This window comes from Thiopseudomonas sp. SA1F2-1K (genome assembly GCF_057443035.1).
The window spans coordinates 115344-172372 of sequence record NZ_CM172014.1; the positions used below are offsets into that span (position 1 = coordinate 115344).

53 protein-coding genes and 3 pseudogenes (1 of these 56 only partly in view) are annotated in these 57029 nt (G+C 48.0%); 30 read left to right on the forward strand and 26 right to left on the reverse strand.

Annotated features, from left to right (window positions below):
• The 3 genes from AC2T15_RS00535 to AC2T15_RS00545 form a co-directional block, all read left to right on the forward strand.
• A protein-coding gene (locus tag AC2T15_RS00535; protein ID WP_486778471.1) for a type I restriction enzyme subunit R domain-containing protein crosses the window boundary here: on the forward strand, nucleotides 1-2868 show its 3' portion. Its footprint begins 369 nt before the window's first position; 2868 of the gene's 3237 nt are visible here — the last part of the coding sequence; its start codon lies off the left edge, out of view; its stop codon occupies nucleotides 2866-2868.
• 15 nt (nucleotides 2869-2883) lie between these two features.
• Nucleotides 2884-3354: a flavodoxin family protein gene (locus AC2T15_RS00540; protein WP_486778472.1), complete on the forward strand. Its 471-nt coding sequence runs from the start codon at nucleotides 2884-2886 to the stop codon at nucleotides 3352-3354.
• A gap of 64 nt (nucleotides 3355-3418) precedes the next feature.
• Entirely contained in the window at nucleotides 3419-3868 is a 450-nt protein-coding gene (locus tag AC2T15_RS00545; protein WP_053100908.1) for a hypothetical protein, read from the forward strand.
• Nucleotides 3869-3934: 66 nt separating this feature from the next.
• Here AC2T15_RS00545 and glnK read toward each other — a convergent pair whose 3' ends face one another.
• The 5 genes from glnK to AC2T15_RS00570 all read right to left on the reverse strand — a co-directional run bounded on the left by glnK (nucleotide 3935) and on the right by AC2T15_RS00570 (nucleotide 8036).
• Nucleotides 3935-4273, reverse strand: a complete 339-nt coding sequence (glnK, locus tag AC2T15_RS00550) for a P-II family nitrogen regulator (protein ID WP_053100909.1) — start codon at nucleotides 4271-4273, stop codon at nucleotides 3935-3937.
• Nucleotides 4274-4477: 204 nt separating this feature from the next.
• On the reverse strand, nucleotides 4478-5770 hold the full coding sequence (phoR, locus tag AC2T15_RS00555; protein WP_486778473.1) for a phosphate regulon sensor histidine kinase PhoR: 1293 nt from the start codon (nucleotides 5768-5770) through the stop codon (nucleotides 4478-4480).
• A gap of 8 nt (nucleotides 5771-5778) precedes the next feature.
• On the reverse strand, nucleotides 5779-6468 hold the full coding sequence (phoB, locus tag AC2T15_RS00560) for a phosphate regulon transcriptional regulator PhoB (RefSeq protein WP_053103293.1): 690 nt from the start codon (nucleotides 6466-6468) through the stop codon (nucleotides 5779-5781).
• Between the two features lie 95 nt (nucleotides 6469-6563).
• Nucleotides 6564-7448, reverse strand: coding sequence for a 4-hydroxybenzoate octaprenyltransferase (gene ubiA / locus AC2T15_RS00565; RefSeq protein WP_486778474.1), 885 nt, complete (start codon nucleotides 7446-7448; stop codon nucleotides 6564-6566).
• 9 nt (nucleotides 7449-7457) lie between these two features.
• Nucleotides 7458-8036, reverse strand: a complete 579-nt coding sequence (locus AC2T15_RS00570) for a chorismate--pyruvate lyase family protein (RefSeq protein ID WP_486778475.1) — start codon at nucleotides 8034-8036, stop codon at nucleotides 7458-7460.
• Between the two features lie 136 nt (nucleotides 8037-8172).
• Between AC2T15_RS00570 and AC2T15_RS00575 the strand changes: the two genes are divergently transcribed.
• Together AC2T15_RS00575 and AC2T15_RS00580 are read left to right on the forward strand one after the other, a co-directional pair.
• Nucleotides 8173-9330 (forward strand): FAD-dependent oxidoreductase, encoded by a 1158-nt coding sequence (locus tag AC2T15_RS00575; RefSeq protein ID WP_486778476.1) that lies wholly within the window; start codon nucleotides 8173-8175, stop codon nucleotides 9328-9330.
• 147 nt (nucleotides 9331-9477) lie between these two features.
• The gene (locus tag AC2T15_RS00580; RefSeq protein WP_053105022.1) at nucleotides 9478-9855 is read left to right on the forward strand and encodes a hypothetical protein; all 378 of its coding nucleotides are present in this window, start codon (nucleotides 9478-9480) and stop codon (nucleotides 9853-9855) included.
• Between the two features lie 152 nt (nucleotides 9856-10007).
• Here AC2T15_RS00580 and AC2T15_RS00585 read toward each other — a convergent pair whose 3' ends face one another.
• The 6 genes and pseudogenes from AC2T15_RS00585 to phbB form a co-directional block, all read right to left on the reverse strand.
• Nucleotides 10008-10928, reverse strand: coding sequence for a c-type cytochrome (locus tag AC2T15_RS00585; protein WP_053103297.1), 921 nt, complete (start codon nucleotides 10926-10928; stop codon nucleotides 10008-10010).
• 10 nt (nucleotides 10929-10938) lie between these two features.
• On the reverse strand, nucleotides 10939-11574 hold the full coding sequence (locus AC2T15_RS00590) for a c-type cytochrome (protein ID WP_486778477.1): 636 nt from the start codon (nucleotides 11572-11574) through the stop codon (nucleotides 10939-10941).
• Between the two features lie 272 nt (nucleotides 11575-11846).
• Nucleotides 11847-13343 (reverse strand): YifB family Mg chelatase-like AAA ATPase, encoded by a 1497-nt coding sequence (locus AC2T15_RS00595; protein ID WP_053106058.1) that lies wholly within the window; start codon nucleotides 13341-13343, stop codon nucleotides 11847-11849.
• 30 nt (nucleotides 13344-13373) lie between these two features.
• Nucleotides 13374-13697, reverse strand: coding sequence for an accessory factor UbiK family protein (locus tag AC2T15_RS00600; protein WP_053100918.1), 324 nt, complete (start codon nucleotides 13695-13697; stop codon nucleotides 13374-13376).
• An 83-nt stretch (nucleotides 13698-13780) separates the two neighbouring features.
• Nucleotides 13781-14581, reverse strand: a complete 801-nt coding sequence (locus AC2T15_RS00605) for a 3-hydroxybutyrate dehydrogenase (RefSeq protein WP_486778478.1) — start codon at nucleotides 14579-14581, stop codon at nucleotides 13781-13783.
• A gap of 110 nt (nucleotides 14582-14691) precedes the next feature.
• A pseudogene (gene phbB, locus AC2T15_RS00610) lies at nucleotides 14692-15326 on the reverse strand (acetoacetyl-CoA reductase).
• A gap of 629 nt (nucleotides 15327-15955) precedes the next feature.
• Between phbB and AC2T15_RS00615 the strand changes: the two are divergent.
• Nucleotides 15956-17125: a type III PLP-dependent enzyme gene (locus AC2T15_RS00615; protein WP_053105027.1), complete on the forward strand. Its 1170-nt coding sequence runs from the start codon at nucleotides 15956-15958 to the stop codon at nucleotides 17123-17125.
• A 72-nt stretch (nucleotides 17126-17197) separates the two neighbouring features.
• On the opposite strand, the gene AC2T15_RS00620 is transcribed toward AC2T15_RS00615, so the two are convergent.
• The 6 genes from AC2T15_RS00620 to AC2T15_RS00645 form a co-directional block, all read right to left on the reverse strand.
• A complete protein-coding gene (locus AC2T15_RS00620; protein WP_486778479.1) occupies nucleotides 17198-18547 on the reverse strand; it encodes a flavodoxin domain-containing protein in 1350 nt (449 codons plus the stop codon).
• 5 nt (nucleotides 18548-18552) lie between these two features.
• On the reverse strand, nucleotides 18553-19452 hold the full coding sequence (locus AC2T15_RS00625; RefSeq protein WP_486778480.1) for a DUF4198 domain-containing protein: 900 nt from the start codon (nucleotides 19450-19452) through the stop codon (nucleotides 18553-18555).
• 31 nt (nucleotides 19453-19483) lie between these two features.
• On the reverse strand, nucleotides 19484-19993 hold the full coding sequence (locus AC2T15_RS00630; RefSeq protein ID WP_486778481.1) for a DUF2271 domain-containing protein: 510 nt from the start codon (nucleotides 19991-19993) through the stop codon (nucleotides 19484-19486).
• A 27-nt stretch (nucleotides 19994-20020) separates the two neighbouring features.
• Nucleotides 20021-20632: a PepSY-associated TM helix domain-containing protein gene (locus AC2T15_RS00635; protein WP_486778482.1), complete on the reverse strand. Its 612-nt coding sequence runs from the start codon at nucleotides 20630-20632 to the stop codon at nucleotides 20021-20023.
• 47 nt (nucleotides 20633-20679) lie between these two features.
• Nucleotides 20680-22890, reverse strand: a complete 2211-nt coding sequence (locus tag AC2T15_RS00640) for a TonB-dependent receptor domain-containing protein (RefSeq protein WP_286594124.1) — start codon at nucleotides 22888-22890, stop codon at nucleotides 20680-20682.
• Between the two features lie 122 nt (nucleotides 22891-23012).
• Complete coding sequence (locus AC2T15_RS00645; RefSeq protein ID WP_053100925.1) at nucleotides 23013-23723, reverse strand: SIMPL domain-containing protein; 711 nt, start codon at nucleotides 23721-23723, stop codon at nucleotides 23013-23015.
• 117 nt (nucleotides 23724-23840) lie between these two features.
• Here AC2T15_RS00645 and AC2T15_RS00650 point away from each other — a divergent pair, with 117 nt between their 5' ends.
• From AC2T15_RS00650 to AC2T15_RS00680, 7 genes are all read left to right on the forward strand, one after another.
• Complete coding sequence (locus AC2T15_RS00650) at nucleotides 23841-25097, forward strand: ATP-binding protein (protein WP_486778483.1); 1257 nt, start codon at nucleotides 23841-23843, stop codon at nucleotides 25095-25097.
• A gap of 41 nt (nucleotides 25098-25138) precedes the next feature.
• The gene (locus AC2T15_RS00655) at nucleotides 25139-25699 is read left to right on the forward strand and encodes a response regulator transcription factor (protein ID WP_053106049.1); all 561 of its coding nucleotides are present in this window, start codon (nucleotides 25139-25141) and stop codon (nucleotides 25697-25699) included.
• A gap of 3 nt (nucleotides 25700-25702) precedes the next feature.
• The gene (waaA, locus tag AC2T15_RS00660) at nucleotides 25703-26986 is read left to right on the forward strand and encodes a lipid IV(A) 3-deoxy-D-manno-octulosonic acid transferase (protein WP_486779054.1); all 1284 of its coding nucleotides are present in this window, start codon (nucleotides 25703-25705) and stop codon (nucleotides 26984-26986) included.
• Nucleotides 26987-27081: 95 nt separating this feature from the next.
• Nucleotides 27082-27642, forward strand: coding sequence for a LemA family protein (locus AC2T15_RS00665; protein WP_486778484.1), 561 nt, complete (start codon nucleotides 27082-27084; stop codon nucleotides 27640-27642).
• A 62-nt stretch (nucleotides 27643-27704) separates the two neighbouring features.
• Nucleotides 27705-28658, forward strand: coding sequence for a zinc metalloprotease HtpX (htpX, locus tag AC2T15_RS00670; RefSeq protein WP_486778485.1), 954 nt, complete (start codon nucleotides 27705-27707; stop codon nucleotides 28656-28658).
• 25 nt (nucleotides 28659-28683) lie between these two features.
• The gene (locus AC2T15_RS00675) at nucleotides 28684-29568 is read left to right on the forward strand and encodes a sugar nucleotide-binding protein (protein ID WP_286594128.1); all 885 of its coding nucleotides are present in this window, start codon (nucleotides 28684-28686) and stop codon (nucleotides 29566-29568) included.
• A complete protein-coding gene (locus tag AC2T15_RS00680; protein ID WP_286594129.1) occupies nucleotides 29561-30493 on the forward strand; it encodes an NAD-dependent epimerase/dehydratase family protein in 933 nt (310 codons plus the stop codon). Before AC2T15_RS00675 ends, AC2T15_RS00680 begins: the two co-directional genes overlap by 8 nt.
• A gap of 66 nt (nucleotides 30494-30559) precedes the next feature.
• Here the strand turns inward: AC2T15_RS00680 and AC2T15_RS00685 are convergent, their stop codons facing one another.
• Nucleotides 30560-31240, reverse strand: a complete 681-nt coding sequence (locus tag AC2T15_RS00685) for an OmpW/AlkL family protein (RefSeq protein ID WP_286594130.1) — start codon at nucleotides 31238-31240, stop codon at nucleotides 30560-30562.
• A 270-nt stretch (nucleotides 31241-31510) separates the two neighbouring features.
• Here AC2T15_RS00685 and AC2T15_RS00690 point away from each other — a divergent pair, with 270 nt between their 5' ends.
• Entirely contained in the window at nucleotides 31511-32524 is a 1014-nt protein-coding gene (locus AC2T15_RS00690) for a class 1 fructose-bisphosphatase (RefSeq protein WP_053105036.1), read from the forward strand.
• 83 nt (nucleotides 32525-32607) lie between these two features.
• On the forward strand, nucleotides 32608-33045 hold the full coding sequence (gene dtd / locus AC2T15_RS00695) for a D-aminoacyl-tRNA deacylase (protein ID WP_286639191.1): 438 nt from the start codon (nucleotides 32608-32610) through the stop codon (nucleotides 33043-33045).
• An 80-nt stretch (nucleotides 33046-33125) separates the two neighbouring features.
• Here dtd and glyA read toward each other — a convergent pair whose 3' ends face one another.
• Nucleotides 33126-34379 carry a serine hydroxymethyltransferase gene (gene glyA / locus AC2T15_RS00700; protein WP_053100935.1) on the reverse strand — a complete coding sequence of 418 codons (1254 nt, stop codon included), beginning with the start codon at nucleotides 34377-34379 and terminating at the stop codon, nucleotides 33126-33128.
• Nucleotides 34380-34636: 257 nt separating this feature from the next.
• Here glyA and ettA point away from each other — a divergent pair, with 257 nt between their 5' ends.
• Both ettA and gabD read left to right on the forward strand, forming a co-directional pair.
• On the forward strand, nucleotides 34637-36301 hold the full coding sequence (gene ettA / locus AC2T15_RS00705; protein ID WP_053100936.1) for an energy-dependent translational throttle protein EttA: 1665 nt from the start codon (nucleotides 34637-34639) through the stop codon (nucleotides 36299-36301).
• A gap of 216 nt (nucleotides 36302-36517) precedes the next feature.
• The gene (gabD, locus tag AC2T15_RS00710; protein ID WP_486779055.1) at nucleotides 36518-37966 is read left to right on the forward strand and encodes an NADP-dependent succinate-semialdehyde dehydrogenase; all 1449 of its coding nucleotides are present in this window, start codon (nucleotides 36518-36520) and stop codon (nucleotides 37964-37966) included.
• A gap of 90 nt (nucleotides 37967-38056) precedes the next feature.
• Here the strand turns inward: gabD and gshA are convergent, their stop codons facing one another.
• Entirely contained in the window at nucleotides 38057-39625 is a 1569-nt protein-coding gene (gshA, locus tag AC2T15_RS00715) for a glutamate--cysteine ligase (protein ID WP_486778486.1), read from the reverse strand.
• A gap of 235 nt (nucleotides 39626-39860) precedes the next feature.
• Nucleotides 39861-42054 (reverse strand): annotated as a pseudogene (locus AC2T15_RS00720) (Tex family protein); the annotation flags it as partial.
• Between the two features lie 180 nt (nucleotides 42055-42234).
• On the opposite strand from AC2T15_RS00720, the gene ompR reads away from it, so the two are divergent.
• Both ompR and AC2T15_RS00730 read left to right on the forward strand, forming a co-directional pair.
• Complete coding sequence (gene ompR, locus AC2T15_RS00725; protein WP_053100938.1) at nucleotides 42235-42954, forward strand: osmolarity response regulator transcription factor OmpR; 720 nt, start codon at nucleotides 42235-42237, stop codon at nucleotides 42952-42954.
• Nucleotides 42955-44283: an ATP-binding protein gene (locus tag AC2T15_RS00730; RefSeq protein WP_053100939.1), complete on the forward strand. Its 1329-nt coding sequence runs from the start codon at nucleotides 42955-42957 to the stop codon at nucleotides 44281-44283.
• On the opposite strand, the gene AC2T15_RS00735 is transcribed toward AC2T15_RS00730, so the two are convergent.
• On the reverse strand, nucleotides 44272-45189 hold the full coding sequence (locus AC2T15_RS00735) for a zinc ABC transporter substrate-binding protein (RefSeq protein ID WP_486778487.1): 918 nt from the start codon (nucleotides 45187-45189) through the stop codon (nucleotides 44272-44274). The two genes, AC2T15_RS00730 and AC2T15_RS00735, sit on opposite strands and share 12 nt — an antisense overlap.
• A gap of 64 nt (nucleotides 45190-45253) precedes the next feature.
• On the opposite strand from AC2T15_RS00735, the gene AC2T15_RS00740 reads away from it, so the two are divergent.
• From AC2T15_RS00740 to AC2T15_RS00770, 7 genes are all read left to right on the forward strand, one after another.
• A complete protein-coding gene (locus AC2T15_RS00740) occupies nucleotides 45254-45742 on the forward strand; it encodes a Fur family transcriptional regulator (protein WP_286594142.1) in 489 nt (162 codons plus the stop codon).
• A complete protein-coding gene (gene znuC, locus AC2T15_RS00745; protein WP_486778488.1) occupies nucleotides 45735-46517 on the forward strand; it encodes a zinc ABC transporter ATP-binding protein ZnuC in 783 nt (260 codons plus the stop codon). Before AC2T15_RS00740 ends, znuC begins: the two co-directional genes overlap by 8 nt.
• Nucleotides 46510-47295 carry a zinc ABC transporter permease subunit ZnuB gene (gene znuB / locus AC2T15_RS00750; protein ID WP_286594143.1) on the forward strand — a complete coding sequence of 262 codons (786 nt, stop codon included), beginning with the start codon at nucleotides 46510-46512 and terminating at the stop codon, nucleotides 47293-47295. Before znuC ends, znuB begins: the two co-directional genes overlap by 8 nt.
• Before the next feature lie 83 nt (nucleotides 47296-47378).
• Nucleotides 47379-48143, forward strand: a complete 765-nt coding sequence (locus AC2T15_RS00755) for a hypothetical protein (RefSeq protein ID WP_486778489.1) — start codon at nucleotides 47379-47381, stop codon at nucleotides 48141-48143.
• Between the two features lie 117 nt (nucleotides 48144-48260).
• Nucleotides 48261-49259 (forward strand): methionine ABC transporter ATP-binding protein, encoded by a 999-nt coding sequence (locus AC2T15_RS00760; protein WP_486778490.1) that lies wholly within the window; start codon nucleotides 48261-48263, stop codon nucleotides 49257-49259.
• A gap of 2 nt (nucleotides 49260-49261) precedes the next feature.
• On the forward strand, nucleotides 49262-49927 hold the full coding sequence (locus tag AC2T15_RS00765; protein WP_080995552.1) for a methionine ABC transporter permease: 666 nt from the start codon (nucleotides 49262-49264) through the stop codon (nucleotides 49925-49927).
• Between the two features lie 23 nt (nucleotides 49928-49950).
• Nucleotides 49951-50727, forward strand: coding sequence for a MetQ/NlpA family ABC transporter substrate-binding protein (locus AC2T15_RS00770; RefSeq protein ID WP_053100947.1), 777 nt, complete (start codon nucleotides 49951-49953; stop codon nucleotides 50725-50727).
• A 73-nt stretch (nucleotides 50728-50800) separates the two neighbouring features.
• Here the strand turns inward: AC2T15_RS00770 and AC2T15_RS00775 are convergent.
• A pseudogene (locus AC2T15_RS00775) lies at nucleotides 50801-51113 on the reverse strand (helix-turn-helix domain-containing protein); the annotation flags it as partial.
• Between the two features lie 124 nt (nucleotides 51114-51237).
• On the opposite strand from AC2T15_RS00775, the gene AC2T15_RS00780 reads away from it, so the two are divergent.
• Complete coding sequence (locus AC2T15_RS00780) at nucleotides 51238-51663, forward strand: OsmC family protein (RefSeq protein ID WP_053100948.1); 426 nt, start codon at nucleotides 51238-51240, stop codon at nucleotides 51661-51663.
• A gap of 202 nt (nucleotides 51664-51865) precedes the next feature.
• Complete coding sequence (gene speD / locus AC2T15_RS00785; RefSeq protein WP_486778491.1) at nucleotides 51866-52660, forward strand: adenosylmethionine decarboxylase; 795 nt, start codon at nucleotides 51866-51868, stop codon at nucleotides 52658-52660.
• Between the two features lie 65 nt (nucleotides 52661-52725).
• Here speD and coq7 read toward each other — a convergent pair whose 3' ends face one another.
• Nucleotides 52726-53373 carry a 2-polyprenyl-3-methyl-6-methoxy-1,4-benzoquinone monooxygenase gene (gene coq7 / locus AC2T15_RS00790; protein ID WP_486778492.1) on the reverse strand — a complete coding sequence of 216 codons (648 nt, stop codon included), beginning with the start codon at nucleotides 53371-53373 and terminating at the stop codon, nucleotides 52726-52728.
• Between the two features lie 55 nt (nucleotides 53374-53428).
• A complete protein-coding gene (locus AC2T15_RS00795; protein WP_053103328.1) occupies nucleotides 53429-53767 on the reverse strand; it encodes a histidine triad nucleotide-binding protein in 339 nt (112 codons plus the stop codon).
• An 88-nt stretch (nucleotides 53768-53855) separates the two neighbouring features.
• Between AC2T15_RS00795 and AC2T15_RS00800 the strand changes: the two genes are divergently transcribed.
• Complete coding sequence (locus AC2T15_RS00800) at nucleotides 53856-55331, forward strand: AAA family ATPase (protein WP_486778493.1); 1476 nt, start codon at nucleotides 53856-53858, stop codon at nucleotides 55329-55331.
• 63 nt (nucleotides 55332-55394) lie between these two features.
• Here the strand turns inward: AC2T15_RS00800 and hemJ are convergent, their stop codons facing one another.
• Complete coding sequence (hemJ, locus tag AC2T15_RS00805) at nucleotides 55395-55820, reverse strand: protoporphyrinogen oxidase HemJ (RefSeq protein WP_486778494.1); 426 nt, start codon at nucleotides 55818-55820, stop codon at nucleotides 55395-55397.
• Between the two features lie 140 nt (nucleotides 55821-55960).
• Between hemJ and argC the strand changes: the two genes are divergently transcribed.
• On the forward strand, nucleotides 55961-56995 hold the full coding sequence (gene argC / locus AC2T15_RS00810; RefSeq protein ID WP_286594150.1) for an N-acetyl-gamma-glutamyl-phosphate reductase: 1035 nt from the start codon (nucleotides 55961-55963) through the stop codon (nucleotides 56993-56995).
• The last annotated feature ends 34 nt before the right edge of the window (nucleotides 56996-57029 follow it).

The following is a 57029-nucleotide window of genomic DNA, read 5'->3' on the forward strand; positions in this document are numbered from 1 at the left end:
GCTAACCGCCGCTATCAGCAAAATATTCTGCGCGTAGTGCCTGAGTTGGTGTACTCACCCCACGGCAATTTAGGGCGCATTGATCTCACCTTATTTGTTAACGGCATACCGGTAGCCACCTGCGAGTTAAAGTCTGAGTTTCAACAATCGCTTGATCAAGCCAAGTTGCAATACATTAAAGACCGCACGCCAAAAGACCCCGCAACCAATAAGCCCGAACCCTTGCTGACTTTTAAGCGCGGCGCCTTAGTGCATTTTGCGGTGAGCCAATACCAAGTAGCCATGACCACGCGCTTAGCGGGGCAAAAAACCTACTTTCTGCCATTTAACCAAGGCACCCACGAGGGCGGTGCTGGTAATGATATTCCCAGCGATAGCAGCCAATACGCCACTGCCTATTTATGGAACGAGATTTTTCAGCCCGATAACTGGCTAGTCATCTTAGGGCGTTACATTCACCTAGAAAGTAAACAGCAGCAGGAGCTAGACGGGCGCATAACTCAACGGGAAACCTTAATCTTCCCGCGTTATCACCAATGGGCGGTGGTTTCTAAACTGCTAAAAACTGTCGATCAACAAGGCACGGGCAACAAGTACCTGGTGCAGCACAGCGCCGGCAGCGGTAAATCTAACTCGATTGCGTGGCTCGCCCATCAGTTAGCCTCTAAACATTACCAACAGGATCACCCAGAGTTAAACAAAAGCAGCGGCGATAAGGTGTTTGATTCGGTAATTGTAATTACCGACCGTACGGTGCTGGACAACCAACTGCAAGAAACCATCTACCAGTTTGAGCATCATCACGGCATGATCGCCCGCATCAGCCGTGAAGAAGGGCAAGGCAGTAAATCTAAACAACTGGCAGCCGAGCTAAAAGCCAGCACCGCGATTATTATTGTCACCATTCAAACCTTTCCCCATGTGCTTGAAGCCATTCGCCAAGATGCCACCTTAGCCAATCGCAGCTTTGCGGTGATTGCCGATGAGGCGCACTCCAGCCAAACCGGTACTACTGCCCGCAAACTGCGCGAAGTGCTAATGGTAGAAGAGCTAGACGATGATCAACAGCTAGACAGCGAAGATCTGCTGCAGTTATCGCTCAAAGCCCGCGCTGGTTCTAATAGACTGAGTTACTTTGCCTTTACCGCCACGCCCAAAGCTAAAACGTTAGAGCTGTTTGGCACCAAGCCAGAGCCTGATTTGCCAATGAGCGAAACCAACAAGCCAGTGGCGTTTCATGTGTATTCGATGCGCCAAGCAATTGAAGAAGGCTTTATTTTAGATGTGTTGCAAAACTACACCAGCTACAAGGTGGCGTATCAGCTAGAGCACCAAAATCCAGAGGATAAGCGCAAATTTGATAGTGGCAGAACCCGCAATAAAATCGCGAAGTGGGTCAACTTGCACCCCGAAAATATCGCGCAAAAAGTGCAAATTATCATCGAGCACTTCAATCAAAAAATTAAGCACCTGTTAAACGGCCAAGCCAAAGCCATGGTAGTTACCAGCAGCCGCTTAGAGGCAGTGCGTTATAAATTAGCCTTTGAAAAGTATGTAGAACAACAGGGCTATAAAAACATTAATGCGATGGTGGCATTCTCGGGCGAGGTGAACGACCCCGATACCCCAGAAACAAGCTACACCGAAAGCAACATGAACCCAAACCTGCGTGGGCGCGATATGCGTAAAGCCTTTGATAGCGCAGATTATCAAGTCATGTTGGTAGCCAATAAGTTTCAAACCGGGTTTGACCAGCCAAAACTGGTGGCAATGTATGTGGATAAACCGCTAAAAGGGGTGGAGTGTATTCAAACCCTATCGCGCCTAAACCGCACCTATAAAGGTAAAAACACGACCTTTGTGCTGGATTTTGTGAATGATCCGCAAGATGTGCTGCAAGAATTTAAAGCCTATTACCAAACCGCTACGCTGCCTGGTGTATCGGATGTGAATATCATTTTTGAGCTAATGGAAAAGCTCGAGGCTGAGGGTATTTATCATTGGTCTGAAGTGGAAGCCTTTGTAAAAGCCTATTTTAGTAAAAACACGCCTCAAGCCATGCTGACTAATATCTGCAAAAAGCCCATGGAGCGGTTTACTGTGCGCTATAAGGCGGCTAGTGAGGCGTTAAAGCAGGCCGAACAAGAGCTAGAGCGCGCCAAAAAGGCAGAGGATTCGCACGCTATTCAATACGCTGAAAATCTGGTTAAAAATGCTAAAACCCAACGCGATGGGTTGGAAGTGTTTAAAAAGAATCTGCAATCTTTTTATCGTTACTATGAGTTTTGCTCGCAAATTGTCGATTTAGACGACCTTCAGTTAGAAAAACTCAGCGTGTTTGCCCACTACTTGCATCCATTGCTGCGCTTAGATGTGTTGCAAGATGAAATTGATTTATCCGATATTGTGTTAACCCAATACAGCCTACATCAACAGCGCGAAGTGGATTTAGACTTGGGTTTAAGCATTGGTGAAAATACCCCAGTAAGACCTAATCGAGAAGGCGCAGGCGCTACCCCGCGTGATCCTAAACAAGAGTTACTGCAAGAAATTATCCAACGCATGAACGATTTATTCGGCAGCGAATTTACCGATGCAGATACCGCCAATTACTTTAAAACCGTGCAAGAGAAGATCGAAGAAGATCAAACCGCGATGGATCAGCTGCGCCACAACACCCGTGAACAAGCGATGTTAGGGCTACTGCCGGATACGATTAATCATGCAGTGATTGAAAGCATGCAAGTACACGAAGGCATGGCGATGAAACTGCTATCTAACCCCAAAATTGCCGAAGGCTTTGCCTATTTGATGTTTGATGCATTAAAGGCCAAGCTTAACCAAGCTTCGCCACGTCCAGCCGGTTAAGTTTGGAGAGATTAAATGTCTGCAACTAAACAGTTACTGATTATCGCCCACGCACCTTCAGCCAATACCCAGCAACTGCGCGATGCAGTGGTTAAGGGCGCAACCCATCCTGATATTGAGAATATTCAGGTTAAGGTGTTAGCTCCGCTAGAAACCCAGCCTGAAGATATTTTAGCCGCCCATGCGGTCATCATCGGCACCACCGAAAACTTTGGCTATATGGCAGGGTTAGTGAAAGATGTGTTTGATCGCTGCTATTACCCGTGCCTTGAACACACCGAAGGTTTGCCCTTTGCTTTTTATATCCGCGCCGGATTAGACGGCACCGGCACCCGCCGCGCCATCGAAAGCATCACCCAAGGCCTACGCTGGAAACTGGTGCAACAACCGCTGATTTGCCTAGGCGATTTTAACCCCGAGTTTGTTCAGCAATGCGAAGAACTCGGCTTATCCATGGCCGCCAGTTTAGAGGCGGGGATTGTTTAACCTCTAAGAATCAATAAAAAACGTAGTATTAAAATCTAGTTTTAAACTGAAATTGGGGAGTGGAATGTTTAAAAAAATAGCCTTCATTGCCATAGGCATTGTTATGGTAGGTACTACTGGTTGTACCTTAATGGTAAGAACTGAGCCAGTACCTACAACTATGGCGGTTGACGTGCCTGCTGAGCGCCATCTTGCTTTTACTGAGGAAAAGCCTGGCTACGCTAAGTTGGTAGTAGTAAGAGATAAAGGCATGATGGGTGGGGGGTGTTATATGGGCGTAGCTATTGCGGGTGAGCTTGCAGCACGGCTTGATACGAAAGAAAAAGCTACGTTTTATGTGCCGCCGGGTATGACTAAAATGTCTGCTGTTGCGGATCCACAAGGGCGTGGATTGTGCGGATCGGCATGGGATTATGTTATAGAGGAGTACGATATTAAGCTGGATGCAAATAATATATATCGTATTAGTTTGGGGGCGTATCGTCGTCCACGTATAACGCCTACTGCTTATTAAGTAATTGATATAAGTAAAAACCTTCCAGATGGAAGGTTTTTAGGGGTTAGTGGCTAAACAGGGCAATTAAATCGCATCTTTACCTGTTTCACCAGTACGAATCCGGATGGCTTGCTCAAGGGCGGTGACGAAGATTTTACCGTCACCGATTTTACCGGTATTGGCCGCGTTGCTGATGGCATCGATCACATCATCTAGTTGGCTGGCGGCAATGGCGACTTCGATTTTAACTTTGGGTAAAAAATCCACAACATATTCAGCGCCGCGGTAGAGTTCGGTGTGGCCTTTTTGGCGACCAAAACCTTTGACTTCAGTGACAGTAATGCCCTGAACTCCGATTTCGGAGAGTGCTTCGCGCACGTCATCTAATTTAAAAGGTTTAATAATTGCAGTGACTAATTTCATGAATACACCTTGCAAGTAGGGCAGTTATTCCAGAAACGGAGGGCTGTAGTGTAATGCTTTCACCTAGGCTTTGTAATCTTATTTTGTGAGCCAGCAGCCCATGGCATAAGCATTACACCGTTGCGCCATTAGAGCAGAAAAAATAAAACTTGGTTGCAGCACTAGGGCAAAAAAACTTAAGGCGCAGGGCCTTAAGGGATTAGCCTAAGCGCTGAGCGGCGACTCAAAATGGCAGGTGAAGGTACTGCCCACCCCCAGCTCACTGCTGATACTAAGGCGTGCTTGATGACGGAGTAACACGTGCTTAACAATCGCCAGCCCAAGACCCGTGCCGCCACTGTAGCTGGCGCGGCTGGAGTCGACCCGATAAAAGCGCTCGGTTAAGCGGGGTAGGTGTTTTTTATCAATCCCTACGCCGGTATCACTGACCGCCACGTGAATCCCCGCCTGATCAGACCAGGCAGAAATAGTGATGGCTCCAGGGGTAGGGGTGTATTTTACAGCGTTAAAAATCAGATTAGAAAAGGCGCTGCGTAATTCGTTTTTATTGCCCGGTACCGATAAGTTGGGCTGAATTCGTAACTCAAACTGGTGCTGATCATCGGATAAGCTTTGGGCATCGTTAACTATTTTATCCAGCAGCGGCTGTAGCTCAACACCCTGATTTTCAGCGTGGTGTTCGGTGGCTTCCAGGCGGGCCAGCAGTAGCAAATCATCTACTAGATGCTGCATACGCTCACCTTGCAACTGCATTTGTTGCAGCGCACGGCGCCAGCGTGGATTAAGGTTTTCGTCGGCGTTATCGAGCAGGGTCTCTAAATAGCCGCTAATGACAGTCAGCGGCGTGCGCAACTCGTGGGAGACGTTGGCCACAAAGTCTTTACGCATTTGTTCGAGCTGATGAATGCGGGTGATATCACGCACCAGCAGTAAGTGTTCGTTATTGCCGTAAACGGTAAGATGAAACTGCAGCAATACTTGCTCTTTAACTGGTGAAGGTAGCACCAGCGTATCGTTATGTTTTTTGCGGTAAAAAAACTCTTTAAATTCAGGGTGGCGAATCAGGTTACTGGCCAATTGATTTAAGTCTTGGGGCTTTTTAAAGCCCAGTAGCGTTTCTGCTGCTTGGTTCCACCAGCGTAATTGGCCATTTTTATCTAGCATAATCACCGCATCGGTTAACGCCGCAGTGGATTCTTGCACCCGATCAATCACTGATTGCAAGCTGGCGCGAATGCGCAAATCACGTTGCTGCATGCGGTACAGCTGATCAAACACTTCGCCCCACAGGTTGCTGCTATAGGGTGGCTCGGTACCTGGCTCGCTGTATTTTAACCAGCGCAATAAGCGCAGCAGTTGCTGAAAATGCCACAGCAACAGCGCCCCTAAGCCGAGCATAAAACTCAGGGCATAGGCTTTGCTGATCATGCCGAGCACTAAGCAGACTAAGCCAATGAGTAGCAGTTGTAGCAGAAGTTGCGTGCGCCAATGGGACATAAGCGTAGCTAACTCTTGGTCGAGAAGCGGTAGCCTGTGCCACGCACGGTTTGAATCAACTCGGCGTGTTCTTCACCAATGGCTTTACGTAGACGGCGTATATGCACATCCACGGTGCGCTCTTCAACGTAGACGTTACCGCCCCAGACCTGATCCAATAACTGACCACGGGTATAGGCGCGTTCGGGGTGGGTCATAAAAAAGTGCAGTAAACGGTATTCGGTAGGACCTAAGGCGAGCGGCTCTCCGTGGCAAGAAACCCGCTGACTAATGGGATCAATTTCTAGGCCATTAACATCGATTGGTGCTTCATTTTCGCCAATGCCGGCACGACGTAACACCGCTTTTAAGCGCGCTACTAACTCGCGCGGCGAAAAGGGTTTGGTAATGTAATCATCGGCGCCCACTTCTAAGCCTAAAATTTTATTATCCTCTTCACCTTTGGCGGTGAGCATAATAATCGGCAGCTCGGCAGTTAAGTCATCGCGCTTTAAGCGGCGCGCCAATTCAATGCCGCTGGTGCCGGGCAGCATCCAATCGAGTAGGAGTAAATCAGGCTGAGCATCGACAATAATCGAGTGTGCATCTTGGGCATTTTCCGCTTCTAAGCATTCGTAGCCAGCCATTTCTAAGGCAACGGCGATCATCTCCCGAATCGGCGCCTCATCATCCACAATCAAAATACGCTTGCCAGTCATGGCGATCCTCATCTCTACTATTCAGAATTAAGGCTATTAGATAACGAAATTGTTGCAGTAATGTGACATTGCCCCAGTCGCTTAGCTAGTTGCCGCTAAAGCGTGGCCACCACGCTACCCAGAAAAATACATAAACCTGCCCAGTGATTATGCAAAAACGCTTCAAAACAACGTTGCGGATGGTTGCCTCGTGTATGCCAGAGCTCCCAGAGATAACAGATTAAAGCGGCAAATAAGCCCCAATAAAAGGCATCACTCAGTTCAAACAGTTGACCGGCCCAGCTTAACAGCAACAGCATCACAATTTGCAGGGTAAAAATAATCCGGCGCACGGATTTGCCAAAGGCGACCGCAGTAGATTTAACGCCAATTTTTAAATCATCTTCAAGGTCGGCAATGGCGTAGTAGGTATCGTAGGCAATGGTCCAGAGTAAATTAGCTAGATACAAAATAATCGCCGCAGCCGGTACGCTGCCTTGCTCGGCAGTAAAGGCCATAAAAATTCCCCAGGAGTAAGCAGCGCCTAAAAATACTTGGGGATAAAAGGTGTAGCGCTTCATAAAGGGGTAGCAAGCGGCCAGTAGCACTGCACCAAAGGCCCAAAATACAGTGGTGCTATTGGTCATTAGCACTAAGATAAAGCTGATTCCAGTGAGGATGGCTGCGGTTAATAACGCTTCTTTAGGGCTAATGCGGCCAGTGGCTAAGGGGCGATCTTGGGTGCGGGCCACATGCCCATCAAACTCGCGGTCGGCGTAGTCATTAATGGCGCAACCCGCCGCGCGCATTAAGGCGACACCTAGGGTAAAAATCAGGACGTTTTTCAGGCTAGGGCTGCCATCGCCAGCAATCCACAGTGCAGTTAAGGTGGGCCAGAGCAGTAAATAAATGCCAATCGGTCGCTCAAAACGGGTGAGACGAATAAAGTCCCAAGCCCGCGGGTGCAGGCGGCTGAGTGATTGCAAAAGATGCTGATACATAGAAGTTTCCTAATCTAAAGCACTGGCTTGCTGCGCCGCATGCCAAAAGCTGGGTAAAAAGGTTTCGGCTACTAGCACCTGTAATTCAGCATGGGCGAAGCAGGAACGTCGTGCCCATAACGGCTGGCTGCATTCAGCCAAATTTAACTGAGTGGGCAACCAACTGAGGGGAAAAGGACTGACTTCAATCGGTAAGCGCTGAAAGGCATTTTGTTTAAACAGGTGCTCGCCTAAGGAGCGATTGCCGAGGGTGGCTAAATCAAACGAAGAGCGCTGCATTTGTTGCTGGCAGGCAACGCTACGGGCATATATCCAAGGTTGTTGTTGGCCGAGCAACAGTACTTCGCGGATCCAACCCTGACTGTGGGGTGCAATGCCTAAGGCGTGGCACTCATCTTCGCGTAGCGGTGCGTAGTACTCGCGTAGCGGCTGCACCGCAAACTGTTGTTGGCTAAGGTCACGCAGCTGCTGGGTGAGTAGCTCACGGCTAAATAACCAGTGTTGCTGCAGTAAACTAAGCGCTGCATGCTGTGCTTGCCAGTTAAGGCCGGAGGCAACATCCACAGCGGAAGAAGATAAAATAGGCACAGGCGGTTATCGGTCAAAAAGAAGAATCTTACCATGCTGTCTAGTGAATAAAAGGCGTGCAACTCAATCGGGTTGCAGAAATCTAGGCTAAGAAGGCGTATGTTAAGTCGCTAAATTTAGTAAAAAGGGGCAGCGTGTGGCATTACCTATTGTGATTATTGGCACGGGTTTGGCGGGCTATAATTTAGCCCGTGAGTTTCGGCAGTTAGATCAAGACAGCGAATTGGTGCTGATTAGCCGAGATGGTGCAGAGTTTTATTCCAAACCCTTATTGTCGAATGCTTTAAGCCAAGGCTTAGCCGTTGAACAAATTATGACCTCTTCGGCGGAGCATATGGCCGAGCAGTTACAGGCCAAAATTTACTCTGAGACTGAGGTAACAGCGATTAATCCCGCCGAACATTGGTTGGAGTTTGCTGGGCAGCGCTTGGCTTATCGTAAGTTAGTCTTAGCCTTGGGCGCTGAGCCATGGATTCCACCGCTGCAAACCGAAGGCTTAATTGAAATTCATAGTGTCAATGATTTGCCCAGTTATGCCCGTTTACGCCAAGCCCTGCCTCGGCAACAGCGCGTATTGATTTTAGGCGCGGGATTAATTGGCTGTGAAATTGCCAATGACCTATTACTCGCTGGGCATCAAGCGCTGTTAGTAGCTCCTTGTGCTTGGCCGTTGCCTGAGCAACTGCCCGAGTTGGTGGCCACAGCCTTACAAACTGAACTAGAAGCGGCGGGTGCTCAGTTTTATTTAAACACCAGCGTGCAACGGATTAGTCAGCAGGATTCAGCTTATCGTGCCGAGCTGGCCAATGGTCAGCAGTTACAGGTGGATACCATTATTACTGCGGCCGGCTTACGGCCACGAACAACCTTAGCCAGCCAAGCGGGATTAGTGACAGCTAAAGGCATTGTGGTGAATCGTCAGTTGCAAACCAGTGCGCCAGATATCTATGCCCTTGGTGATTGTGTTGAACTAGAGGGACTGAACTTACAATATATCTTGCCGTTGATGGCTGAGGTGCGAGCCTTGGCCAAAACCTTAGCGGGTCAGCCTACAGCCGTGGCTTATGGACCCATGCCCACGGTAGTGAAAACACCGGCGCTGCCGATTGTGTTTGCTGGCCGCGCACCGGCCGATGCCCAGTGGTTAGTTGAGGGCAGTGCGCCACACCTGAGTTTGCAATATCGCGAACAGGAGCAATTACTGGCTTACGTGGTGACTGGTGAGCGGCAGCGTGAGCGCTTACGCTTAAATCGACAGCTACCTTTTGTATTGCCAGCACTGCCCGAGGAGTAAGTACGAATAGGTCAGCCTGCAGGCAAGTTTCAGAGTAAAAACCCTCAGGCAAAAACGGACTCATAAGTCAGTTGCGCCAAGCCTGCTTTTTGTAGCTGAAACCCATTACAATGCCTGCTTTTGAGTGGTTAATCAGGAGCGCTAGCCTTGAAGTTTAGAATTTTATTGTGGGCCCTTAGTCGTTTAATGAAGCGCGCAAGCCGTCAAAGCCCGAAGTTTCAGGAGCAAATTAAAGATAAGGATGTAGTGTTTTTGCTGCATACCTTAGATGGCAAGGTTCAGCGTTATTACCATGTGCATAATCAAACCGTCACGAGCAGCAAAAAATCAGCCCAAGCGCCAACCTTTAGTATTGGCTTTAAAGATGCGGCTTTTGGCTTAGCCACCATGACTGCTAAAAATAAAGCGTTGGCGTTTATGCAGGGTATTCAGGATAAAAACATTAAAATTGACGGCGATACTCGGCAGGTGATGTGGTTTCAAAATCTGATGAAATACATGACGCCGAAAAAGAAAAAAGCCTAGTCTGTTATGTGTTCAGCGAACCGGAGTGATCGGCTTCGCTGACTGTTATTGCTGGGCTATTAAAAACTGGCTAACTGCAGTTAATACTTGTGCTTAGGCATAAAAAAACCGTGCTAATCGAGGACTAGCACGGTGGTTAAAGCCAAGATCAGTTACTTGATGCCTTGACCTAGTACTACGCCATTAACTTTCTCACCGTAGAGGTTAACGCCATCGTTAGCGTGGAACTTAACGCGGGTCTTTTCTACATCGCCATCCACTAAGCGTGGATCTTGTGGACGCTCGTGGCTGTTCATAAAGGCGGCAACGTCCCAAGCCTGTTGATCGCTTAAGGTATTACCTTTACCTAGTGGCATGTTGGCTTTAATGAACGACGCTGCAGTGTTGATCCGGTGCATACCGGCACCCCAGTTGAACGAGTCCTTACCCCAGAGTGGTGGGAACACGTAGTGCTCGCCGACTTTTTGACCTAAGCCATCATCGCTGTGACAGATGGCGCATTGCTCGGCATAAACTTGCTTACCGCGCTCAATGCTATAGCCGCCTTCTGGCTGAGCAACTTCAGGGTAACCACGGCCTGGAATTTCAACGCCGGTTGGCGCACCAGTGGCTAACCAGTAGGAGTAGGTCATCAGTGCGGTCATTTCTTCACTGTCAGCTGCGGGTGGAGTACCGTCCATACTGAACTGGAAGCAGCCTTGGATTCGCTCGGCGTAGGTGTTGACCTTATCGTTTTTCTTACGATAAGCCGGATACATGGTGTACGCACCCCACATCGGTGCCGCGTTGGCTAAACGGCCTTGATCCATGTGACAGTTCACACAGTTCATGCCATTGCCTACTAGCTCGGGCGCTTGACGCTTGGTATCGACAAATAGCGCGTGGCCTTTACGTACCATTTCGCCATAGGCGTTATCTGGTAAATCAGCTTCTAAGGGCGGCACATGATACTGCTCGCCTTCGGCTTTTACCGGCGCTGGTTTCAGTTGTGATTGGTCTTCCATAGCAATCGGTGCGGCAATCGCAGTACCAATGGCGCTGAGGGCAAATGCACTGAGTAATAATTTTTTCATGGCTTGCTCCTTATTTACCAAGACCAGCGAAGTAATCAGCAACTGCGGTGATTTCTTCTTCAGTGAGTGAGCGGGCAATATGACCCATTAGATCGTTTTGATCATTTTTACGGGTGCCTTGTTGCCAAGCGCGTAACTGGGTTGCGAGGTAATTTGAACCTTGGCCAGCCAATGTTGGGAAGGCATCGCCAACCCCGACACCACTTGGACCATGGCAGGCCACACACTCAGGAATCGAGCGGCTCCAATCGCCACGAATCGCTAAGGATTCGCCCAGATTGTCTGGCGTCTTAGCCCGGGTGATTTCTGCTACTTCAGGCTTATCAAGGCTCGCCATATATTTAGCTACGGCATCAATTTCGGCATCAGTTAAGGCCGTGGCGATTGGCAGCATAATCACGTTTTCACGGGTGCCATTTTTAAAGTCTTGGATCTGCTTAGCTAAATAACCTGCAGAGTAGCCGGCAATATTAGGAAAGCCGCCGGCATCCATACCTTTACCATCAGGCATGTGGCAGGTAATACAAGCAAGCGCTCCTGGCTGTGAGCCACCTTGCTTATAAATTTTCTCTCCATCGTCTGCCATCACAGGACTGATGGCAGTGGCCAATAAGCCACCATAGATCAGGTGTTTAATTGAGCGCATAGGATATCTCCTTGGCATACTAAAACTGTACTTTTGGTAAAGTTTTAAGCACGGTTTATTGGTGGTTTACACACAAGGATGTCGCATGTAAATACTTAATGTTCTTAGGCTAGATGCACATTTATTATGGTTTTTATCTGGATATTGACGTCATCTTAGACTGAGTAGTGCTAGTCTAAGAACTAAACGTTACTTAGTAAACCGCTAGTGCGACAAATTGCCTAACCACTTAGTTCTAGTAGGGTTAATTCAATGTTGCAGCACGCTAAAGATTAGCGGGCTGCACTGAGTCGGTATTGCAATGCCTCGGCTAGATGAGTGCGAGTAATGCTGGGGGCGTGTTCTAGGTCGGCAATGGTGCGGGCCACTTTTAAGATGCGGTGGGTCGCGCGTAATGAAAGATTCAGGCGCTCACAGGCTTGTTCCAGCCAATGTTGATCGTCAGGGGTAAGTGCACACACATCACGCAAGGTGAGTAAATTCAGCTGTGCATTGCTGCAACCTTGACGCTGTAGTTGGCGCTGGTTGGCCGCGGCAACTTGCGCCGCAGCTTGGGCACTGGATAATCCAGGATCGGCATTTGGGGTTAAGCGAGTTGACTCGCGGGCCACGGTTATATGCAGATCAATGCGATCGAGCAGCGGTCCGGATAGTTTGTGTCGATAGCGTTCGGTTTGCTCAGGCGTACAGCGGCAGCGCCCAGAAGGATCGCCTAGAAAGCCACAGGGGCAAGGGTTCATCGCGGCGACCAATTGAAAGCGTGCGGGAAAACGAACTTTTTCTTGGGCGCGGGCGATCACAATCTCGCCAGATTCTAAAGGCTCACGTAGCACTTCTAACACTTTACGATCAAACTCAGGTAGCTCGTCTAAAAACAGTACGCCTAAGTGGGCTAAGGTGATTTCGCCCGGCTGTGGTCGGCTGCCACCGCCGACTAATGCTGGTCCTGAGGCGCTGTGATGGGGCTGGCGAAAAGGTCGTAATGGCCAAGCAGTTAGCGGGGCGTAGCTGACTACTGAATAAATGGCTGCCACCTGCAGGGCTTCCGTTTCCGTCAGTGGCGGCAGTAACCCTGGTAAGCGGCTAGCCAGTAATGTTTTACCGGTACCCGGTGGGCCGCTGAGGAGTAAATTATGTTGCCCAGCCGCAGCCACCACTAACGCGCGTTTAGCTGCATGTTGCCCCTGCACATCGGATAGATCTGGGTAGTGCTGGGGGGCTGCAATCAAACCTTTAGACTGATAAGGCTGCAGGGGCTGTTGGCCAAGAAAATGCAAAACCAGTTGCATCAGGTGTTCGACGGCATAAATAGTCAATCCCGACGCCAGACTGGCTTCTTCGGCATTGGCCAGGGGTACGATTAGTTGGCGTTTGGCGGCCCGCGTTGCAAGGGCAGCGGGGAGTACTCCGCGAATCGGGCGTACCTCACCAGATAAAGCCAGCTCACCAATGCACTCAAAACCATCGAGACAATTTTCAGCCAGTTGCCCGCTGGCGCAGAGTAAACCTAAGGCAATCGCCAAATCAAAGCGCCCGCCTTCTTTAGGCAAATCAGCCGGCGCTAGATTGAGGGTGATCCGACGAATGGGAAAATCCAGTCCCGAGGTCATTAATGCGCTGCGTACTCGGTCTTTACTTTCGCGTACCGCAGCTTCTGGTAAGCCAACGAGAGTAAACGAGGGCAGGCCATTGCTTAGGTGAACTTCGACGCTCACGGCAGGAGCTTCAACTCCGGTTTGCGCACGACTTTGAATAATGGCGAGAGACATAGATCCTCCTTGATCTAAAGCTTACGCCGATTACTCAGTAGCTGCGGGGGTATCCTCGCTAGGCTGGGTAGTGGCCGGCTTAGCTTCAGCTGCGGTTGAGGTGGCGTTGCCAAGTTGCTGCTCAAGCTCAGCGACTTTGGCCTCGAGCGCTTCTAAGCGGGCGCGGGTACGGGCTAACACCACCATTTGTGAGTCAAACTCTTCACGACTCACTAAGTTTAGGCGCGAAAAGGCACTTTGCAGTAAAAGATTTAACTGGGATTCTAGTTCGCCTTTGCTGCCAGGTTCAGCGCCTTCAAATAAGCGGTTAACCTGACTGGTGAGCGAATCAAATAATGATTTAGGCGGTAGCATAGGAGTGCTCCAAGCGAATAAAAACAAACTGCAGTGTAGCACGAGCTAACCTGAGCTCGTGCGCCGAATGCCAGCGATTCAGCTTACTGCATAAACCAGCCATTACTGGCAACAAAGGATTGCCCGGTTAAGGCTGCACTGGGGAAAGTGGCTAAAAACAAAGCTAGCTGAGCAATATCTTGTACGGTCGTAAACTCACCGTTAACCGTGTTACCTAGCATTACCTGTTTCACCACCTCTTCTTCACTAATGCCTTTTTCTTTAGCTTGCTCGGGGATTTGTTTCTCAACCAATGGCGTTTTGACAAAGCCTGGGCAAATGACGTGAGCGCGTACATTGTGCGCTGCGCCTTCTTTCGCAAGCACACGGGCTAAGCCCAGCAAGCCATGTTTGGCTGTCACATAGGGCGCCTTGAGTGGTGAGGCTTCATGGGAATGGACGGAGCCCATATAAATTACCACACCGCCACGATTTTCTGGATACATATGCTTGAGCGCTGCCTGGGTGGTGATAAAAGCGCCGTCAAGGTGAATGGCGAGCATTTTACGCCAGTCACTGAGGGCTAATTTATCGATGGAGTCAATAATTTGAATACCCGCGTTAGACACTAAAATGTCTAAGCTACCAAATTTGGCAACCAGCGCATCGACACCAGCGTGTACTTGTTGCTCATCGGTCACATCCATAGCCAGCGCCATAGCGCGGCCACCGGCGGCCTGAATTTGTTTAGCGGTGGCTTCAGCGGCGACTAAGTTTAAGTCGGCAATTCCCACTGCGGCTCCGGCTTTGGCATAGCTTTCAGCAATGGCTTTACCAATGCCACTGGCGGAGCCGGTGACTAAAGCAACTTTATGGGTAAGATCGGGTGCGAGAGTAGTTGGCATAATATCGGACACTAATGAGTGGAAGAAAAAACTGCCGAATCAACGGAGTAACGAAGATCAGACTGCCTTACAGCGCATTAGTTGTCCACAAGACAGCTACCTGGAGAAAATTACTGCATGTGCTGCCCGCCGTTAATGGCAGTATTGGTCCCGGTAATAAAATCGGCTAAATCACTGGCAAGGTAGCTCACTAGTCTGGCAATTTCTTTTGGTTCTCCTAAACGACCGACAGGAATTTGCGCAATGATGCTCTCGCGCACTTTTTCTGGTACTGCCATCACCATCTCGGTAGCGGTGTAACCGGGGGAGATGGTGTTAACCGTTACACCTTTACGGGCCAGCTCTTGGGCTAGTGCCATGGAAAAACTGTGCATGCCTGCTTTTGCCGCACTGTAGTTGGTTTGTCCAAATTGTCCTTTTTGACCGTTAATTGAAGAAATATTAATGATCCGGCCAAAGCCTTGCTCAGCCATATCATCGGCTACTAGTTTGCAGGTATTAAATACCGAGTAGAGGTTGGTTTGAATGACTTCGTGCCATTGTCGGGTGACATCTTACGTAAGGTGTCATCAGCAGTTATACCGGTATTATTGACCAGTACGCTGATGTGGCCATGCTGCTGTTTGATAGTTGAGGCCAGTTGTTGGCATTGCTCATAATCGCCAACGTCACATTGATAGGCAAAGGCTTCAATCTGATCTTGCGCCAGCGTTTGCTTCCATGCTTCGTCGCGGTCTGGTCGCATAAAGGTACTGATCACTAAAAGCCTTGCAGGCCCAATGCTTTACAAACTTCACGACCAATACCACCTAAACCGCCTGTTACTAACGCAATTTTCTTTTTCATCCTGTATTCCTTTAAGTATTGCCCCTAGCAGTAGTTATCATCCTTTTTCTTGAGTCATCCTACTCAAGTGGGTGTGGCTTATTATTTTTGTAGGATAAAGGCTGGGTGGCTTTCTGGGTGATGAATATACAACGTAAGGCTAAGCCGTTCATTGCTGCAGAATGATTAAAGGGTTGCTTAGAATTTTCAGATTGAGTCAGAGCTGAATGTAAGTAGTTGAATTTGCATCTATTTGTTATTTTTTGGCGGCGGCTTGCACAAATAATCAAAAAAATGTGCTTATTAGCTGTTGCAATCACTCAGCATAGGTCTTAGATTGCGCGCCTAGAACGCTCATACTGGAAACGATCCATGCGGCTCAAGTACTGCTGACGAGAGGTTGGTAGCTGATTTAGGGATAACCTTAGATTTTATGGCTATAAATCCTCGGCGACATGCCTTGGGAAGTAGGCGAACCAAAGTGGGGAAACTGATAAAGCGTTCGGTATTCACCCCTTTATTTCTATTGTTTTCCGAGGAGAAACCGGTATGTCCATTAACGTGGAAGATTATTTCGCGCCCGAAACTTTTGCTAAGCTGAAAACCTTTGCTGATCAACAAGAAACGCCTTTTGTAGTAATTGATAAGCAAACTATCGCTAACGCCTATGATGAGCTGGTGGATAACTTTCCCTACGCTAAAATTTACTTTGCAGTGAAAGCAAATCCGGCGCTTGAGATTACTGATTTATTGCGTGAAAAAGGCTCAAACTTTGATATTGCCTCGATCTATGAGCTAGATAAGGTGATGTCCTGCGGCGTTAAAGCCGAAACGGTGAGTTTTGGTAATACCATCAAAAAAGCCCGCGATATTCGTTATTTTTACGATAAAGGGGTGCGCTTGTTTGCCACCGATTCAGAGGCAGATTTGCGTAACATCGCCGAGCAAGCACCGGGTTCTAAAGTGTATGTGCGTATTTTAACCGAAGGCTCAAGTTCTGCTGATTGGCCGTTGTCGCGTAAGTTTGGTTGCCAAACCGATATGGCGATGGACTTGCTGGTACTGGCCCGTGATTTAGGTTTGGTGCCCTATGGCGTGTCGTTCCATGTGGGTTCGCAGCAGCGTGAAATTGGCGTGTGGGATGCGGCAATTGGTAAGGTTAAGATCATTTTTGATCGTTTACGTGAAGAAGATGATATTCATCTAAAAATGATCAATATGGGTGGCGGTTTTCCTGCCAATTACCTAACTAAAACCCAAGATCTAAAAGCCTATGCTGAAGAAATCACCCGCTTTTTAGTCGAAGACTTTGGTGAAGAGTTACCTGAAATTATTCTGGAGCCAGGCCGTTCATTGGTGGCCAATGCGGGAATTTTAGTGAGCGAAGTGGTGTTAATTTCACGTAAGTCCAATACTTCGATGGAGCGTTGGGTATTTACCGATGTGGGTAAGTTTTCTGGGCTGATTGAAACGATGGATGAGTCAATTAAGTTTCCAATTTTGACTGATAAAGACAGTGACACCAACGTAGAAGACGTAGTGATTGCGGGGCCGACCTGTGACAGCGCTGATATTATGTATGAAAACTACAAATATGGTCTGCCTTTAAGCTTACAAAGTGAAGATCGTTTGTATTGGTTATCCACAGGGGCTTACACCACCAGTTACAGTGCAGTGGAGTTTAATGGCTTCCCGCCGCTGAAATCGTTCTATATTTAACCCCGCCTGCGGGTTAACCCTAAAATGCCAAGCCCTTTGCTTGGCATTTTTGTTTCGGCAAATGAGCAAAAATCAGTATAAATCTCGGCGATAACGGCCTGCGGCAAGCAGCTGTTGCACGGCGTCTTGCCCCAACATTTCAATCAGGGTCTGATGCACTGCTTCGCCCATGCCTTTTAGGCTACCGCAAACATAAATAGCACCGTTTTGTGCAATCCAGTGCTTAACTTGCTCAGCCTGCTGCTGTAAGCGGTGCTGTACATAGTGCGGTTGCTTAGGGCAACGCGAGTAAGTTAAATCAAGCTGGTGCAATAAGCCTGAGCTTTGCCACTGTTGAAGCTCGGCGATTAATGGCTGATCGTTATGTGGCTCGCGCTCACCGTAAATTAGCCAGTTGCGGCTATGGACAGGGCGTTGCTGTAAATGGCTGCGTAATCCTGCCAGCCCACTGCCTGCGCCGATCAGTAACAGTGGTGTTGAATCATCAGGGGCGTGGAAGTTTTGGTTACTGACTAGCTCGGCGTGAATGCTGTCACCTAGTTGCAGTGATTGACATAACCAACCAGAGCACAGGCCAAACTCTGGGCCTTGGGCAGTGTGATGCTCGGCCAGCCGCACGATCAGATCCAGGCTGCCAGATTGCTGAATAGAGGCTAATGAATATTCGCGCGGCTTATGCTGTGTATCATTCCATGGATACAGTTTAACTAAATCGCCTGCTTGCCAGTGTGCAGTTTTGGGCAGGCTAAATTGCAGGTGAAATAATCCGGCGTGTGGGCTTTGTGGATTAAGGCAGGTACGTTTAATTAACGTCAGTGGATAACTGGACGCTGGCGCTGGCTGGCTAAATTCAAGGTTAAAGTATTGGCGTAGAGTGGCTTGCCAGCGGGTTAAATCAGTAGGGTGTAAGCAATCTAGGGTATGTAATTCTGCTTGAGGTTGTGCACCCAAGCGTTGCAGTTGCTGATCTAATTGCTGGGCAAAACCACAAAACTGTTGATAACTGCTATCACCTAAGCCTAACAGCCAGTAATTGACGCTGGATAAGTCTAAGTGGCTGCGTCTGAGTTGTTGATAAAAAGCTTGGGCATTATCTGGCGGTTCGCCTTCACCATAGGTACTGACGATAAAAATTACTTGGGATAAACCCTGCAGTTGCTCTGGGGTTAGCTGCGAGAGGGCGATGGCTTGGGCACTGAGATGTGCCTGCTTAAACGCAGCCAGTAAGTGTTCAGCTTGTTGTTGTGCCTGTCCCGACTGGCTAGCCCAAGCAATAACTATCGAGTCCTCAGCAGTTAGCTTGGGCTGCGCAGCGCGGCGCTGTCGAGCCTGCCACAGTAACGCGCCACACCCCGCAAGGTAACTGAAGGTTAACCCTGCGGCGAGTAATTGGCGGCTTGTGTCTTGAACCAGCTCGAACATGTTGCTTAAGGCGCTAACACTTCAAAGGTAGCGCTGTAGCTGGCGCGGCGTTTTTGGGCCGGTGAGTCTTTGAGTTGTTGCTGCGTTTCGGTTACGGCTTCTAACCAATACATGCCAGGACCTTGCCAGTCGATGCTGATTTTGCCGTCTTGATCAGTTTTTAAGGTTAAATCATTGAGCTCATCGCGGTAACGATTGCCGCCTGGCACTACAGAAACCTCTAAGTTAGCTGCTGGCTGACCGTCTAATAAAAACTGAAACACAGCCGCTTCATCGGCTACCAAGTCATTGGGGTGAGTCTCTGGAACTAATTCTAAGCCTTGCTTGCTTGGTTTTAGCACTTCGTCGGTTGGGTTGCCTGAGGTGACAAAGACTTCCATACGGCTTGCGGTTTCAGTGACCTGTAGTTTGTCAGCTTTTGGATTCACCTGTTGGGCAAAGTCTGCCGCTTTACCTGACCAGCGCTGCATCTTGCCATCTTGCTCAAAGCGGGCGAATAAGCCTTGGTTAACGATAGCCAGTTTCCACGTCCCTTTTTGATCCAGCTGCACATCAAAGGTGCTGCGGTAGCGGCCCGTGTTGCCGTATAGAGGTTCGGCTTTACTGCCATCGGGACGAATAATTTCTAAGTTGGCACGAGGACGAGCAGGCGCTGGTTTTGCATCTTTTTTCTCGGCTGCGGCTTTTTGATTGGGTAGCACAAGTGGCTCGCCAACACCTTCAATTTGCAGTGGAAAATGCTCAAAGTAGAACAAATCATTAGAAACAGCGGCATCCACGGTAATCCAAGGCTCTTCACCCGACAGCACCGTCGCTGAAGGTAACATCCAAGCGCGGTGGGCTTGGGCGCTTAGGGGGAGACAAACGGCTAATGCTAAAGCGGTCCACTTAACGACAGGTTTCATAGGTGCTCCTTACGAGACAGAGAGAAATAACTTAAGGGGTTAGGGTGAGATTAATCTTGCCCAACTCGCTGTTGCCTTGAGTGCTGAGCGTTTCACTGGCTTTTGGCGGCCAGTTAAAAGGGATTTTAAGTAGCTCACGGCCACCAACTTCTCGGGCAGCTTCAACAATTAATTGATACTCGCCTGCTGCAAGTTGCTTAAGGGCTTGATGATCGTGTGTAAAGTTAAGGGTATGCGTGCCTACAGGGCGAGTTGCTGCGCTGACACCATCAACCGGAAACTCAAGGCTGCGGCCACTTTTACGCCACCACTGGCGCATATCTTTTAGCCATTTTTCGCCTTCGTTGTCTTTCATCTTTAGGTCATACCAGACGTTGAGGTCGGCAACGTGTTTATTGTTTTGCTCAATCCATAACGCAACATAGGGGCGATGGTATTCAGCAACGTCTAATTGGGGTACTTCAACATCAATTGAGATTTCAGCCGCAGTGACTGAAAAACTGAGACTTAGAGCGCTCAGTGTTAGCATTTTTTTAAGCATAACAACTGTCCTTAGGTAAATGCTGCCTTAATGAATAAACAGCAGCATGATGAGTAACGGCAGTAATAAGCCGGCGAGGGTAATGGGCCAGGTGGTTGGGCGTGATTTAGCTTGGCGCTGCAACAGCCACAAGCCGGTTAGGCTAAACACCACACAAATCCCAGCAAAAATATCAATAAACCACGACCATAATTCGCCCGAATTCCGGCCTTTGTGCAGGTCATTAAAATAGGCAATCCAGCCTCGATCGGTGGACTCATACAGCAGTTCACCGGTTTCTAGATCTAAGCTCAGCCAACCATCGCCACCGGGGCGCGGTTGGGCTAAATACAGTTCATCTTCCGACCATTCTGGGTCTTGCCAAGCAAGGCCGCGCGGCAGCTGCTGCTCAATCCATTGCCTAATGGCTGGTGTGAGTTGTTGCTTAGCCGCAGATTTTTGCAGTTGCTTGAGTAGCGGCTTTGGCAACTCGGCCTCTACCGTGATCGTTTGGGGCTTCGCTTCAATGCTGCCGGCGTGATTCAGGGTAATGCCGGTGATGGCAAATAACAGCATGCCAGCTAAGCACAGCGCCGAGCTGATCCAGTGCCATTGGCGCAGTGTGCCGAGTGAAAACTGTTTAATAGCGTATTTAGACATAAGGCGGTCAATCACTGCCGCTTAGCTAAGCGGCAGTGAGGGTTGGCTTAGAAGTCGTAAGTGGCTGAGATCCACAAACGGCGACCTTCTTCGATGGTGCCTGTGCTACCAGCGAGTGAGTGAGTGTAATTAGTGCCGTAGGCGGTACCATTCTCTACGCCTGAACTATTGTAGGTTTTGTAAGCTTTACCTTTTACAAAGTCCTTATCGAGCAAGTTATAGATAGTGGCGTTAAATGATAAGGCTTCAGTGGCTTGGTAAGATCCGCCCAAATGAAACAGCGTATAACCTTTCATGTCTTTGCCGAGCGTATCGTAAATTGATGAACTGGTTGTTGGTATGTTGTTTTTACCTCTTAAGTTTTCATACTTGGAAGTAAAACGTGCACGTTTTCCGCGGTACTCGGTTTTTAGCCACAGGTCGAGCTTATCAGTTGTGGCCCAGTTTAAACTGGCGTTAGCTAAGTGTTTAGGGGTGTTGGTTAATGGTTCACCTTTATCTGCGCCGCTTTTTTGCTCGCTATCAGTAAAGGTGTAGTTCGCACTGATACTCCAAGCTGGAGCAAACTGCCAACGACCGGCTAACTCAAAGCCTTGGGTAACTGCTTTACCTATATTTATATCTTGTGCGCACAGTCCATTAGAGTTAAATGGACAGCTAATATCATTACCTTTATTGATTTTGTCTTTGAACTGGTTATGGAAAAGAGTGGCGTTGGCATTAAAGCCATCTAAATTATCAAAATAAATACCAAACTCTGTTGAAACACTTGTTTCAGGCTTTAAGTTAGGGTTACCAATTGTGATAACTTCACCTTGTTTTGTAACACCATTAATACCGTTATGTAGTGCATTAATTTCTGGGGTTTTATAGCCTTTACTTACACCACCTTTCATTGTCCAGTTATCGTTGGTATTCCAAACTAAGTAGGCGCGTGGACTGAATTCACCACCAAACGCTTGGTGACGATCATAACGACCACCTAAAGTAAGAGCTAAGTCATCACGCATATACCATTCGTTTTCTGCAAAAAATGCAGCAGACTCTTGTCTGAACTGATCGTTGGCGATGCCATCATCCATCTTTGCATTAATATATTGTCCGCCAACTGTCGTGATGTTGTTATCAGTAATAGGAGCAATAAACTTAGTATCAATAATTAACTCTTTAGACTTTAGCTCACGCTTATTACCAGCAATAACAGTAGGTAGGTGGGTTGCGTTAGTTGGTTTCCCAATAGTGTCTCCTGGATTTGTGCGACCAAAGGTTTCTGTAGTTTTATGCGTAATCGCACTTTCTAGAGTACCAGCAGAGAAACGTCCAGTATGCGTGAGTGCATATTGAGTGCGCTCAAATTTTAACTCATCAGAATAACCACTCGCTTTATTATTAGCGTCGGGACCTGTGCAGGCGCTGTTTAATCCATCCAAAGTACCTAATTGGCACTCATCGTTATTGTACTTTTGACGGCCTTTTTCTAAATCAAGTGCGAAATCATGATTATCGTGGGGAGTAAAAGTGATTTTGGTGCCTAAGTTAAAGTTTTGCCCAGCAACTGGGGAAGGGCCACGCTTACTTACTTCAACACCATTGCCATAGCTCAAATCAGATTTTTGGCGATCAAAAAAGCTACCGCGTACGGTTAAGCCTAATAAATCTTCAACTACTGGTCCGCTGGCATAGAAACTAGTATTGCTAGTATCACCAAAATCGCGCTCTTCTTGGAAGGTATGATCAACTGTAACGCTTCCGCTCCATTCGCTATTTACTTTTTTGGTGATGATATTAATCACACCGCCCATGGCATCTGAACCGTAAAGGGTCGACATAGGGCCGCGAATTACTTCAATGCGCTCAATAGCTGACATTGGCGGCATAAAGCTAGTTGAGGTTTCATTAAAACCATTTGGTGTGACATTTCCAGCACTGTTTTGACGGCGGCCATCAATTAAAATCAGTGTGTATTCACTAGGCATACCACGCATACTGATGTTTAAACCACCAGTTTTTCCGACGCCCTGCTTAACATCAATTCCTTCTACATCATCTAGCGCTTGAGCTAGGTTGTTGTAGCGTTTCTTTTTTAAATCTTCATTACTAACAACAGAAATACTTGCCGGTGCATCGGTGATTTTTTGTTCAAACCCTGACGCACTAACAACAACATTACCAAAATCAATGGTTTCATTAGCAAGCGCTACTGAAGATACCGCAAAAACAGAACACGCCAACAGAGAACGTGAAAAAGGAATGTGCATGGCAGCCTCCACCTAGTTATAGTGGCGCACATGCTAATCATTCTCAGTAATTAAGTAAAGGCAAATGAGAGTAATTGTCGTTTGCTGTCTCATTTGCCCATTAGGGCGAGTGCCAGAGAAGGTTATTGCACCTCAATCACCCCATCGGCAGACAGCGTTACTTGGGCATTGCCGCCTTCTACTTGAGGAATATCAGCTGCCTCTCTCATGGCATATTTAGCACTGGCAGCGCGCATATACATCGGTGGCGTTGGGAAGTTGCTGGTGTTCAAGTTTAAGTTCACCACTTTATAAGACTTGCCACCCAAAGCATCGGTGGCAATTTTGGCCCGGGCTTTAAACGCGCTAATCGCTTCGGCTAGTAACTTATCTTCGTGTTCGCGGCGGGTTTCTGGGGCAATTGCAAACTGCATACCACCCATTTTTAACTCTTTTAACAGTTCACCAGTGAGTTGCGAGAGGGCGGTGAAGTCTTTACTTTCTAAACGAACTTCACCGCGTTCTTGCCAAGCGGTAATTTCTTGATTCTTTTCACCGTAAACTGGGTAACTATTACGATTACCCATACTGATCTTAATGCCTTCTACTTTACGAGCACTGGTCACTGCTTGGTTTAATTGCGCGGTGACTTTTTCGGCAATAACGTTTGGTTCTGCGCCGCGCTCCTCGCTATATAGGGTGACTGACATCAGATCGTGGGGCACCTCGGTGCTGGCTTCGGCACGCAGTGAAACCTGATTAAAGCGCGGTTCGGCTGCTTGGGCGGAATTTAGCAATAAACTGCCCGCCACTAACAGCGGGGTTAAAAGTAACGGCTTAAGCACAGAAGACATAGGTAAACTCCAAAATTAATCAGCCCAATGACTGTTAAACTACAGGTTGAGTTCCATAGTAAGCCAAGCCGCTACCGTACTGGCTCGCTTTTTGTAAGGATAAATTTAAGGAAAACTATGCTTGCCCCTGCCCAACTGTTTTCTGCTAGCCAGCAAAATTTATGGCGCTTAGCGATTATTCGCATGGTGGTGTTGGTCGCCCAAGGCGCTACCTTATGGATTGCCTACGCCTCGGAGTTAATTCATTTAGATTGGATGCAGCTAATAGGGTTGTTGGTACTGTCGTTTATGGCCATTTTGCTCACGCTATTACGGTTGCGTTTGTCATGGCCGGTGACGGAGTTTGAGTTTGCCGTGCAATTGGGTTTCGATATTTTTATCCATAGTGCCTTGCTGTATTACACCGGTGGGTCAACCAATCCCTTTGTGGCCTATTATTTAGTGCCGCTAACCATTGCTGCTGCAACCTTATCTTGGATGTACTCGCTGATTTTGGGCGGCTTAGCGTTAACCGGTTATACCGCGCTATTAATTTGGTTTCATCCATTACACATGGTGGGTGAAAAGTACGGCATTAATCTGATTTCTTTGCACCTGTTTGGTATGTGGCTGAATTTTGCGTTATCGGCGGTTTTTATTATCTTTTTTGTGGTGAAGATGGCTGGCGCGGTGCGCAATCAAGATTTATTGCAAGCGGTGCGTCGTGAAGAAGCCATGCGTGATCAGCAGTTATTAGCGGTAGCTACCCAAGCGGCAGGTGCTGCGCATGAATTAGGTACTCCGTTATCGACCATGAGTGTGTTGCTGGCAGAGCTGGAACAAAGCTATCGCGAGGATCGTTTGTTACATGAAGACGTTAAGTTATTACAGGGCCAAGTTAAGTTATGCCGCGAAACCTTACAGCAATTGGTGCGGGCCTCAGAAGCGGATCGCAATCATAAAACCGAGTGGCAGCCGATTACCCAGTGGATGAAAAAATCCTTGGATCGCTGGCATCTGATGCGCCCTGAGGCTACTTACAGCTATCAAGTGTTAAGCCGTGAGAATGAGCCAAGTAAACAGATTCCGGCAGATGTGACGCAAGCACTATTAAATGTTCTGAATAATGCTGCAGATGCCTGCCCAGATAATTTGATTATTACCCTGGAGTGGAGCCAAGAATGGATCAGCGTCAAGATTAAAGATCATGGCAGCGGAGTGCCCTTAGCCATTGCTGAGCAACTGGGTAAGCCCTTTATTACTACTAAGGGTAAAGGCTTTGGTTTGGGCTTGTTTTTAACTCAAGCCAGCGTCAACCGAGCAGGGGGCACGGTAAAGCTTTATAATCATGCAACGGGTGGGACCTTAGCCGAGTTGCGCTTACCTTGCGCTTAAGCATGTCGATAATTAATCGCCCGCTCGAATAGGAGTACGCAATGACTGATGACGCTATATTTGATAGCACCGAGCAGCCCCATTTACTGCTAGTAGATGATGATGAAACCTTTACCCATGTTATGGCTCGCGCGATGACGCGCCGTGGCTTGCGGGTATCGGTGGCTGCCAATGCCGATGATGGTTTACAGATCGCAAAGCACGATTTGCCTAATCTAGCGGTGCTTGATCTGAAAATGGAGGGTGATTCTGGCTTGGTCTTGCTGCCAAAATTACTCGAGTTAGATGCTGAAATGCGTGTGCTGATTTTAACCGGTTACTCCAGCATTGCTACGGCAGTCGAGGCGATTAAGCGCGGGGCCTGTAATTATCTGTGTAAGCCTGCCGACGCCAATGATGTATTGGCTGCCTTGCTATCAGATAAAGCCGATGTGGAAACCTTGGTTCCAGAAAATCCTATGTCAGTGGATCGCATCCAATGGGAGCATATTCAGCGGGTTTTAGCCGAGCATGAGGGCAATATTTCTGCCACGGCACGGGCACTGGGTATGCATCGCCGGACTTTGCAGCGTAAATTACAAAAACGTCCGGTGCAGCGCTAAATGATGAATCGCACACTGTATAGCATCTTGCTGTATTTGGCCGTGCCGTTTATTTGGTTGCGCTTACAGTTTCGTGCGCGCCAAGCACCGGCCTATCGACAGCGGATTGCCGAGCGTTTTGCATTAAAAAAGTTAGCCTTTAAGCCAGGTGGTATTTGGTTGCATGCGGTGTCAGTGGGTGAAAGCATTGCCGCAGCACCGGTAATTAAGCAGTTGCAGCAGTTATATCCGCAGTTACCTATCACCTTAACCTGCATGACGCCCACCGGTTCCGAGCGGATTCAAGCCTTGTTTGGTGATTCGGTGCAGCACTGTTACTTACCCTACGATTTGCCCTGTGCGGCTAAGCGCTTTTTAAATCAAGTGCAGCCTAAACTGGCCATCGTGATGGAAACCGAGCTGTGGCCTAACCATATTCATCAGTGTTATTTGCGCTCCATTCCCGTGGTATTGGCCAATGCGCGTTTATCTGCCCGCTCGGCCAAAGGCTATGCCAAGTTTCAGCGCTTAACGGCACCTATGCTGGCTGAACTATCTGGCATTGCGGTGCAAAGCCAAGCCGAAGCTGAGCGCTTTTTACAATTGGGTGCTCAACCTGCCGCGGTACAGGTGACCGGATCGATTAAGTTTGATTTAAGCGTGGCCCCTGAATTACTAAAATCTGCAGCGCAGTTAGCGGATACATGGCACTTAGCATCACGTTTTGTCTGGGTTGCAGGGAGTACCCATGCCGGTGAGGATGAGCTAATTTTACAGGCCCATCAGCAGTTGCTGCAGCAGGTGCCTGAGGCGTTGCTGATTTTAGTGCCACGTCATCCCGAGCGTTTTAATCAGGTGGCGCAGCTGATAGAGCAGCAGGGGCTGCGTAGTATGCGGCGCTCGCAGCAGCGTGCATTACAGGCGGCGGATCAAGTGTTGCTAGGCGATAGTATGGGCGAGCTGATGCTGTGGTACGCCGTAGCCGATGCCGCCTTTGTTGGCGGGACCTGGGTGGACAATGGCGGGCATAATTTTTTAGAACCTGCAGCACTGGCTAAACCCATTGCCGCGGGCCCTTCGCGCTTTAACTTCTTAGAGATTGCCGAGCAATTGCAACAGGCGGGCGCCTTAACTTTAGTGAGTACGCCAAGAGCGCTGGCTGAACAACTGCTGGGTTGGCAGCAGTCCGAGGCGTTGTGTCAGCAACAAGGGCAGGCTGGAATTAAGGTGTTGCAACAAAACCAAGGGGCTTTGGCGCAATTAATCGGGCTGCTCCAGCAGCAGCTGGAGAAAGCCGGGTCGCCGTAGGTCTAAGTGTGGATTGTTTTACCCCGCGCGTATCGTTGGGCTAGCACTTCGGGTTAAACTGCAGGCTAAGTCATTCATGTAAAAGGATTGAAACTATGAAATTTTTAGTGGTGTTGATTGCCTTAGCAGCGCTGGTGTTTTATCTGTATAACCGCGTAGTTACCTTGCGTGAAGCGGTGATTTCCAGTGAAACTGCGATTTCAGTGCAGTTGGATCGACGGGGTAAGGTGTTTGATAGTTTGCTGGCTACGGTAAAAAAATACTTAAGTCATGAGTCTGAAGTTTTTACTAAAATTACCGAACTACGTGCTCAAGCTCAGTCAACTAATCCAAGCGAAGCCAAAGCTGCTGAGCAAGAGTTATCTAAAGTGGTCTCTAGTGGGGCGATTAATGTCGCGGTGGAAAACTACCCCGAATTAAAGTCAGCAGAGATTATGACTAATCTGCAAGAAGAAATTGTTTCTACCGAGAACAAACTGTCTTTTGCGAAAACAGGCTATAACAACTCGTTAGAAAAATTCCGCGCTTACATTGCTTCGTTTCCGGCTTTATTTATTGTGAAGTTTTTTCCTTCATTGAATCTAGATAAAGACTACTGGCGCTTAGATGAAACCGCGATTAAGCAAGAAGAAGAGCGCCGTATTAGCTTTGATTAATCCTGTACTGAATAACGCCCTAAGTCACTGTTAGCCAGCACTTAGGGCCAAAGGAGTTAATCATGGATTTTCGAGAAATTATTCGTCGTAATAATCAGCGCACTAAGTTAGTTATTGCTAGCTATATGCTGATTATGGCGCTGGTGGGGCTGTTGGTAGATACGGTATTAAATGCTAACCCTTATTGGGGATTAGCGGAAAACCTATGGGCCTTTGCTAGTTTTCAACAAATGCCTTACGCCACCTTGTTGATTTTAGCGCTGACAGTACTCGGGATTATTGCCATTCATTTTTGGGGGCATAAGATGATGCTCACCGGGATGAATGCCAGAGAAATTTCACCTGCTGCTGAGTTATCCCGCGGCGAGCGGCAGCTATTAAATATCGTGGAAGAGCTCAGCCTAGCCGCGGCGTTAGGCTATATCCCTAAGCTCTATATTCTAGCCACCCCTGAACCCAATGCCTTTGCGGCCGGATGGTCATCGAAAAACGCGATTCTCGGGGTTACCCAAGGCTTACTGGATCAGTTAAATCGGCAAGAAGTACAGGCAGTAATGGCCCATGAAGTGGGGCATATTGTGCATGGCGACTCAAAACTTACGCTGTATGTAGGTATTTTAGCCAATGTTATTTTGACGATCACTAACATCTTTAGTCAGCTATTTTTTGTTGCCCGTGGTGAGCGTAATCAGGCGGCCAATAAAGCGCGGATGATTTTAATGCTGCTGAACTTGGTCTTGCCGGTGATTACTCAGGTGCTGTATTTATATCTCTCCCGGACACGTGAGTATATGGCGGATGCGGCAGCAGTGCAGCTCACCCAAGATAATCAAGCGATGATCAGCGCCTTGCGTAAAATTTCTGGCCAACATCAGCAGCATCAGTATGAGCATGACAGTACTGGGCAAGCCTATCGCAGTGCAGCCTATATTTATAACAAAGGGGATTCGTTATTTTCCACGCATCCCAGTATTGAAAACCGAATTGCCGCTTTAGAAGGACGACGGCCGCAATAGTCCACGAGTTAAATAAGGAGTCACTATGCGTTTGCGTTTAATTTTACTCGGTGGCGGTAATGCGCTGGGTAAGGCCTTAATGCATTTAGGGGCGGAAGATGATATTGCCTTTGTGGCTCCGATAGCGCCAGAGGGCGACTGGTGCGCGCAAAGTTTGCAAGCGCTATTTGCTGAAGTACAGCCTGATTTAGTGCTGAATTTGGCGTATTACTACGACTGGTTTCAGGCGGGTGCGGTTAACCCTGCAACTTTTCCACCGCAAGAGCAGGTGCTGCGCTTACTGGCTGAGCGCTGTGCAAAGGATCAGGTGACTTTAATTCAACCCTCCAGCTACCGCGTGTTTGATGGCGCGAGGGCCACGGCCTATTCAGAAAAAGAAGAGTGCCAGCCGTTAAGTCCCCGTGGTCAAGCTTTGATGCGTATGGAGCAGGTGGTTCGTGAAACCTGCGAACAGCATATTATTCTGCGCTTGGGCTGGGTGCTTGATGATAATCCTCAAGGCTTATTAGGCCGTGTGTTACAGCGTGCGCAAGATCATCAACTGATTGAAATGGCCGATGATCGACGCGGTAATCCGACACCGATTGCTGATGTGGCTAGGGTCTTGATGGCGATCTTAAAGCAGTTAGATTGTGGCGCGGCACTGTGGGGGACTTATCACTACGGTGGGCAAGAGGCAGCGACCAGCTTAGCGGTGGGCAAAGCTATTTTAGCCGAGGCTAAACAATGGCGCCCCCAACTCTCCGAAGAGGTTATTGCCCAGCCCCACGCGTATTTCTCCGACGCCACAATTGAGCCGCAGCATGGCGTGTTAGATAACCGTAAAATTACTTATACCTTCGGCATTAAGCCACGCGCTTGGCGGGCAGGCTTAGCTGAACTTTTGGATAGCTATTATCGTAATGTCTAAATTAACTATTTTGGTCACCGGTGGCGCTGGCTTCATTGGCTCGCACTTAGTGGATAGCCTGTTAGCTCAAGGGCATCAGGTACGGGTGTTGGATAACTTTTCAACGGGTAAGTTAAGTAACTTACCACGTAGTGAGCGCTTAACCGTTATTGAAGGTGATATTGCTGATGCAGAGCTAGTAGCTAGCTGTGTTGCAGGCTGTGATGCCGTGGCGCATTTGGCTGCAGTGGCTTCGGTGCAGGCTTCGGTTGAACAGCCTTTAGCCACGCACCAAAGTAACTTTATTGGCACCTTAAATGTCTGCGAGGCCATGCGCCAGCATCAAGTTAAGCGGGTGATATTTGCTTCTAGCGCAGCGGTATATGGTAATAACGGTGAAGGTGAGGCGATTAGCGAAAGTTTAGCCAAACAGCCCCTTACACCTTATGCCAGTGATAAATTAGCCAGTGAATATTATTTAGAGTTTTATCAGCGCGAGCACCAACTAGAGCCGGTTATCTTTCGCTTCTTTAATATTTATGGCCCACGCCAAGATCCTTCCTCGCCTTATTCTGGAGTCATTAGCATCTTCACTGAGCGAGCTAAGCAGCAGTTGCCGATTACCGTATTTGGTGACGGCGAGCAAACCCGTGACTTTGTGTTTGTCAGTGATCTGGTGAAAATTTTGCAGGCAGCACTTGAGGTGGATGCAATCCCAAGTGGTGGGGCGATTAACGTTGGGCTAGGCGGCTCGGTGAGCCTGAATCAATTACTGCAAGGGATCGAACAGGCCTTACAACAGCCCCTGAGTGTTAGTTATGGCTCAGCTAGAGCAGGGGATATTAAGCATTCACTAGCCAATAATCAGCGCCTTCAGCATTACTTCCCCCTCACCCAGCCCGTCTCAATTGAGCAAGGCTTGGCTGAGTTGTTGAAGGGCTCATAACAATTAAACTCAGCATAAAAAAATAGGCGCATCATGCGCCTATTTTTAATAGCTAAGAAATTAATCTTAGAATTTGTAACCTAGGCCTACCATGTACACGAGAGGCTCTACGTTTACGTTAACTTTTGCACGGTTACCATTGTAGTTAACATAAGCTTTGGTATCGATATCAATATAGCGTACCTGGCCGTTTAGCATCAGGTTATCAGTTAGCATATAGTCAGCACCTAACTGTGCCGCCCAACCCCAAGAGTTCTGAACACGTAAGTTGTTAAAGCCGTTACCTTTAGCGGTACTGCCTACCTTTTCGTCAAAGAACCAAGTGTAGTTAATACCTAAACCTGCATAGGGCTGGAATTTGTTGCCTGATGCCATGGGATACAGTACAGCGCTTAAGGTTGGTGGTAAGTGCTTTAAGCTACCGAGATTGTGATCACCTAGTGCAGTGCCTTTGATTGCAACGTCGTGCTTGAAAGGGGTTGCAGCGAGCAATTCAATACCTACGTGATCAGTCACCATGTAGGCAAAGTTTAAACCAAGCTGAGTATCATTATCTAAAGTGGCTTTACCACCTAAGTTAGCACCTGCTAATGCACCACGGTCTACTTTGACTGAAGAGGTATTTTCTTTAGTTTGAACGGTTACTGCACCCGCACGAACGATGATGTCACCTGCCTGGTGGGCGTATGCAGCGGGGGCTGCTACTGCAAGCGCTAGTAATGAGGCTGCAAAAACGGATTTACGCATAATAAACTCCAATAAAACGAGTACAAATAACTAAATAATTACAACGTTAATCGTATTGTGCGGCACATCTTAGCTCAATGTCTTGATCTTGCTCAAATTTTCAACAGCTAGCAGGAACTTTAAACCCGTAAGCAGAAGTTGATTTAGCTAGGTGGCAGATTCAGCTACAATAGTCAGCATCATCTTTTTCTGATCAAACATGCTGTTTGAGCTTAATTAATAGGGTGCAGCTGATCGGCTGTGCTCGTTGCTGTAGCCCTTGGAGCTAATATGTCCCGTACCAGCCTTAGTCGTTTTCTTATCGAGCAAACCCGCTCGCACCAAACCCCTGCCGAATTACGCTTTTTAATTGAAGTGGTGGCCCGCGCCTGCAAAATGATCAGCCACCAAGTTTCTAAAGGTGCCTTAGGTGGGGTGCTTGGTAGCATGGGTACGGAAAACGTACAGGGTGAAGTACAGAAAAAATTAGATGTACTGTCTAACGAAATTTTACTCGAAGCCAACGAATGGGGTGGACACTTAGCTGCCATGGCTTCTGAAGAAATGGAAAAGGCTTACCAGATTCCAGGTCAGTACCCTAAAGGTTCTTACCTATTGGTGTTTGACCCGTTAGATGGTTCAAGCAACATTGATGTTAACGTCTCGGTAGGGACTATTTTCTCCGTATTGCGCTGCCCTGATCGCAATGGTGATACCGGTGATCTTGGGGAAGATGCCTTCTTGCAAGCAGGTACTGAGCAAGTGGCTGCGGGTTATGCAATTTACGGCCCACAAACTATGCTGATTTTAACGCTCGGCAGTGGGGTGATTGGTTTTACCCTAGACTCTGAAATGGGTTCATTTGTTTTAACCCACGAGAATATGCGCATTCCTGAAACCACCGCTGAATTTGCGATTAATATGTCAAACCAGCGTCATTGGGAAGCACCAGTGAAGCGCTATGTGGATGAAATGCTAGCAGGTACCGAAGGTCCGCTAGAGAAAAACTACAACATGCGTTGGATTGCTTCGATGGTTGCTGATGTACATCGTATCCTGACCCGCGGCGGAGTCTTCATGTATCCAAAAGATAATCGTGATCCAAGCATGCCGGGTAAGTTGCGCTTAATGTACGAAGCCAATCCGATGTCGTTTATCGTAGAGCAAGCCGGCGGTGTTTCAACCGACGGAGTGCAGCGTATTATGGATATTCAGCCAACTTCGCTGCACCAGCGCGTACCTGTATTCCTAGGCTCTAAAGAAGAAGTTGAGCGGGTCACGGGTTATCATCACGAAGTCAAATAATCGTTTTTCGATTAATAAGGCAGCCGTAGCGGCTGCCTTTTTTATGGGTTTTTATCCGGATTCATAGGTATAAGGTTTAGCTAATGAAAGCATTGATTCAGCGTGTTAGCCGCGCCAGGGTTGAAGTAGAGCAACAGACTATCGGGCAAATTGAGCAAGGCTTATTAGTACTCGTCGGGATTGAGCCCCAGGATACGCCGGCATCTGTGGCTAAGATGCTGCATAAGTTATTGAATTACCGCGTGTTTGCTGATGCCGAGGATAAAATGAATCTATCCTTAAAAGATATTCAGGGTGGTTTATTATTGGTTTCCCAATTTACTTTGGCAGCTAATACGAAAAGTGGGCTGCGTCCTAGCTTTACTACCGCTGCGCCACCTGCCTTAGGGGAAGAGCTGTTTGATTTGTTAGTTAAGCAAGCAAAACAACAGCACGCGATAGTGCAAACCGGTCAATTTGGGGCGGATATGCAAGTTAGCTTAACTAACGATGGGCCTGTTACATTTTTACTCGAAGTGTAAGCGCTTGCTGTAATTTATTAGCGAGCAACAAAAACGCCGCTGACATTGAGCGGCGTTTTTGCTTAGCGAAGCAGTAGAGCTTAGTTACCGTATACCGGTAATTTGGCGCAGATTGCTTTCACTTTTTCGCGTACTTCAGCGATCACTTGCTCGTTTTCGATATCAGCTAAAATATCGCAGATCCAAGTTGCAAGGTCACGGCACTCAGCTTCTTTGAAGCCACGGGTGGTTACTGCTGGGGTACCAATACGTAAGCCAGAAGTAACGAAAGGTGAACGTGGGTCATTCGGCACGGAGTTTTTGTTAACGGTGATGTTTGCGCGGCCTAGAGCAGCATCGGCATCTTTACCGGTAATGTCTTGCTTGATCAGGGATAACAAGAACAGGTGGTTTTCAGTACCGCCAGACACCACATCAAAGCCACGCTCAACAAAAACTTGAGCCATGGTTTGTGCGTTCTTTACTACCTGCTGTTGGTAGGCTTTAAACTCAGGCTGTAATGCTTCTTTAAAACAGATAGCTTTACCAGCAATGACGTGCTCTAACGGGCCGCCTTGGCTGCCTGGGAATACCGCTGAGTTTAATTTTTTCTCAAGCTCAGGGTTAGCTTTAGCTAAAATTAAACCGCCACGTGGACCGCGTAAGGTTTTGTGGGTAGTGGTGGTTACCACGTCCGCAAAGGGGACTGGGTTGGGGTAGATGCCAGCAGCAACTAAACCAGCAACGTGCGCCATATCGACAAACAGGTAGGCACCTACTTTGTCCGCAATTTCACGGAAGCGGGCAAAATCTAACACCTGAGAATAAGCTGAGAAGCCGGCTACGATCATTTTTGGCTTATGTTCAACCGCTAAGCGCTCAATTTCGTCGTAGTCGATGAAACCTTCATCGGTGATGCCGTACTGCACCGCATTGTACAGTTTGCCTGAAGAGCTCACTGAAGCACCGTGGGTTAAGTGACCACCGTGGGCTAAGCTCATACCTAAAATAGTATCGCCCGCTTCTAATAATGCTAGGTAAACAGCAGAGTTAGCTTGTGAACCTGCATGGGGCTGTACGTTAGCGTAGTCGGCGCCGAATAGCTCTTTAGCGCGATCAATGGCTAATTGCTCGATCACATCAACGTGTTCACAACCGCCGTAATAGCGCTTGCCTGGATAACCTTCAGCGTACTTGTTGGTCAGCACAGAACCTTGCGCTTCCATCACTGCTGGGCTGGTGTAGTTTTCTGAAGCAATAAGCTCAATGTGCTCTTCTTGGCGTTGGGCTTCTTTCTCCATCGCCTCGAACAGTTCGGCGTCAAAACGAGCAATAGTTAAATCACGGCTGAACATAACAGTCCCCTGAGAATTAGCTGGGCGGAATAAATTTAAGCGCTGATTCTACCCTAAGTTGCTTCAAGGCGCACATGAATCAGGGTCACTTGTTGCATAAGAAAAGCTCAGTCTGGAGAAAAGCTGCTACAGAATTAAGAAACAGCGTAAAATACGCCTGATTGTTATTTGCCCAAGTGCCGAGTTTCAGGTAGCTTGCCTGCAAAATCCTCAGGTTTAGCCTGAGCTTTATGGTTGTTTAATTAGCTAGGTATTTCATGTCTCAATACGTGTTTACAATGCACCGCCTAAGTAAAGTGGTGCCGCCCAAGCGCGAGATTTTAAAAGATATTTCGTTGTCCTTTTTCCCTGGGGCAAAAATTGGGGTTTTAGGTTTAAACGGTGCGGGTAAGTCTACTTTACTGCGCATTATGGCCGGTGTGGATAAAGAGTTTGATGGCGAAGCTCGTCCGATGCCAGGAATTAAAATTGGCTACTTGCCCCAAGAGCCGCAGTTAGACCCAAGCAAAACCGTACGAGAAATCGTTGAAGAAGCGGTGGATGAAATTAAGCAGGCCCAGGCGCGCTTGGACGAGGTGTACGCCGCTTATGCCGAGCCCGATGCCGATTTTGATGCATTAGCCACCGAGCAAGCAAAATTAGAGGCAATTTTACAAACCGCCGATGGCCATAACCTTGAGCGCCAATTAGAAGTGGCAGCAGATGCCCTTCGCTTGCCGGCGTGGGACGCCAAGGTTGAGCATTTATCGGGTGGTGAAAAGCGCCGCGTTGCCCTGTGCCGTTTATTGCTCTCAGCGCCTGATATGTTACTGCTAGATGAGCCAACTAACCACTTGGATGCTGACTCGGTTGCGTGGCTTGAGCGCTTCTTGCATGATTTCCAAGGCACTGTGGTGGCGATTACCCACGACCGTTACTTCTTAGATAACGTAGCTGGTTGGATTTTAGAGCTAGACCGGGGTCAGGGTATTCCATTTGAGGGTAACTATTCCCAGTGGCTTGAAGCTAAAGCTAACCGTTTAGAGCAAGAAGCGAAGCAAGAGCTAAGCCACAACAAAGCGATGAAAGCGGAGTTAGAGTGGGTGCGCCAAGGGGCTAAAGGCCGCCAGTCTAAATCCAAGGCACGTTTAGCGCGTTTTGAAGAAATGCAGTCGCAAGAGTTCCAAAAGCGTAGCGAAACCAACGAGATTTATATCCCAGCGGGCCAACGCTTAGGCGATAAAGTGATTGAGTTTCATAACGTGCGCAAAGGCTTTGGCGATCGTATCCTGATTGATGATTTATCCTTTGCAGTGCCTAAAGGGGCGATTGTTGGGGTGATCGGTGGCAACGGCGCTGGTAAATCGACGCTGTTTCGTATGATTATGGGCGAACAACAGCCAGACTCCGGTGAAATCGTGATTGGTGAAACCGTTGAGTTGGCCAGTGTTGACCAGCACCGTGATCATTTAGATGGTAATAAAACGGTCTGGGAGCAAATCTCTGACGGTGCTGACATGATTAAAGTGGGTAACTATGAAGTACCTTCTCGCGGTTATGTGGGGCGCTTTAACTTTAAAGGTGCAGACCAACAGAAGTTTGTCAAAGACTTATCTGGTGGTGAGCGTGGTCGCTTGCATTTGGCGCTGACCCTCAAGCAAGGCGGCAACGTATTGCTGTTGGACGAACCTTCTAACGACTTAGACGTAGAAACTTTACGCGCACTAGAAGAAGCCTTACTGGACTTTGCTGGCTCTGCGATTGTGATTTCCCACGACCGTTGGTTCTTAGACCGAATTGCAACCCATATTCTGTCCTATGAAGATGATGGCCAGGTGGTGTTTTTCGAGGGTAACTACACCGAGTTTGAAGAAGATCGTAAAAAACGTCTCGGCGATGCAGCGCTACAACCGAAGCGCGTGCGTTATAAGCGTTTAGCTTAAGCTGTGCACTAGCCAAAAGCCCATCCTGAGTGATGGGCTTTTTGGTTTTGAGCATTCGAGGTTAGCTCTAGCACAAACTATTTATTCCCTGCTGAGTCTGCTATAGCGTAAATTAATCCTTTGTTTGAAAGGGCGTGAGCTACTTTCAAACCTTCAAACCTTCAAACCTTCAAGCCTTTTATCCCTGCCGAGGAACCTGCGATGTCGATTCAATCTATACAATTACAAGATATGCAGTTATTTCGCCAGCAAGCCTTTATTAATGGCCAGTGGTGTGATGCACAGTCAAAACAGTTTATTGATGTACATAATCCAGCCACCCAAGAATTGCTCGGCAGTGTGCCGAAATTAGGGGCGGCAGAAACCCAGCAGGCAATTCAGGCCGCAGAGCAGGCGTTGCCAGCTTGGCGGGCACTAACGGCCAAGCAGCGCGGAGCCTATTTACGGGCGTGGTTTGAGCTGATAATGGCCAATCAAGACGACTTAGCGCGGCTGATGACGCTCGAGCAGGGTAAGCCGTTGGCTGAAGCTAAAGGTGAAATTGCCTACGCTGCTTCTTTTATTGAGTGGTTTGCCGAAGAAGCGAAGCGAGTTTATGGTGATATTATTCCTGCGCCGCAAACCGATCAGCGGTTACTGGTGATTAAACAGCCTATTGGTGTGACTGCGGCCATTACGCCATGGAATTTCCCAGCAGCTATGATTACCCGTAAAGCAGGGCCGGCTTTGGCTGCAGGTTGCACCATGGTGCTTAAACCTGCTTCACAAACTCCTTACTCGGCTTTAGCGTTAGCTGAGTTAGCTCAGCGTGCTGGGATTCCAAAGGGTGTGTTTAATGTGGTGACGGGCTCGGCAGGAGAAATTGGCCAAGTTTTAACCAGTAGTCCTAGTGTGCGTAAATTATCCTTTACCGGCTCGACTGATGTTGGTCGCCAGTTAATGGCAGAATGTGCGGCTGATATTAAAAAGGTGTCACTGGAATTAGGCGGCAATGCGCCCTTCATTGTCTTTGCTGATGCTGACATTGAGGCAGCAGTGGCGGGCGCGGTGCAATCGAAGTATCGCAATAATGGTCAAACCTGTGTTTGTACTAACCGTTTCTATATTCATGAGGCGGTATACGATGAGTTCGCTGAGAAATTTGCCCAAGCAGTCAGCCAGTTACAGGTAGGTAATGGTTTAGCTGAAGGAGTGAACTTAGGGCCACTGATTGATCAGCAAGCCGTGGCTAAAGTGCAGGAACATATTGCCGATGCGACGGCTAAGGGCGCTAAGATTGTATTAGGTGGTCAGTCCCATACGTTAGGCGGTAGTTTTTTTGAACCAACCATTTTAACGGAAGTGCCAGTGACGGCGCTGGTAGCTAAGGATGAAACCTTCGGTCCCTTAGCGCCATTATTTCGCTTTAGTGACGAGGCTGAGGTGATTCGGGCAGCAAATGACACTGAGTTTGGCTTAGCGGCTTATTTTTATAGTCAGAATCTTAGTCAAATTATGCGAGTTGGTGATGCGTTAGAGTACGGCATGGTAGGCGTGAATACCGGACTCATTTCGAATGAAGTGGCTCCCTTTGGAGGAGTTAAAGCCTCTGGCTTAGGTCGTGAGGGTTCTAAATACGGTATTGAAGATTATTTAGAGATTAAGTACCTGTGCTTAAAAATCTAAAGCGCTGTGTGACTGTAAGCATCTAACAAAAAACCCAAAAAGTGCGGCTGCTTTTTGGGTTTTTCTTTGTCTACTCCACGCTAGCAAGATTTAAGGTAGTGAAACCTTGGCTAGATATTCAGCAAACGGCAGTTGTGGTTGCTGTTCGATGGCCTGTTGTTCAGCAATTGATTGACTGGCTAGTTGTTGGTAATAAGCCAGCTGCTCAGCGGTTAATGGCTTAGCGGCCAACGCTTGGGCATGGCGCAAACTTTGGGCGAGGGCAAACTCACTAAAGCTTTGCTGCTCGGCGCGCATGCTGGCCAATACTTGAGCAGAGGGCGTGAGCTCAACATTGAGCAGCTTTTGGTAGTTGCTGCTAAGTGCGTCACTGTGCTGGTTAGTGTTATAGGCTTTATCTAGCAACTCAGCCGTAGCTTGCATGCCATCAAATAGCTCTTTAGCCCAGTCTTGCAGACTAACCGAGCCTGATTTGCGGGTTAGCATCAGGCCGGGTTTACGACCTTGTTTAACCACTTGCATAAAGTTTTCCGTGCACATCGGGCACTCGCCACCTTCTAAGCGAGGGCTGTCTTGCAGGGCACAGTACAGTAAAAACACATCTAAAAATCGAGCTTGCTCTAAATCGATACCAAGCATTAAAAATGGGTTGATATCAATACAGCGTGCCTCGACATACTGAATCCCTCTGGCTTCTAAAGCCTCGACTGGGCGCTCATTACCTTGTGTAATGCGTTTGGGACGAATGATTGAGTAGTACTCATTTTCAATCTGCAAAATATTGGTATTGAGCTGGCGCCATTCACCATTGGCTTGCTCGGTGCCAAAGGCGGCGTAAGGCGGATAAGGTGTAGCCACCGCTTTGCGGATACTTTGAATATAGCTGGACAGCTCGTTGTAGCAGGGAGTGAGGCTGGCCTGAGCATTACTTTGGTAGCCCAGATCACTCATGCGTAAACTGGTGGCGTAGGGCAAATACAGCGTATGCTCATCAAACCGCTCAAGGGAGTGCTGCATATGGCGCACAAAGCTGTTATCTATCGCAGGTGATGCACCAAATAAGTACATTAATAACCAGCTATAGCGGCGGAAATTACGAGTTAGCGCAATATAGCGAGCGGACTGATAATCTTGAGCGCTGCGCGGATCTTGATCATCTTCTTGCAAGATGCCCCACAGTGAATCAGGCAAGGAGTAATTGTAGTGAATGCCCGCAATGCACTGCATGGTTTTGCCATAGCGTACGGCTAATCCTTGGCGATAGACCCATTTAAACTGGCCAATATTTGATTCGCCGTAGTAAGCCACCGGAATTTCACTTTCATCAGGCAAAACCCCTGGCATTGAAGGAGCCCAGAGCACCTCATCGGCCAGTTGTGAAATGGTAAACCGATGAATTTCTTCTAGCTGCTCAAGGGTTTGCTGAGAGTCCGGTAAAGCGGCGGTAATAAATTCGAGTAATGGCTCGGCATAGTCGGTGGTGATTGAGCCGTGAGTCAGCGTTGCACCCAGTGCTTTAGGATGTGGTTGCTGCGATAGCTGCCCACTTTTATCGACTCGTAAACATTCACGCTCAATGCCATGTAAGCTTTGTTTGAGCTGAGCTAGGGAGTCGGGTTGGCCTAATAGGGCCAAGCGACGGTTATAAATTTCGCTCAAGTTCATTGTCCTCTTTGTTTGCACTAAGCGTTAAACTGCGAGCGCCGAAGCGACGCTCGTAAATAAAGACTCTCGTCCAAACCAAGGGTTCGTTAGTCTGAGAGCGCACTTAGAGTGCGTTATTTCTTTTTAAGCTGTTTGGCGTTGGCAAATAATGCCGCCATGCTACCTTGTTGCTGGCTGGCAGCGGTATTCTTTTTTGCCGTTGTGGCTTGCGGTGGTCGCTCGGTTCTGCGTTGGTTAGGTGCTGAACTTGCTCCCGGTTGATCGCTAAGACGCATAGACAGAGCAATACGTTTGCGCTCGATCTCTACTTCCATCACCTTCACTTGCACAATATCACCGGCTTTAACTAGGGTATGCGGATCTTTGACGAACTGCTCGGATAGGGCCGAAATATGCACTAAACCATCTTGGTGCACGCCAATATCGACAAAGGCGCCAAAGTTGGTGACGTTGGTGATTACGCCCTGCAAAATCATGCCAGGTACTAAATCTTTTAGCTCTTCAACGCCATCTTGAAACTCTGCGGTTTTAAATTCAGGGCGCGGGTCACGGCCAGGTTTATCCAGTTCGGCCAAAATATCTGTCACCGTTGGCAAGCCAAAGTGCTCATCGGTGAAGCGTTGAGGATCTAGGCTATGCAAAAATGCCGAGTCACCAATCAGTGAGCGAATATCGCGCCCAGTATCTTGGGCAATTTTCTTAACCAGAGGATAGGTTTCTGGGTGAACGCCTGAGCGATCGAGTGGATTGTTGCCGTCCATCACGCGTAGGAAGCCAGCCGATAGCTCAAAGGTTTTAGCGCCTAAACGGGGTACTTTTTTCAGCCCAGAACGATCAACAAAAGCACCATGCTCATCGCGATAGTTCACAATATTGTGGGCGAGGGTGCTGTTCAAACCAGAGACCCGCGTTAGCAGTGCCGCCGAGGCAGTGTTTACATCCACGCCTACTGAGTTTACACAGTCTTCTACGACCGCATCTAACGAGCGAGCTAATTGCACTTGGGAAACATCGTGCTGATATTGGCCAACGCCAATAGACTTGGGATCAATTTTGACTAGCTCGGCCAGAGGGTCTTGCAGGCGACGGGCAATGGACACCGCGCCGCGCAAAGAGACATCTAATTCGGGAAATTCCTTGGCTGCTAGTTCTGAGGCCGAGTACACCGAAGCACCAGCCTCACTGACGGTGATTTTTTTCATCTTCAGTTCAGGCAGCAATTTTAAAAGCTCGCCAGCCAGCTTATCGGTTTCACGGCTGGCGGTACCATTGCCAATCGCAATCAGTTCGACCGCATGTTTCTTGCACAGCTTTGCGAGTTCCGCTAAGGACTCCTGCCATTGCCGGCGTGGCTCATGGGGATAAATAGTTGTGGTAGCGAGCAGCTTACCGGTTTTATCCACTACCGCGACTTTACAGCCAGTACGAATACCTGGGTCTAGGCCTAAGGTGCAGCGTGGTCCAGCTGGGGCGGCGAGCAATAAATCATGCAGGTTGCGGGCGAATACATTAATTGCCTCGGTTTCTGCTTGTTCGCGCAACTCATTAAATAGATCGGTTTCTAGATGCGTGGCTAGCTTAATACGCCACGTCCAGCGCACCACTTCTGCCAGCCAAGCATCAGCCGGGCGCTCTTGATAGGTTATGCCAACCTGCTGAGCAACCATCACTTCACAGGGATGCATCGCACCGGGCACTTCATCGGGGAGTACTAGTTTAGCGGTTAAAATCCCTTCATTTCGTCCACGGAAAACAGCTAATGCACGGTGCGATGGCACCGACTTAAAGGGCTCTTGATGACTAAAGTAATCACTAAACTTGGCTCCTTCGTGTTCTTTACCGGTAATGACGCTGGCGCTAAACAACGCTTCTTGCTGTAAAAAAGCACGTAGCTGTGCCAGCAACTCAGCGTCTTCAGCAAAGCGCTCCATTAAAATATATTTAGCCCCTTCTAGCACCGCTTTACTGTCGGCAAAACCTTGCTCTGGGTTAATAAAACTGATTGCTTGTTGTTCAGGGTCTAGGTTGGGATCGTTAAATAGCTGATCCGCTAGCTCGCCAAGGCCTGCTTCTAGAGCAATTTGGCCTTTGGTGCGGCGTTTGGGCTTATAGGGTAAATATAGGTCTTCAAGGCGAGTTTTAGTGTCCGCTGTAGTAATCGCTGTACGTAACTCGGCGGTTAATTTTCCTTGCTCTTCAATGCTGCTTAAAATACTGCTGCGTCGTTCTTCGAGCTCACGTAGATAGCGTAGCCGTTCTTCTAAGTGACGCAGCTGGGTGTCATCTAGGCTATCGGTTACTTCTTTTCGGTAACGCGCAATAAAAGGGACGGTTGAGCCTTCATCCAGTAAAGCGATAGCTGCATTCACTTGTTGCGAGCGGACACCGAGCTCTTCGGCAATGCGGGAACTGATACGATCCATGAGTTACCTAATTGTCTGGAGTATGAATTAAATGAAATGGCTAATTATAGGACAAGCGTTGGCGCAAGGCATTGGATTCCTTAGAAAACCCTTAGCAGAGTGTAAAATTTGCTAACAATGCGTACTAACCTCCCTCTGCGGCTTAGTTCATAATAAACAGCAATTAAGAGAGGATGCACTATGAATAATGAAGCCGAAAAAATTTTGATTGTGGATGATGATGCCCGTTTACGTAATTTGTTAGAGCGCTTTTTAAATGAGCAAGGCTACCGTGCTCGCGCGGTAGAAAACACTGAACAGATGAATCGCCTATTGGCCCGTGAAGTGTTCAATTTAGTGGTGTTAGATTTGATGATGCCCGGTGAAGATGGTTTAACTGCTTGCCAACGCTTACGTCAGGAAAACAACCAAATTCCAATTATCATGCTGACTGCCAAAGGTGATGAAAGCAGCCGGATTCAAGGTTTAGAAATGGGCGCAGATGATTACTTAGCCAAGCCCTTTAATCCACGTGAGTTATTGGCGCGGATTAAAGCCGTGCTGCGTCGTCAAGTGGTGGCAGTGCCTGGGGCCCCAGGCAACAGTGAGCAGGTGGTGAGCTTTGGAGATTATCAACTGCATCTGGCCACCCGTGAATTGCAAAAAGGCAGTGAACTACAAATGCTTACCACCGGTGAGTTTGCAGTGCTTAAAGCCTTGGTTGAGCATCCACGGGAGCCGTTAACTCGAGATAAGCTGATGAGTTTAGCGCGCGGCCGAGAATGGGATGCGCTTGAGCGCTCAATTGATGTTCAGGTTTCAAGATTACGGCGCATGATTGAACCAGATCCAGCCAAGCCCCGTTATATTCAAACAGTATGGGGTGTGGGGTATGTATTTGTGCCGGATGGGCAGAAGTAAATGCGTTTGCCTTTTTGGTTTCCACAAAGTTTCTTTGCTCGCACCTTGTGGATGGTGCTGCTTACGGTTTTATTTTCTAAAGCCTTAACCTTGGTTTATCTGATGGTTAATGAAGATGTACTGGTGGACCGTCAGTACAGCCATGGGGCAGCACTCACCTTGCGTGCTTACTGGGCCGCAGCACCCAATGAGCGGCCGGTCATAGCTAAAGCCGCAGGGCTGCAGCGGGTACAGGAACAAGAGGTACCGCTAGGAGAAAAACACTGGCCCTATAGTGATATTTTCAGTGAGCAAATGCGCGCCGAGTTAGGTGAAGAAACCCAGGTGCGGATTCGTGCCCAAGCCCCTCCGGCGTTATGGGTGCATGCACCAGCACTGGGCCCTGATTGGGTGCGGGTACCGCTATATCCCCATCCTTTACGTGGGCAGCGGATGTGGAATTTGTTTGGCTGGTTTTTAGGTATCGGTTTGTTGTCCACAGGCGCGGCATGGATTTTTGTACGGCATTTGAGTTTACCGTTAAAGCGGTTAGTCCATGCGACTCGGCAACTAGGGCAGGGGCGCAGCGTACGTTTACCGGTAGCCCCTGAAACCGCTAGTGAAATGGCGGAGGTGTATCGAGCATTTAACCAGATGGCCGAAGACGTAGAGCAAGCGGGTCGTGAGCGCGAGCTGATGCTGGCTGGGGTTTCCCATGATTTGCGTACGCCACTGACGCGTTTGCGCCTATCGGTTGAGTTGTCTAATCAGCACTGTGAGTTTAAAGAGGACATGGTGCGGGATATTGAGGACATGGATGCCATTTTAGATCAGTTTTTAGCCTTTATTCGTGATGGCCGTGATGAACCGCTAGAAATGGGTAACTTGGTTGATCTGATTAAAGAAGTGGCAGCGACCTATAATCATACCGATGCCAGTCAAGAACCTTTGGTGCGTCTCTGTTTAGAGGAACTACCTGATGTGCCTTTGCGCCGGGTGTCGATCAAGCGATTACTGGTCAATTTAATTGAAAATGCGCTGCGTTATGGTGGCAGTGGAGTAGAGGTTGCCGCCTCCATTGAAGGCAATGAGTTAGCTCCCTATATTGCAGTCAGTGTGCTCGATCGTGGCGCTGGAATTCCAGCAGAGGAAATTGAAAGTATTTTCAATCCCTTTATTCGTGGCGATGCCGCGCGTGGTGGGCATGGCGCGGGCTTGGGTTTATCAATAGTTAAGCGCATTGCCCAGCAGCACGGCGGTTCAGTTGAACTAAACAACCGTGCAGGTGGTGGTTTAGAAGCTAAAGTCAGTCTGCCGATTGGCTTATTATTACCCCGGTCAATGGCTTAAACAGTCGGCTAGGGTAGTGCCTAGCTGTTCGATAAAGCGCACATAGCCATCAGCGGTGACAGGGATGTCAGTAGCGAGGGGATCCAGTGGCAGCAGAGTCACGGGTAGGTTGTGGGTCAGGCTAGCGGCTAGTTTTGGGGTCAGTGGTGTTTCGTAGAACAAGCAGCTGGCGCCGGCTTGTTCTAAAGTGTGGCGCGTTTGCTGTACGTGTTTAGCGCCAGCCTGTACTTCACTGGACAGGTTAAACACAGCTTGGTGCTGCAGTTGATAGCGTTGTTCAAGATAGTTGTATGCCTCGTGAAAGACAAAAAAAGGTTTAGGCTGCTGGATAGTTAAGCGCTGACTGAGCGTTTGTTCCAATTGTTGTAGCTGCTGACGGAAGCGCTCAAGATTCGCTTGATAGGTGGCAGCGTTGGTGGGATCCAGGGCGGAAAAATCATTAGCCATCTGTTCTGCAATACGCTGGGCATTGGCTGGATCTAACCAGAGGTGCGCATCTAAGCTGTGTTCATGCTCATGCTCATGCTCATGCTCATGCTCATGCTCATGCTCATGCTCATGGCTGTGTCCATCGGTAAAATGTAGCAGGGTTAACTGTGGCAGATCCTGCAGCGCAACTGAGAGCTGCTGACGCTGCTTGAGTAGCTTAGGTAAAAAATTCTCTAAATCAGGGCCAATCCAATAAAAAACGTCGGCCTGTTGTAGGCGGCGCAAATCAGAAGGGCGTAAAGTAAAAGCATGGGGTGAGGCACCCGGTGGTAGCAGAACCTCTACTTGATTGGCATCGCCTTGAATAGCGGTGGCAATTAATTGTAGCGGTTTGATACTGGTTAACACCTTTACTTCAGCTTGAGCGGAAGCAGCAGTTGCGGCTAGAACCACCGCGGAAAGAAAATTGCGCAGCATGATGATGTATCTCGCTAAAGAAAAGTTATATAGTAACGTTTAGTTTTTGTGGAGTCAGCTACCAATGGAAAAAATACCTAACCATTGCAGTGAAGAGAATCATCAGCACTGTATTGATCATGCCTTAGCCCAAGCCGAGCAGCTATGTAAACAGCAAGGATTACGTTTTACCCAGTTACGGCAGCGGGTGCTGGAGCTGGTTTGGCAAAGTCATCAGCCGATGGGGGCCTATGATATTTTAGAGGTGTTGAGTACCGTGGATGGCCGCCGTGCTGCGCCGCCTACGGTATATCGAGCGTTAGACTTTTTATTGGAAAATGGCTTAATTCATCGGATCGCTTCATTAAATGCCTTTGTTGGTTGCCAGCATCCAGAAACCCCACACCAAGGGCATTTTTTCATTTGTCAGCTGTGTAAATCAGCCTATGAATTTCCCCATGGTTTAATCGATCAAGCAATTGCGCAGCAGGCGCAAAGTATTGATTTTTTAGTGCACAACCATACTGTGGAAGTAGCGGGTGAGTGTGCCCAATGTCGAGCACAGCATGCCTAAACCCTTAGTTAAGTTAGATAATATTGGTATTGAGTTTGCCGGTAAAAATACTCTAGAGCAGATCAGTCTTGAGTTATATGCCAATGAAACGCTTACGTTAGTTGGCCCAAATGGTGCTGGCAAAACCACTTTGGTAAAAATTTTATTAGGATTACTCGAGCCCAGCAGCGGTAGCATCACGCGCCAAGCAAAGTTACGTATTGGCTATATGCCGCAAAAGCTAGCGGTGCATCCGACTATGCCGCTGACCGTTGAGCGTTTTTTACGCTTGGTGCCAAATACTCGTAAGAGCGAGATTCAACAGGCCTTAGCCGAAGTGGGGGCGGAAAAAGTCTTGCATAGCCCCATTCAGCGTATTTCTGGCGGTGAGTTGCAGCGAGTGCTCTTAGCCCGTGCACTGCTTCGCAAGCCCCAGTTACTGGTATTAGATGAGCCGGTTCAAGGGGTGGATGTGAATGGTCAGCTGGAGCTGTATAAGTTAATCGCTGACTTACGAAAGCGTTACCAATGTGGTGTATTTATGGTGTCCCATGACTTGCACTTGGTGATGGGGTCAACTGATCGGGTGATTTGCTTAAATCGCCATATTTGTTGTTCAGGACACCCTGAGCAAGTGAGCGAAGATCCAGCTTTTATTGAGCTATTTGGCCGCAAAGCTGCCAGTAACCTAGCGGTGTATCACCATGATCACGATCATGCCCACGATTTACATGGCTGCGTAGTCACGCCGCATACTTCTCATCATCAACACGGGCCCGATTGCACCCATGGCTGACTTTCTTTTATATGCACTAATTTCTGGTATCGCTTTGGCTTTAGTGGCAGGGCCTTTAGGCTCTTTTGTGGTATGGCGGCGCATGGCCTATTTTGGCGATACCTTGTCTCACTCGGCATTGTTTGGGGTGGCTTTAGGCTTATTGTTAGAAATTTCACCGAGCGTAATGGTGCTAGGGGTTTGTTTATTGTTGGCTGTGTTTATGGTGATTATGCAGCAACAGCAGTCGCTAGCAGCCGATACGTTGTTGGGCATTATGGCGCATAGTAGCTTGGCCGTGGGGTTGGTGACCTTAAGTTTTATGCCCAGTGTCCGGGTAGATCTTATGGGTTATTTATTTGGCGATCTATTGGCGGTGAGCTTTAATGAAGTACTGCTCATAGTCTTGGGTAGTATTTTAGTGCTAGGACTACTGGGCTATTTTTGGCGTAACCTGCTGGCGTTAACGGTGGATGAAGAACTAGCCAAAGTTGAGGGTTTACCAGTAACCCAACTGCGCTTGGTGTTGATGTTGTTAATTGCAGTGGTGATTGCAGTGGCAATGAAGGTGGTGGGGGTGTTATTGATTACCTCGTTACTGATTATTCCCGCTGCCACCGCACAAAAGTTGGCCCGCAGCCCTGAACAAATGGCGTTAATGGCCAGTGTAATTGGCCTGTTGTCAGTGCTTGGAGGGCTATCCATGTCGTGGCATTTAGATACTCCCGCTGGGCCTTCAATTGTGGTGTGTGCGGCATTGTGTTTTGTCTTAAGCTTACTGATTAGGTTGCGTCGCTAAGGGGAATTTTGTCTGCGGCAATTTATCCAAACCGTATGAAGGTGTAGACTGCACGGCAATTTAGTGACTCGGAAAACAACTTAATGAAACAATTCATGGTGCGCAGCATTGCGCTGAGCGGAATGTGTGTTTTTTTAATGGCTTGTCAAGGAGTGGCACAGCAGACAGCACAAGAGAAGCAAGAGATGCAGTTTGCCATCTCAGCTCAAGTGTTTGAGCAGTATTTACAGGCAGATAACTTGCCGTTTGCCGCAGAGCAATTAGATGAAATGCAATCTGCGGGATTGTCTGGTACCGCGCTTGAGTTATATCAGCAGCAGCTAGCAGAAGCGTGGTTAGCTAAAAGTAAACACGCGCTAGAGCAGCATGATATGCAACAAGCAGCAACGGCGCTGGCCAATGCCCGCAAATGGTTACCCGATGCACCCGCTTTAGCTGCTGAATTACCTGAGGCGGTGATAGAGCCAGCACCTCCTGAGCCAGTGGTACCGCCTGTTAAAGCGTTACCCAAGCCCGCTGTTAAAGCCAAGCCAGCACCTAAAGCCCAAGCACCTGCAGAGCCTGCCGCTGTGGCTCCGAGTGCGCGCTCTTTGACGGTAGTAAAAAGCATTGCCTTACCCATGCAAGATAATCTGCGCTTGGGGAGCACCTTAGAGCAAGCGGCGAAACAAGCGATTGATGGCCGTTACCAGATCGCAGTCCAGGTGCAAGACACCAAAGAGTTTCATTGGGTGGCCGCACTATTGAATACGCGCTTTAAGCGATTATCTGCGACCTTTAATCCACAGTTGATTGAGCGAATTGCCGTGGATCAGGCGCCGTTGTTGCAGTTATTAAGCGCTGAATAATTATATATTCCAAAATCATCTTAGGCTGACACTTTAAAGTATTTATCATTCTAAGTGGTGGCGGGCATAGTGATCGACCGAGTAGGGTCGGACTCTCAACTCTATACAAGGTTTTTTGTGATTAAATTCCACGATATTACAAAGTCCTATCACGTGCATGGGCAGCTAGTTCCTGCGCTGCAAACAACGAACTTAACGGTTGCGCGTGGTGAGATTTTTGGTTTGATTGGCCACTCGGGCGCTGGTAAAAGTACTTTATTACGTTTGATTAATCGCCTAGAAGAACCAAGCAGTGGCCGGATTGAAATTGATGGCACCGAAGTAACCGCTTTAAATGCAGAAGGGCTAAGAGCATTTCGTGCACAAATTGGCATGATTTTTCAGCACTTTAATTTATTGTCGTCAAAAACTGTCGCGGATAACGTGGCCATGCCACTGCGTTTGCACGGTAAGCACAGTAAAGCAGAGATTACGCGAAAGGTTGCCGAGCTATTACAGTTGGTTGGTTTAAGCGAGCATGCGCATAAGTACCCTGCACAGTTGTCAGGAGGACAAAAACAGCGGGTTGGGATTGCTCGGGCATTATCCACTGACCCCAAAATTTTGCTGTGTGATGAAGCGACCAGTGCCTTAGACCCGCAAACCACTGGTCAGGTACTGCAATTGTTAAGGGATATTAATCAGCAGCTTGGGCTAACGATTGTGCTGATTACCCACGAAATGGATGTGATTCGACGGGTGTGTGATCGGGTAGCAGTAATGGATGAGGGGGTGCTGGTTGAGCAGGGGAATGTGGCCGAGGTGTTTTTGCATCCGCAACATCCGACCACCCAGCGTTTTGTGCAAGAAGGTGAGGACGATGATGCCTTGGATTTGCAGCAAATTCAGGGACGTATTGTACGTTTGACGTTTCTTGGTCAATCAACCTACTCGCCAGTGCTGGGTGATGTGGCTCGCGCCACTGGAGTAAATTACAGTATTTTATCGGGCCGGATTGGCCGTATTAAAGATCAACCTTGTGGCCAGTTAATGCTGGCGCTAACAGATGGTGATGTGAAATTAGCCGAGCAGCAGTTACAGGCCGCAGGCGTAACAGTTGAGGTAGTACGCCCATGATAATGGCTGATTTTTTTAGTAACGTTGATTGGTATGAGATTTGGCAGGCTAGCCTAGATACCTTAATTATGCTGGGTGCCTCTTTGCTCTTTATTATTCCGTTGGGATTGTTCATCGGCATCGTGTTATTTTTGACCGCGCCCAATCAATTATTTGCTAATGGCAAGCTGTATGGAGTGTTATCGTTCGTGGTGAACGTAGTGCGCTCTTTGCCGTTTATTATTTTATTAATTGCGATGATTCCCTTTACCGTGATGATTACCGGTACTTCGTTAGGAGTAATGGGGGCGATTCCGCCCTTGGTAATAGGGACAACGCCGTTTTTTGCCCGCTTAGTAGAAACGGCACTGCGTGAAGTGGATAAAGGGATTATTGAGGCAACCCAAGCCATGGGTGCTACCACTCGACAGATTATCAGCAGTGCTTTATTGCCTGAGGCTTTGCCGGGAATTATTGCCGCGATTACAGTGACGGCGATTACGCTGATTTCTTACACCGCGATGGCTGGCTTAGTAGGAGCAGGTGGTCTTGGAGATTTAGCTGTACGTTATGGCTACCAACGCTTTCAGGATGATGTCATGCTGGTAACCGTGGTGTTACTGGTAGTGATTGTGCAGATTATCCAAAGTGTGGGTGATCGCTTAGTGGTTCATTTTTCGCGTAAGTAATGAGTGATTCAAGGAGAAGACAAATGAAAAAATTATGGTTAGCCATTGCTGCCGCCAGCACCTTAATCGGTTCGGCCCATGCAGCAAGCTTAACAGTAGCCGCAACACCTGTGCCCCACGCTGAGATTTTAGAGTTTGTAAAACCACAGCTAGCAAAACAAGGCATTGAGCTGGAGGTTAAGGTATTTACCGATTACGTACAGCCCAACGTTCAGGTGGCTGAAGGACGCTTAGATGCTAACTTCTTCCAGCATCAACCCTATTTAGATGAGTTTAATGCAACTAAGAAAACCAACTTAGTCAGTGTTGCAGGCATTCATATCGAGCCATTTGGCGCTTATTCAGCCAAGCTTAAATCCCTTGAAGAGCTGCCAAATAAAGCCAATGTGGTGATTCCTAATGATGCTACCAATGGTGGCCGTGCGTTATTGTTATTGCAGCAAGCTGGCGTGCTTAAGTTAAAAGAAGGTGCAGGCATCACTGCCACTCCGAAAGATATTGCTGATAACCCCAAGCAAATTAAAGTGCGCGAGCTAGAAGCTGCGACCTTGCCACGGGTATTAAATCAGGTGGATGTGGCGTTGATTAATACCAACTACGCGCTAGAAGCCAAGCTTAATCCGCAAAAAGATGCGTTAGTGATTGAGGGTGCCGATTCACCTTATGTGAATATCGTGGTAACCCGTGAAGATCACACCCAAGACGAGGCGATTCAGCAGCTGGTAAAAGCCTTAGAAACTGAAGAAGTGAAAAACTTTATCAATGAAAAGTATCAAGGAGCGGTGGTTCCAGTCTTTTAAATAGGTTTTAAGCTTTTAGCTGCAGTCGTTAGGCTGCAGCTATGGGGCGGGATCCAGAGTTAAGCTGACCTACTTACCGGGTGCCGTAGATCACCATGGTTTTTCCCGCCACTTCAATCAAGCCTTGTTTCTCTAAGTTCTTTAAGACGCGGCCAACCATTTCTCTGGAGCAGCCGACAATACGGCCAATTTCTTGGCGAGTAATTTTGATTTGCATGCCATCTGGATGAGTCATGTAGCTCTGGTTTATATAGCTAGTTTCTGTAATTTCACATTCAGAGCGTGTACGAAAACATGTGCTGCGTGCTTCTGCTGTCTCATCAAATAATGCTAACTTACCAAAAGTAATCTTTATTTAGGTAGGCAATAATAGCTTCTTTGGCATCATAAAAACCTAAATTGATCAGAGAGCGATTCGCACTTGCCTTAATTTTTAACTGGCTCAGTATAGCGTTTTAAAAAAAATCTGCAGCTAGGTTAAACTGATTTTTTCTTAGGAGTTAGGTAATAATGCAAGCAACAGTTAAGTGGGTAGATGGCGTACAGTTTGTGGCTGAGAGTGGCAGTGGTCATGCCGTTGTTATGGATGGTCCACCAGAGTTTGGTGGACGTAATATGGGCGTGCGACCAATGGAAATGGTGCTAATGGGGTTAGGTGGTTGCAGCAGCTTTGATGTGATTAATATTTTGAAAAAATCACGCCAGCAGGTAGTAAGCTGTGAAGCTCAGTTACAAGCTGAACGGGCAGAAACCGAGCCTAAAGTTTTTACTAAGATCAATTTACACTTTGTGGTTAAAGGCCATGAGCTGAAACCCAGTGTGGTACAGCGTGCGGTTGATTTATCGGCAGAAAAATACTGTTCAGCTTCGATTATGCTCAGTAATGGTGGCGTGGAAATTACCCATTCGCTAGAGATTTTAGCGGCCGATGCTTAAGCGAGTGAAATAGATAGCTAACTGCGGGTGAGTTTTGCATAATACCCGCCTTTTTAAGTGAGGCTCTAGGGTCTACAGAACAAAACCATAATCGCATAGCGAAGAGGTGAAACACGCCCTACGCAGCTCATTGGTGATCACAGTGAGCTGACAGGCATACATTGATAACGCGGCTAGCCGCATTTCTTAAGAGTAGTGACCAGTGACTAGTAAACTTCGGCTGCATGGGTTTAATAACCTGACCAAAACCCTAAGCTTTAATATCTATGATATTAGCTATGCTCAAACCACGGACGATCAGCAAGCCTATGTGGCTTATATTAATCGCGAATATGACGCGGAACGTTTAACGCAAATTTTGACCGATGTGGTTGATATTATTGGCGCTAATATTCTTAATATTGCCCGCCAAGATTATGAGCCCCAGGGTGCCAGCGTCACTATTTTGATTTCTGAGCAGCCAGTTGAACCAACAGCAAGCCAAATTGAAGAGTCGCCAGGTCCATTGCCGGAAACTGTGCTGGCCCACTTAGATAAAAGCCATATCACTGTGCATACCTACCCAGAAATGCACCCGGTAGACGGTATTGCTACGTTCCGAGTGGATATTGATGTATCGACTTGCGGTGTGATCTCGCCACTGAAAGCGCTGAACTATCTCATCCATCAGTTTGATTCTGATATTGTCACTGTTGACTATCGCGTGCGTGGTTTTACTCGTGATGTTGAGGGACGTAAGCACTTTATTGATCATGAAATTAACTCGATTCAGAACTACCTAACCGACGTTACCCGTGCTGACTATCAAATGACAGACGTTAACGTTTATCAGGAAAACCTGTTTCACACTAAAATGCTGCTGAAAAACTTCGAGCTAGATGACTATCTGTTTGGCGATGCCAGTCGCAATCTATCGTATGAGCAGCGCCGTGAAGTTGAGCAGCGCTTACGCCATGAAATGCTAGAGATTTTCTACGGCCGTAATATGCCTTACTAAATAAGGGTTTATTGCATTACGTAAAAAGCACGCCAAAGCGTGCTTTTTGTGTTTTTAGACTAGGACTAAATACGGTAAGTAGCTTTAGTCATCACTTTAGCAATTTGGCTCATACTCCATTTCACCGGAGTTGGGAAACGAATTCCGCCAGCAGCTAAAGCGCCGGTAGCATGTTCTTCTTCATCGGTACGCATTTGCTCTAAAATTGCGCGGCTTTTTTGATCTTCAGGGGCCAACTGAGTCAGGTGATCATCTAAATGCTTACAGACTTGCTCTTCAGTGGCAGCGACAAAACCTAAGCTGATACGATCGCTAATTAAACCAGCCCCAGCGCCAATACCAAAAGATAAACCATAAAATAGAGGATTCAATACACTGGTATGCCCCCCCAGTTGATGGATACGCTCCTCACACCAGACTAGGTGATCAATTTCTTCGTCAGCCGCGTGCTCCATGGCCGAACGTATTTCTGGCAGGCGTGCAGTCAAAGCTTGGCCTTGGTATAGGCCTTGAGCGCAGACTTCGCCGGTGTGATTAATGCGCATGAGGCCTAAGGTATGGCGTCGCTTTGATTCGGTTAGCTCGGCTTCTTGCGCTAAATGGGCGGGCGAAGGGCGGGTAGGGGTGTTGCTTTGCGGAAGCAAGGTCTTTAAGGCGGCATCTGCCTGCAGCAGCAAGCGATCGAAAGGTGAATAGTGACGTTGATTAGCCATGCTGAACTCCGAAAAAGTGAAGGCTGCCCATAAGCAAATAGAGGCAGCCAGTATACTAGCCTGGAGGCCACTCCAATTGACGCTGACCAAGTACATGTAAATGAATATGGTACACCGTTTGGCCGCCATGCTCATTGCAGTTCATCACCACACGATAGCCTGCATCACAGCCAAGTTCGTTAGCTAAACGCTGGGCGGTATATAAAATATGCCCTGCCAGTTCACGGTCGGCTTCGGTTAAGTCATTGAGAGTGGTGATATGTTTTTTAGGAATCACTAAAAAATGCACCGGAGCTTGCGGCGCAATGTCATGAAAAGCGTACACTAACTCATCTTCGTAAATTTTATTGGAGGGAATATCGCCTTCAATAATCTTACAAAACAAACAATCCATCGGCAGACTCCTCTTTGTTTTATTTTAGGATAAGTGAGTTTAGCGATGCCTAGGCATGAGAGCCAGCGTTAATTAATAGGACCCTAATGTGAGAAACGATGTACGTGATTTGCACTTAGTGTTAGAGGCTAAGGTGAAATTAATTGCTTTAGAGTCATGGGATGAAGTGCGGGTGCTGGAAACCCTCACCCAGTTAGCGATTCAGCGCGCGCTGCCTATGTATGTCTGGTCGGTTAGTCAGGGGCTTAATAGCCTTGATTTTTTTGAGCTGGAGAAAACCGAAACCACCGATCCGGCACTTGCTTTGCGCCAAGTGTTAGCTGCTAAAGGGCAAGGCTTATATGTGTTTTGTGATTTGCATCCATTTTTAGAAGATAACCCGTTAGTCGTGCGCTTATTAAAAGAGATAGCGATGGCTACCGAGCAAGATAAGCCAACGATTATCTTGGTATCGCATCAGCTAGATTTACCGGTTGAGGTGCAGCGTTTCTCAGCTCGCTTAAGTCTTGCCTTACCTAGCGAAGAAGAGTTGCACGGTATTGTGCGCGAAGAAGCCTTACGCTGGAGCCGATTAAACCAAGGCACACGGGTGAAAACTGATCAGCACACCCTGAGCCAAGTAGTGAGTAACTTACAGGGCATGAACCATGCCGATGCTAGGATGTTGGCGCGGCGCTTGATTTGTGATGATGGCGCGATTACCCAAGAAGATGTGCCAGAGCTGAATAAAGCCAAATTTGCCTTATTAAACTTAGATGGGGTGTTGACCTATGAAGCTGATGTTGCCCGCTTTGCTGAGGTGGGCGGGTTGGCCAACTTAAAGCGCTGGTTAGGTCAACGGCGGACTGCCTTTTTACGCAATAGCGGCACCGACTTACCAAAAGGGGTGTTGCTAGTTGGGGTGCAAGGCAGTGGTAAAAGCCTGGCAGCCAAGGCGGTGGCCGGCTTATGGGGCTTGCCCTTGCTGCGCTTAGACTTTGGCAGTTTATATAATAAGTTTTTTGGTGAAACCGAGCGTAACCTGCGCGAAGCCTTGCGTATGGCGGAGCAAATGTCACCTTGTGTACTGTGGATGGATGAAATTGAAAAGGGCGTTGCCTCTGGTGAATTAGATGGTGGTGTCAGTCAGCGGGTTTTAGGTACCTTGCTGACATGGCTGGCTGAGCGTAAACAGCCGGTTTTTACCGTAGCCACGGCCAATGCAATTCACCGTTTGCCACCAGAGCTAGTGCGCAAAGGTCGGTTTGATGAATTGTTCTTTGTTGATTTACCGACACTGGCCACCCGCAAAGAGATTTTCGCTATTCATTTAACTAAGCGTGAGCTAGCGGTGTCGTCTTTTCGCTTAGAAGAGCTAGCGCAGCAAAGCGAAGGTTTTTCCGGGGCTGAAATTGAGCAGGTAATCGTGGCTGCTTTTTATACCTGTAACGCCAGAGGCATTGCTTTAAGCCAAGCGGTGTTAATCGAGGAAATCCAGAAAACCGTACCCTTATCTGTCACCTTAGCTGAATCATTAACTGCATTACGCGAGTGGGCACAAGATCGTACAGTGCCTGCAGAATAGCCGAGTGCTGTTTATGAGGGGTTGATTATGGCGCCTGTAGCAGCGCCATAATCAAGGAGCAGTTTAAAAAGGTTTTAGCACCGCTAAAATAATAATCGCCAGTAAAAAAATGACTGGAATCTCATTAAACCAGCGATAAAAGACATGGCTTTTAGTGTTGGCGTTATTAGCGAATTTTTTCAGCATGGCGCCACACACGTGGTGATAGCCAACCAACAGCACAATTAAAGTGAGTTTGGCGTGCAACCAGCCTGATTGAAACCACGATGGATTTAAATACAGCATTAAACCACCAAACACTAAGGTGGCAATCATTGAGGGGTTCATAATACCGCGATAGAGCTTGCGTTCCATAACCTGAAAGCGCTCTTGGCTGATGCTATCGCTGCTAGCGGCATGGTAGACAAATAAGCGCGGCAAGTAGAAGAGTCCTGCAAACCAGCACACCATTGCAATCAAGTGCAGTGCTTTAAACCAAAGATAGGCCACGTTGGCTCCTTATCAAGTCAAAAAAGATAGCTTATTAGAACATAATTACCTGCAGAATAAATTCCCGCAGCGCTTAATAGCTTATCAGCGTAAGTCTGATAAAATTCCCCCTCGGTTCATTCATTTTAGGAGAAAGGTCAGTGATTAAAGTCGGCATTGTGGGTGGAACAGGGTATACCGGTGTAGAATTGCTGCGCTTATTAGCACTGCATCCGCAGGCTGAGGTAAGTGTGATCACTTCGCGCTCAGAAGATGGCGTTAAAGTAGCTGATATGTACCCTAACTTGCGTGACTATTATCCTGAGCTAACGTTTTCTAATCCCTCGGCTAAAGAGCTTGGGCAGTGTGATGCGGTATTTTTTGCTACACCCCATGGCGTAGCCCATGGCTTAGCCGCTGAATTATTAGCTGAGGGTACCAAAGTGCTTGATCTCTCAGCTGACTTTCGCCTAGAAAATATTGCCGAGTGGGAGCAGTGGTATGGCCAAACCCATGGTGCCCCTGAATTAGTAACAGAAGCTGTTTATGGCTTACCCGAAGTTAATCGGGAAGCCATTAAGCAAGCCCGTTTAATTGCAGTGCCAGGCTGCTATCCCACTGCGGTACAGCTGGGTTGGTTGCCGTTAGTTGAGGCCGGCTTAGTTTCTGGTCCGATGATTGCTAGCTGTGCGTCGGGTGTGAGTGGTGCAGGGCGTGGCACTAAGTTGGGCTCACTCTTTTGTGAGGCAACGGAAAATATGATGGCGTATGCAGTAACTGGCCATCGCCACTTACCTGAAATTAAACAAGGTTTACGTCGTGCCAGTGGTGGTCAAAATTTTGACGTAACCTTTACGCCGCATCTAGTGCCTATGATTCGGGGAATTCACGCCAGCTTATACGCCACAGTGCAAGATTGCACCGTGGATCTGCAGCAGTTATTTGAGCAGTATTATCAACACGAGCAGTTCGTTGATGTTTTACCTGCGGGTATAAATCCACAAACCCGTTCAGTGCGAGGAGCTAATTACTGTAGGTTAGCCGTTTATCGTCCACAGGATGGCGATACCGTGGTAGTGCTTTCGGTGATTGATAACTTGGTCAAAGGAGCTTCGGGTCAAGCAATTCAGAACTTAAATATTTTATTTGGTTGGCCTGAAAATAGCGGCTTAGAGTCGGTAGCGCTCATGCCTTAAATTGGCAGAGTGCTTAATAGTTGACTAGAAAGGT

Bases quoted from the DNA above. Each gene is read 5' to 3' on its own strand.
- AC2T15_RS00540 (WP_486778472.1), top strand. From the start codon at position 2,884: ATGTCTGCAACTAAACAGTTACTGATTATCGCCCACGCACCTTCAGCC.
- AC2T15_RS00545 (WP_053100908.1), top strand. From the start codon at position 3,419: ATGTTTAAAAAAATAGCCTTCATTGCCATAGGCATTGTTATGGTAGGT.
- glnK (WP_053100909.1), bottom strand. From the start codon at position 4,273: ATGAAATTAGTCACTGCAATTATTAAACCTTTTAAATTAGATGACGTG.
- phoR (WP_486778473.1), bottom strand. From the start codon at position 5,770: ATGTCCCATTGGCGCACGCAACTTCTGCTACAACTGCTACTCATTGGC.
- phoB (WP_053103293.1), bottom strand. From the start codon at position 6,468: ATGACTGGCAAGCGTATTTTGATTGTGGATGATGAGGCGCCGATTCGG.
- ubiA (WP_486778474.1), bottom strand. From the start codon at position 7,448: ATGTATCAGCATCTTTTGCAATCACTCAGCCGCCTGCACCCGCGGGCT.
- AC2T15_RS00585 (WP_053103297.1), bottom strand. From the start codon at position 10,928: ATGAAAAAATTATTACTCAGTGCATTTGCCCTCAGCGCCATTGGTACT.
- AC2T15_RS00590 (WP_486778477.1), bottom strand. From the start codon at position 11,574: ATGCGCTCAATTAAACACCTGATCTATGGTGGCTTATTGGCCACTGCC.
- AC2T15_RS00595 (WP_053106058.1), bottom strand. From the start codon at position 13,343: ATGTCTCTCGCCATTATTCAAAGTCGTGCGCAAACCGGAGTTGAAGCT.
- AC2T15_RS00600 (WP_053100918.1), bottom strand. From the start codon at position 13,697: ATGCTACCGCCTAAATCATTATTTGATTCGCTCACCAGTCAGGTTAAC.
- AC2T15_RS00605 (WP_486778478.1), bottom strand. From the start codon at position 14,581: ATGCCAACTACTCTCGCACCCGATCTTACCCATAAAGTTGCTTTAGTC.
- AC2T15_RS00615 (WP_053105027.1), top strand. From the start codon at position 15,956: ATGTCCATTAACGTGGAAGATTATTTCGCGCCCGAAACTTTTGCTAAG.
- AC2T15_RS00620 (WP_486778479.1), bottom strand. From the start codon at position 18,547: ATGTTCGAGCTGGTTCAAGACACAAGCCGCCAATTACTCGCCGCAGGG.
- AC2T15_RS00625 (WP_486778480.1), bottom strand. From the start codon at position 19,452: ATGAAACCTGTCGTTAAGTGGACCGCTTTAGCATTAGCCGTTTGTCTC.
- AC2T15_RS00630 (WP_486778481.1), bottom strand. From the start codon at position 19,993: ATGCTTAAAAAAATGCTAACACTGAGCGCTCTAAGTCTCAGTTTTTCA.
- AC2T15_RS00635 (WP_486778482.1), bottom strand. From the start codon at position 20,632: ATGTCTAAATACGCTATTAAACAGTTTTCACTCGGCACACTGCGCCAA.
- AC2T15_RS00640 (WP_286594124.1), bottom strand. From the start codon at position 22,890: ATGCACATTCCTTTTTCACGTTCTCTGTTGGCGTGTTCTGTTTTTGCG.
- AC2T15_RS00645 (WP_053100925.1), bottom strand. From the start codon at position 23,723: ATGTCTTCTGTGCTTAAGCCGTTACTTTTAACCCCGCTGTTAGTGGCG.
- AC2T15_RS00650 (WP_486778483.1), top strand. From the start codon at position 23,841: ATGCTTGCCCCTGCCCAACTGTTTTCTGCTAGCCAGCAAAATTTATGG.
- AC2T15_RS00655 (WP_053106049.1), top strand. From the start codon at position 25,139: ATGACTGATGACGCTATATTTGATAGCACCGAGCAGCCCCATTTACTG.
- waaA (WP_486779054.1), top strand. From the start codon at position 25,703: ATGAATCGCACACTGTATAGCATCTTGCTGTATTTGGCCGTGCCGTTT.
- AC2T15_RS00665 (WP_486778484.1), top strand. From the start codon at position 27,082: ATGAAATTTTTAGTGGTGTTGATTGCCTTAGCAGCGCTGGTGTTTTAT.
- htpX (WP_486778485.1), top strand. From the start codon at position 27,705: ATGGATTTTCGAGAAATTATTCGTCGTAATAATCAGCGCACTAAGTTA.
- AC2T15_RS00675 (WP_286594128.1), top strand. From the start codon at position 28,684: ATGCGTTTGCGTTTAATTTTACTCGGTGGCGGTAATGCGCTGGGTAAG.
- AC2T15_RS00680 (WP_286594129.1), top strand. From the start codon at position 29,561: ATGTCTAAATTAACTATTTTGGTCACCGGTGGCGCTGGCTTCATTGGC.
- AC2T15_RS00685 (WP_286594130.1), bottom strand. From the start codon at position 31,240: ATGCGTAAATCCGTTTTTGCAGCCTCATTACTAGCGCTTGCAGTAGCA.
- AC2T15_RS00690 (WP_053105036.1), top strand. From the start codon at position 31,511: ATGTCCCGTACCAGCCTTAGTCGTTTTCTTATCGAGCAAACCCGCTCG.
- dtd (WP_286639191.1), top strand. From the start codon at position 32,608: ATGAAAGCATTGATTCAGCGTGTTAGCCGCGCCAGGGTTGAAGTAGAG.
- glyA (WP_053100935.1), bottom strand. From the start codon at position 34,379: ATGTTCAGCCGTGATTTAACTATTGCTCGTTTTGACGCCGAACTGTTC.
- ettA (WP_053100936.1), top strand. From the start codon at position 34,637: ATGTCTCAATACGTGTTTACAATGCACCGCCTAAGTAAAGTGGTGCCG.
- ompR (WP_053100938.1), top strand. From the start codon at position 42,235: ATGAATAATGAAGCCGAAAAAATTTTGATTGTGGATGATGATGCCCGT.
- AC2T15_RS00730 (WP_053100939.1), top strand. From the start codon at position 42,955: ATGCGTTTGCCTTTTTGGTTTCCACAAAGTTTCTTTGCTCGCACCTTG.
- AC2T15_RS00735 (WP_486778487.1), bottom strand. From the start codon at position 45,189: ATGCTGCGCAATTTTCTTTCCGCGGTGGTTCTAGCCGCAACTGCTGCT.
- AC2T15_RS00740 (WP_286594142.1), top strand. From the start codon at position 45,254: ATGGAAAAAATACCTAACCATTGCAGTGAAGAGAATCATCAGCACTGT.
- znuC (WP_486778488.1), top strand. From the start codon at position 45,735: ATGCCTAAACCCTTAGTTAAGTTAGATAATATTGGTATTGAGTTTGCC.
- znuB (WP_286594143.1), top strand. From the start codon at position 46,510: ATGGCTGACTTTCTTTTATATGCACTAATTTCTGGTATCGCTTTGGCT.
- AC2T15_RS00755 (WP_486778489.1), top strand. From the start codon at position 47,379: ATGAAACAATTCATGGTGCGCAGCATTGCGCTGAGCGGAATGTGTGTT.
- AC2T15_RS00765 (WP_080995552.1), top strand. From the start codon at position 49,262: ATGGCTGATTTTTTTAGTAACGTTGATTGGTATGAGATTTGGCAGGCT.
- AC2T15_RS00770 (WP_053100947.1), top strand. From the start codon at position 49,951: ATGAAAAAATTATGGTTAGCCATTGCTGCCGCCAGCACCTTAATCGGT.
- AC2T15_RS00780 (WP_053100948.1), top strand. From the start codon at position 51,238: ATGCAAGCAACAGTTAAGTGGGTAGATGGCGTACAGTTTGTGGCTGAG.
- coq7 (WP_486778492.1), bottom strand. From the start codon at position 53,373: ATGGCTAATCAACGTCACTATTCACCTTTCGATCGCTTGCTGCTGCAG.
- AC2T15_RS00795 (WP_053103328.1), bottom strand. From the start codon at position 53,767: ATGGATTGTTTGTTTTGTAAGATTATTGAAGGCGATATTCCCTCCAAT.